This is a genomic window from Streptomyces sp. NPDC056987, assembly GCF_042673865.1.
Lineage (GTDB): Bacteria > Actinomycetota > Actinomycetes > Streptomycetales > Streptomycetaceae > Streptomyces.
Genome location: NZ_JBHURV010000027.1, coordinates 1 through 56,927 on the forward strand (window position 1 = coordinate 1; position 56,927 = coordinate 56,927).

Sequence of the window (56,927 nt, forward strand, 5' to 3'; positions counted from 1 at the left end):
ACATGTTCAGACGAAGGCCGCTTCCACGTACGGCAGTTACCGGACCGAGTGATCAAGTTCGACCTGCCATTCGACGCCGAACGTTAAAGATCAAGTTAGGGGAACCCTGGGGGGTTCTCCCCAGGGGGTGAGGCCGTCAGGGGCCGTCAGGGTAGGAAGATCGACGTGCTGAAGGTGAGCAGCGGGTGGGGGGCGAAGGCCGGTGCCTTCGCGTCGGGTCCGGAGGCGGGGGCGTAGACCGCCAAGAGGTCCGTTCGCTCGCCCCGGTGCGTTCTTGTGAGCAGGTAGCCGTCCGTGGCGCGCAGGATCTCCGTGGCCGCCTTTGCGGCCGGTACGCCGGGGAGCCGGGGCGCCGGGGGCTTCCGTACGGCCGGGAAGCTGTACGTGGTGCCCGGGCGCCCGGGGCCGTCCGGGCCGCCCAGCAGCAGTGTTCCGCGCGCGGCCGCCCCGGCCGCGTGGGCGCGGGGCGAGACGACGAGGTCGTCGTAGCCGTCGCCGTTCACATCGCCCTTCGGCTCCGGCGCCGCCAGGACCGTGCCCCCGCCCTGGACCGGCGCGGCGGCGGAGCGCGGGGCCCCGGTCCGGCTGAACGGGCCGCGCAGGAAGGTGACCTGGCCCGCGCTCGCGGTGACCGCGAGGTCGGTCCTGCCGTCCCCGTCGAAGTCGCCGCAGACCGGGTGGTCGGGCCACTCGTCGCCCGCGCGGGCCTTCGCCGGGATCTTGAGGACGACCGCGCGGCCGGTGAGCCCCTGCGGGCCGCCGAACAGGATCTGGAGCGGTACGGGCGGCATCCCGATGCCGTCGTACGGCGGGTCCGTGGCGATGATCAGGTCGCCGAAGCCGTCGCCGTCGAGGTCGCACGCGGCCTCCGCGTCGAACGCCGCGGGCAGCGCACCGCCCACCCGCGCGCCCGATTCGCGCGGGTCGAGCGTCTGGCGTACGGCCGGGTCGAAGCGGCGGGCCTTGGCGCCGTCCCCCGGTCTGGGGGCCGTGCCGTACACGATGCCGATGCCCGCGTCGTCCCCGTACGTGTCGCCCGCCGCCTTGACCAGGTCGTTCAGTACGAGGTCGGGGTGGCCGTCGCCGTTGAAGTCGTCCGGGAGGCGGCTGCCCCTGCCGCGCGGGACGGGGCGGCGCGGCACGGCCGAGGCGCCGGTGCCCGGGGCGGTGTCGCCGTTCTTCGCCGCCACCGAGGCGCCTGAGGAGGAGGAAGCGGACGAGGCGGAGGAGGCGTCGGTGCAGGCGGTCAGCGGCAGCAGCAGGGCGGTGCAGGCGGTGAGGCCGATGGCGGTCTTCGTCGTCTTCGTTGTCGTGGTCTTCGTTGTCGTTGTTGTCGTCGTCGTTGTTGTCTTCGTCGCCGTCGTACGTGCTTGCCGTATGCGCCGTCTCCGCATGATCCCACCCGTCCCATCCGTACTCACCGGCCCCCGCCGCACCGCCTTATTGTGCGCGTGGCGGCTTGCCGTGCCCAGGGCGGGCGGGGCTCAGTGACCGAAGTCCCAGCCGAATTTGTCGCCCGCCACCGGCTCCAGTCCCAGATCCGCGGGGCCGATCCTGCGCGGCCGGCCGTCGCCCGTCCCCGTCCCCGTGCCCGTCAGGCCGTCCGGGCCGCCGCGCAGGACGCGTACCTCAGGGTCCCCGGAGAAGTCCCCCCGCGCCGCGCCGATCGCCAGCTCCGCCGCCCCGTCCCCGTCGGTGTCCAGCAGCGCGAGCCGGGGCGTTCCGGGGAGGCCCGCGAGGTGCTGGGCGCCCGTGCCGGTCAGGCCCTTCTCGCCGCCGCGCAGGACGAGGATCATGGCCGAGCCGTCCTTCGCCGGGGCGGTGAAGGCCACGTCGGCGTACCCGTCGCCGTTGACGTCGCCCGCCGTGGCCGCCGCCCCGAAATAGCAGCCGCTGGAGACCGGCGCGCCCGGCAGTCCCGGCGTCCGGTCGTCGATCGTCGTCGGCTTCGGGGCGCGGCCGCGGCCCGCCCGGCCGCCGTACACGACCGTCAGCCGGCTGCCGCCGTCCGCGAGCTGCTCCTCGCCGATGACCTCGCAGGAACGGCCGACGATCACGTCCGCGGCGCCGTCCTTGTCGACATCGGCGGTGAGGGTGTCCGCTCCGTAGACGTTCCTGCCCTGGGCGTCCTTGAGGCGGGTGTACGTGGCGGAGACGCCCCCGGCGCCCCGGGCGGTCCCGCGGTGGACGGCGGTGGCGCGCGGGACGGGCATCCCGTCGACGAAGACATGGGTCCAGGTGACGACGAGGTCGTCCCGGCCGTCGCCGTTCACGTCCCCCGCGGCGGCGAGGCGGGCCGTGTAGTACCCCTCGGAGTCCGGACCGGAGCCGGGGGCGGCGTCGGGGCCGAGGCCGGAGCCGGGGTCGGGGCCGCGGTCCTTTGGCGTGAGGTCCAGCGGCACCGTGGCCGCGGGCACACCGGCCCGGCTGAACGGGCCGTACGACAGCGTCGCCGTCGACGGTGAGCGCCCCGCGGTGACCAGGTCGGCGTACCCGTCCCCGTCGAAGTCACCGGTCACCGGCGCGCTGCCGGTGAGCCGTGCCCCGCCCGCGAGGCCCTTCTCGCCGCCCCAGACGACGAAGACCGTGTCGGTGCCCGCCCCGGTGATCAGATCCGCCCTCCCGTCCCCGTCGAGGTCGGCCGAACGGACGGTGCCGCCGAAGGCCCCTCCCTGGCCGGCCTTCCCGAGGTTCAGGCTGTTCTGCGTGATCACCTGATGGCGGGCCGTGTCCAGGCCGTCCGGCGAGCCGGGCACCACGGCCGCGTACCCGGCGGAGTAGACGCCGTCGACCGTCGCGACGGGGTCGGTCAGGACGAGGTCGCTCACGCGGTCGCCGTCGAAGTCGGAGTACGTGGCGGGGACCGGCGGCGCGGTCGGCGACGGGGGCGGGGGCGGGGCCGGCGTACGGGACGGCGCGCCGGTCGTCGCGGTGGTCGCCGGGCCGGTCGTGGGGCCGGGTGACCCGCCGTCCGGTGGGGTGCCGGCGCTCCCGCACGCCGTCGCCAGTCCCATCAGACAGACGAGACCCATCAGAGGGACCACGGGGGCAAGGGCGCGCCTGCCGGACACCGGACGTTTCCGCATGGCCAGTTGGACCCGCCCCGCCCCCGGAAGGTTGTGCCGCCGGGGCAGGCGCCTGCCCCGGCTCCCGTACGGAACGAACGGCCCCCGCGCACGGGCTACTTCGCCGGTTCGGGCTCCGGGTCCGGTGCGCTCTCCCGCTCCTCCTCCGGCTCCGGGTCGGCCGGCGTCCGTACCGAGTCGAGCAGCAGCTGCGCCACGTCCACCACCTGGAGCGACTCCTTGGCCTGGCCGTCGCCCTTCTTGCCGTTGACCGAGTCCGTCAGCATCACCAGGCAGAACGGGCAGGCCGTCGAGACGATGTCCGGGTTGAGTGAAAGGGCCTCGTCCACCCGCTCGTTGTTGATCCGCTTGCCGATGCGCTCCTCCATCCACATCCGCGCGCCGCCCGCGCCGCAGCAGAAGCCGCGTTCCTTGTGGCGGTGCATCTCCTGCTGGCGCAGGCCCGGGACGGCGGACATGATCTCGCGCGGCGGTGTGTAGACCTTGTTGTGCCGGCCCAGGTAGCAGGGGTCGTGGTACGTGATCAGGCCCTCGACCGGTGTCACCGGCACGAGCCTGCCCTCGTCCACGAGGTGCTGGAGCAGCTGCGTGTGGTGGATGACCTCGTACTCGCCGCCGAGCTGCGGGTACTCGTTCGCGATGGTGTTGAAGCAGTGCGGGCAGGTCGCGACGATCTTCTTCGAGGACTTCGGCTTCTTCGTCGACGCGTCGTCGTCATCCTCGCCGTACGCCATGTTGAGCATCGCGACGTTCTCCTGGCCGAGCTGCTGGAACAGCGGCTCGTTGCCGAGGCGGCGGGCCGAGTCACCCGTGCACTTCTCGTCGCCGCCCATGATGGCGAACTTCACGCCGGCGATGTGGAGGAGTTCCGCGAACGCCTTCGTGGTCTTCTTCGCGCGGTCCTCCAAGGCGCCCGCGCAGCCGACCCAGTAGAGGTAGTCGACCTCCGTCAGGTCCTCGATGTCCCTGCCGACCACAGGCACCTCGAAGTCGACCTCCTTGGTCCACTCCAGGCGCTGCTTCTTGGCCAGCCCCCAGGGATTGCCCTTCTTCTCCAGGTTCTTGAGCATCGTCCCGGCCTCGGAGGGGAAGCTGGACTCGATCATCACCTGGTAGCGGCGCATGTCGACGATGTGGTCGATGTGCTCGATGTCGACCGGGCACTGCTCCACGCACGCGCCACAGGTCGTGCAGGACCACAGCACGTCCGGGTCGATGACGCCGTTCTCCTCCAGCGTCCCGATCAGCGGGCGCTCGGCCTCCGCGAGGGCCGCCGCGGGCACGTCCTTCAGGGCCTCGGCGGTGGCTTTCTCCTCGCCCTCCATCGTCTTGCCGCCGCCGGCCAGCAGATACGGCGCCTTGGCGTGCGCGTGGTCGCGCAGCGACATGATCAGCAGCTTCGGGGAGAGCGGCTTGCCCGTGTTCCAGGCGGGGCACTGCGACTGGCAGCGACCGCACTCCGTGCACGTGGAGAAGTCGAGGATGCCCTTCCAGGCGAAGTGCTCCACCTGGGAGACCCCGAAGATGTCGTCGTCGCCCGGGTCCTCGAAGTCGATCTCCTTGCCGCCGGAGGTCATGGGCCGGAGCGCGCCGAGGGCCGTGGAGCCGTCCGCCTCGCGCTTGAACCAGATGTTGGGGAAGGCGAGGAAACGGTGCCAGGCGACGCCCATGTCGGTCTTGAGGGCGACGGTGATCATCCACACCAGTGAGGTGGCGATCTTGATCATGGCGACCAGGTAGACCAGGTTCTGCAGGGTGGCGAGGCTCAGCCCCTTGAAGGCCAGGACCAGGGGGTACGAGACGACGTACGCCGCCTGGTACGAGTCCGCGTGGTGCAGCGCCCCCTCCAGCCCGCGCAGGACGAGGATGGCGATCCCGATGGTCAGGATGACGGCCTCGACGAAGTACGCCTGGCCCAGGTTGGAGCCCGCGAAGCGGGACTTGCGCCCGGCCCGGCCGGGCAGCGAGAGCTGGCGGATGACGATCAGCGTCAGGATGCCGAGCGTGGTCAGCAGGCCGATCAGCTCGACGAAGACCTCGTACGGGGTCCAGTCGCCGATCACCGGCAGCAGCCAGTCGGCCTTGAACAGCTGGCCGAAGGCGTTGACCAGGGTCAGGACGAGCGAGAAGAACCCGACCGCGACGAACCAGTGCGCGACGCCGACGACGCCCCAGGCGTTCATCCGGGTGTGGCCGAGGAACTCCTTGGCCACCGTCAGGGTGCGTTGCGCGGGTTCGTCGGTACGTGTCCCGGCGGGCACGGGCTGGCCGAGCCGTACGAAGCGGTAGATCTGCGCGATGGCTCGGGCGAACAGCGCGACACCTACGACGGCGAGTACCAGCGACACGATGATCGCGGCGAGTTGCATTTCGGGGGCTCCTCGGGCCTGCGACGGTGGGAGATCCGGAACCGCGCTCAGACTGATCGTACTAAGCGGTAACTTAATCGGCTCGTGCTGAGGGTACCCACTTATTCCGCCGCAATGTAGCCGTCGGGCCGGTGATCTGTGTCGCTGAGGCCACCCTGACCCGCCGCATGAGCGCGCCGGGCGTGCGGGCGAGGATCGAGAGGTCCAGGCCGATCCAGTACTGCTCCACGTAGTGCTGGTCCAGCAGGGGCGCCTCGTTCCACGGCAGGGCCGAGTGGCGCCGTACCTGCGCGAGCCCGGTCAGTCCGGGCCGTACGAGCTGCCGCCAGGGCGCCGCGGCCGCGGGGGAGCCGAACTTCAGGGGTGCCGGACCGACCAGGGAGAGGTGGCCGCGTACGACGTGGGGCAGCCGGGAGAGCAGGTCGAGCCGGAAGCGGCGGGTGCGCAGGGAACTCAGGAGGAAGGGGTGTCCGTTGAGCCCGGTGCGGTAGTCGCGTACGAGGACGCCACCGGCCGGGCGGGAGAGCGCGAGGGTGAGGGCGGCGGCCGCGAGGACAGGCGAGGCCAGGAGCAGCAGGGCCGAGCCGAGGGTCAGGTCGAGCAGGCGCTTGGGTTCGAGGTGCGGGCGGAGTCGGGCGAGCTGAGCGAGGTGCGGGCCGAGCTGGGCGAGTCGTGTGAGATGCGGGCCGAGCCGGCCGAGTCGTGCGAGGTGCGGGTCCGGTGGCGGGGATGTCCGGGGCGCCTGAGGTGTCCAGAGCGTCTGGGGTGTCCAGAGCTCCTGGGGTGTCCTGGGCGTCTGAGGTGTCCTGGGCGTCTGAGGTGTCTCGGGTGGAGGTCGCTTCATGGCCACATCTGACCGTTCTCTGAGCGATTTATGGCTTTTGGTACAGAACGATCGCATGCTGGACCGGTATGGATGGGGTAGGCGCCCCGGGCGGAGCCGCCCGCCGTGCCCGTTTCGCGCGTTTCGGCGCGGCCGGGATGCGGGCGCACAATAGTTGAGTCTTCTCGACTCAGGTCCTTTGACTCCGTGGGATCTGTGATGCATCCTTGAGCCTGTTCCACTCAAGTCACCTGGAGGAATCGAAATGGCACGTGCGGTCGGCATCGACCTGGGCACGACTAACTCCGTCGTCAGCGTTCTCGAAGGCGGCGAGCCCACCGTCATCACCAACGCAGAGGGCGCCAGGACCACGCCGTCCGTCGTCGCCTTCGCCAAGAACGGCGAGGTGCTCGTCGGCGAGGTCGCGAAGCGCCAGGCGGTCACGAACGTCGACAGGACCATCCGGTCGGTCAAGCGCCACATGGGCACCGACTGGAAGATCAACCTCGACGGCAAGGACTTCAACCCCCAGCAGATGTCGGCCTTCGTGCTGCAGAAGCTGAAGCGGGACGCCGAGGCGTACCTGGGCGAGAAGGTCACCGACGCGGTGATCACCGTCCCGGCGTACTTCAACGACTCGGAGCGCCAGGCCACCAAGGAGGCCGGCGAGATCGCGGGCCTGAACGTCCTGCGCATCGTCAACGAGCCGACGGCGGCCGCCCTGGCCTACGGGCTCGACAAGGACGACCAGACCATCCTCGTCTTCGACCTCGGTGGCGGTACGTTCGACGTCTCGCTGCTGGAGATCGGCGACGGCGTCGTCGAGGTGAAGGCCACCAACGGTGACAACCACCTCGGTGGTGACGACTGGGACCAGCGTCTCGTCGACTACCTGGTGAAGCAGTTCGCCAACGGCCACGGCGTGGACCTGTCCAAGGACAAGATGGCTCTCCAGCGTCTCCGCGAGGCCGCGGAGAAGGCGAAGATCGAGCTGTCGTCCTCCACGGAGACCACGATCAACCTGCCGTACATCACGGCGTCCGCCGAGGGCCCGCTGCACCTGGACGAGAAGGTCACCCGCTCCCAGTTCCAGCAGCTCACGGCCGACCTGCTGGACCGGTGCAAGACCCCGTTCCACAACGTCATCAAGGACGCGGGCATCCAGCTCTCCGAGATCGACCACGTGGTGCTCGTCGGTGGTTCGACGCGTATGCCCGCCGTCGCCGAGCTCGTCAAGGAGCTGACCGGTGGCCGCGAGGCCAACAAGGGCGTCAACCCGGACGAGGTCGTCGCCATCGGCGCCGTGCTCCAGGCCGGTGTCCTGAAGGGTGAGGTCAAGGACGTCCTGCTCCTCGACGTCACCCCGCTGTCCCTGGGTATCGAGACCAAGGGCGGCATCATGACCAAGCTGATCGAGCGGAACACCACGATTCCGACGAAGCGCTCGGAGATCTTCACGACGGCCGAGGACAACCAGCCGTCCGTGCAGATCCAGGTCTACCAGGGCGAGCGCGAGATCGCCGCGTACAACAAGAAGCTCGGTATGTTCGAGCTGACCGGTCTGCCGCCCGCGCCGCGCGGTGTGCCGCAGATCGAGGTCGCCTTCGACATCGACGCCAACGGCATCATGCACGTGGCCGCGAAGGACCTCGGCACCGGCAAGGAGCAGAAGATGACCGTCACCGGTGGCTCCTCGCTGCCGAAGGACGAGGTCAACCGGATGCGCGAAGAGGCCGAGAAGTACGCGGACGAGGACCACCGCCGCCGCGAGGCCGCGGAGACCCGCAACCAGGCCGAGCAGCTCGTCTACCAGACCGAGAAGTTCCTCAAGGACAACGAGGAGAAGGTCCCGGGCGAGATCAAGACCGAGGTCGAGACGGCGATCGCCGACCTCAAGGAGAAGCTGAAGGGCGAGGACACCGCCGAGATCCGTACCGCCACGGAGAAGGTCGCGGCCGTGTCCCAGAAGCTCGGACAGGCGATGTACGCGGACGCCCAGGCGTCCGGTGCCGCCGGCCCCGACGGTGCCGCGGGCGCCGGCCAGGCCAAGCCCGAGGACGACGTCGTGGACGCCGAGATCGTCGACGACGAGAAGCCCAGGAAGGACGGTGCGGCGTGACAGAGGAGACCCCGGGCTTCGAGGAGAAGCCCGATGTCCCCTCCGGCGCCGACGACGCCACGCCGAAGGCCGCCGAGCCGGACTCCGCGAAGGAGTCCGGGGCGGCGGCCCCCGCCGGGGACATCCAGGACGCGGGCCTGCTGGCCCAGCTCGACCAGGTCCGTACGGCGCTGGGTGAGCGCACGGCCGACCTCCAGCGGCTCCAGGCCGAGTACCAGAACTACCGCCGGCGTGTGGAGCGGGACCGGGTCTCCGTCAAGGAGATCGCGGTCGCGAACCTGCTCACCGAACTCCTGCCCGTGCTCGACGACATCGGGCGGGCGCGGGACCACGACGAGCTCGTCGGCGGCTTCAAGTCCGTCGCCGAGTCGCTGGAAGCGGTCACGGTCAAGCTGGGGCTCCAGCCGTTCGGTACGGAGGGCGAGCCCTTCGACCCGACGATCCACGAGGCCCTGATGCACTCGTACGCGCCGGACGTCACGGAGACGACGTGCGTCGCGATCCTCCAGCCCGGGTATCGGTTCGGCGAGCGCACGATCCGGCCCGCCCGGGTCGCGGTGGCCGAGCCGCAGCCGGGTGGCAAGACCAAGTCCGCCGAGGAGCAGGCGGAGTCGGCCGATGACAAGGAGAACGGTGGGCCCGAACAGGGCTGACGGAGACGGCACGGAGCACGCCGTCGATATCCGGGACGCGGCCGGCGCACGACGCGCCGGCGGCGTTCCGGACACAGGTGACGCGGTGACCGGCGGTGCCGGTGCGGGCGGAGAGGAGGGACGTCGAGGATGAGCACGAAGGACTTCGTGGAGAAGGACTACTACAAGGTTCTCGGCGTTCCGAAGGACGCCACCGAGGCCGAGATCAAGAAGGCGTACCGGAAGCTCGCCCGCGAGTACCACCCGGACGCCAACAAGGGCGACGCCAAGGCGGAGGAGCGCTTCAAGGAGATCTCCGAGGCGAACGACATCCTCGGCGACCCCAAGCGGCGCAAGGAGTACGACGAGGCGCGCTCGCTCTTCGGCAACGGCGGGTTCCGGCCGGGGCCCGGCGCGGGCGGCAACGGCTCGTTCAACTTCGACCTGGGCGACCTCTTCGGCGGCGGCCAGGGCGGCCCGCAGGGCGGCGGCCCGGCCGGTGCCGGCGGCTTCGGCGGCGGGCTCGGTGACGTCTTCGGCGGGCTGTTCAACCGCGGCGGCCCCGGCACCCGTACGCAGCCGCGCCGCGGCCAGGACATCGACACCGAGGTGACGCTCAGCTTCACCGAGGCCGTCGACGGGGCCACCGTCCCGCTGCGGATGTCCAGCCAGGCGCCCTGCAAGGCGTGTTCGGGCACCGGCGACAAGAACGGCTCCCCGCGGGTCTGCCCGACCTGTGTGGGCACCGGCCAGGTCTCGCGCGGCTCGGGCGGCGGCTTCTCGCTGACCGACCCGTGCGTGGACTGCAAGGGGCGCGGGCTGATCGCCCAGGACCCGTGCGAGGTCTGCAAGGGCAGCGGCCGGGCCAGGTCCTCGCGGACCATGCAGGTCCGTATCCCCGCGGGCGTCAGCGACGGCCAGCGGATCAGGCTCCGGGGCAAGGGCGCTCCCGGCGAGCGCGGCGGCCCGGGCGGCGACCTGTACGTCGTCGTCCATGTCGACGCGCACCCAGTCTTCGGCCGCAGGGACGACAACCTCACCATCACCGTGCCCGTCACCTTCGCGGAGGCGGCGCTCGGCGGCGAGGTGCGGGTTCCCACGCTGGGTGGCCCACCGGTCACGCTGAAGCTGCCCGCGGGCACCCCCAACGGCCGTACGATGCGGGCCCGTGGCAAGGGCGCCGTACGCAAGGACGGCAGCCGCGGCGACCTGCTGGTGACCGTCGAGGTGGTCGTGCCCAAGGACCTCGGCGGGCAGGCGCGCGACGCGCTGGAGGCATACCGGAAGGCGACCGCGGACGAGAACCCGCGGGCGGAGCTGTTCCAGGCGGCGAAGGGAGCATGACCCGATGGACAGGGACGGGCGGCGGCGGCCGTCCTCATCGTTCGGCAGGGCGTACGCGCTGACCGAGGAGACGCCGGTGTACGTCATCTCGGTGGCGGCCCAGCTCTCCGGGCTGCACCCGCAGACCCTGAGGCAGTACGACCGTCTCGGCCTGGTCTCCCCGGACCGTACGGCGGGCCGCGGGCGCCGCTACTCGGCGCGGGACATCGAACTGCTCCGGCAGGTGCAGCAGCTCTCGCAGGACGAGGGCATCAATCTGGCCGGAATCAAGCGCATCATCGAGCTGGAGAACCAGGTCGCCGCGCTCCAGGCCAGGGTCGCCGAGCTGGCCTCCGCGGTGGACGGCGCCGCGGCGGCGATGCAGCAGCGCGAGGCGCAGGTGCACGCCTCGTACCGCCGGGACCTGGTGCCGTACCAGGACGTACAGCAGACGAGCGCGCTGGTGGTGTGGCGCCCGAAGCCCAAGCGCCCGACGGACTGACCTCACGGACCGGCCTCGCGGGCCGACCTTACGGGGCCTTACGGACCGACCTCACGGACTGCCGACTGCCTCGGAACGCCCGGCCGGGATCTCCCCGGCCGGGCGTTCCGCTGCGCGCTCGCGCGGTCGTCCCGCTCGGGTACGGTCAGCCCCGTTTGCGCTCCTCGGCGGCGGCCTCGGACCCCCACCACACCCCGAGCGAGAAGAGCGTGTCCACGCCGACGACCTCGTACAGCTTGTTCAGGTCGGTGTTGACGGTGCGCAGGCTGACGTCCAGTTCGCTGGCGATCTGCTTGAGGGTGCGGCCCTCGCGGAGCTTGTTGAGGATGCGCCGGGAGCGGCCCGTCGTGACGATCCCCTCCCTCGGCCGGAACCGGCCGCCCATCCAGGGCTCGGCCCGCTCCCACTGCTGCTCGAAGAGGTGGTGGAGGAAAGCCACCATGCCGGGGTGCGTCACCTTGAACGCGGTCATTCTGTTCGGCTCGTCCCGGTGGTCGGAAATGATGGCGAATCTTCTGTCCACGAGGATCATTCGCTCGAAATCGGAGGCGAGCGTGCGAATCTCCGCGCCGTGCGCGCTCATGGTCGTCGCCCACTCCTGTTCCGCGGCGCGGGTACGGGCGGATTCGGAGTAAATGGTGCGGCGGGTGATGCCGCGTTCCAGGAGCTTGATCTCGCGGGGGATGACCGCGGTCAGCCCCGCGGCGGTCCGGTTTACCGGGTGCGCCGTGTACATGTGGGACCGCGCGTAATCCGCTGCCTGCATGATGGCGGCATTGACGTGTTCGAGCCGGTCGAGAAACTCGATTCCGTTTCCGGTGGGCGATTCGTACGTTCCCAGCTCGCGGTAGAGATCGGCGAGTTGCCGCATGCGCTGGAGGTGGCGGGCTATGCCGGCCCGCTCCTCGGCCATGGCGGTCTCCTCGGCATGGCGCAGGTCGGCCATGCCCCACCGGTCGTGGTGCGGGTCGTGGACCGCCAGGCCGAGGGCGATCAGTTCGGTGCAGCCGGGCTCGGCGCGCCCGACCTGCTCGCCCCGGACGAACCGGTCGAGCAGGGTGCGCGCCTCCGCCGACACAGCGGGCGACGGTCCTCTGTGGGTCACCGCGTCCGGTTGTGTCATATGTCCCTCCTGCGTGGTTCCGCAGTGCTGCACGGTTCCGCAGTGCGCATCAGTGCAGTCGCGTTTCGCTTGATCCGGACAGGCCGAAGCCGCACTCTACAGAGAGTGACTGCGGACGTCGCCGGATTCTCGCCGTGCAACGGCGGGTTTTAGGCGTCCGGTTCGGGGAACTCGCGCTGTTTCAGGTCGGTTCGGATTCAGATTGCGGGTTTCCTCTGTTTGTTCGGTGTGGGGTTCGTTGTGTGCGGTGTGGAGCGAGGTATGTCGGGGTGTGTCGAAATGCCGGGTCAGCGCTCCTGGTCCAGGATTCCCGAATGTGCGATGAGATAGCCGAGTTGTGCCCTGCTGCCGCTGCCGAGTGTGGTGGCGAGTTTGGCGATGTGGGCGCGGCAGGTCCGTACGTTCATCCCCAGCCGGCGGGCGATGGCCTCGTCCACGTATCCCTCGATGAGCAGCCTCGCGATGGAGCGCTGGACGCCGGAGATGCCGTCGGGGGTCGGCTCGTACGCGACCTGTTCGGTGAGGGGGGTGGCGCGTCGCCAGAGCTGCTCGAAGACCTGGGCCAGGTAGTCGACGAGCGCCGGGTGGCGCAGTTCCAGGGCGACCTCCCGGTCGGAGCGCGCCGGGATGTACGCGACGGTGCGGTCGAAGATGATCAGCCGTTCGACCAGCTCCTCCAGCGTCCGGATCTCGACCTTTCCCTCGGCGAGACGTTCGGCGTACGCGAGCGTGCCCTGGCCGTGCCGGACGGTGTGCTGGTAGAGCGTGCGGATGCTGACCCCGCGGTCCACCACGGTCCGGCCGCGCTCCAGCCCCTGTTCGAGCGCGTCCGCGCTGCGGACGCCGCCCGGCTGCACGGTGAGGACCTCGGTCCTGCACGCGGCCGTGGAGAGGTCGATCGCCGCGTTGATCCGGCCCTTGCCCTCCAGGACGGTGATCGCGTGGGTGCTCGGCGGCCCCTGCGAGGCGATCGCCATGAACGGCTCGAAAGCGTCGGTCAGCGCGACGGCGAAGTGCCTCCGCTCCTGGATCTCCCGCTCGATGGGGTTGAGCCGCTGGGAGAGCGCGGCCGACGGCGGAACCGGTCGCAGCCAGTCCGGATCGTCCGGGTCCGGATGCAGGAGCGGGAACTCCATCAGACAGGGGGCGGTCACGATCTCGCTCCTGGCTATGCGCCCGGAGCGCAGCGCACTGGCGTAAAGCCGCCTGCCGTCTTCACATAGATCAGTGACGGCATGGGGATGTGTCGGTTTTGTGATGCTTTCGGTCAAATCTCCACCCCTCAGGGTCCTGAACATGCAGGAACATGATGCCTCGTCCCGGTGGTGTTGACGTGTCCGAATGAGACATCGTCTAGATGGCGGGGGAGAGGAATCCATCAAGTGAGGACGAAGCCGACTATGTATCAGAGAATGCTTCGCGCGGTGGTGGCCACTGCTTTCTCTACGGCTCTGGCCTTCGGTGCGCTGGCTGCTGTCGGGGAGATCTCCTGGACCAGTGCGCCGACGGGTGCGGCCCACCAGGCCGCCGCGGTGGGGGAGATCTCCTGGACCAGCACGCCGGCCGGAACCGCCGTCCGGGCCGCGGGCACGGAGGAGATTTCGTGGACGGTGGCCCCCAAGGCCGCCTCCGGTGACGCCGGTGACTCTGGTGACATCGAATGGGGCAGCACCCCGGCCGGCACCGAGGCATGACCGTCCCGCCGGACGATCGGGTCTTCCGGCGTGAGATGGCCACGGCGTACCGATCGGGGTGGCACTTCATCGATCTGGTCACGGCCATTCCCCACCGAGGAGACTCGTTGATGGTCACTCTCTTCGGAGAGCCGATCGTCGTCGTGCGTGAGGAGGACGAGGACGTCCGCGCCTACCGCTGCCTCCGCAGGCCGCGCGGGGCCCCGCGCCCGGTCCGCTGTGCCATCCGCTACGACATGATCTTCGTCAACCTCGACCAGCGTGACCACCAGCTGGTCGGAGCACCACAGACCACCCTCGCCACCCCCCGCAGTGCCTGAGCGATTCCCCCGTCGTTCCAAATCGTTCAGGCGCTTCCCCCACACAACGGCGCCATCGTGGACCTGAAACACGATGGCGCCGTTGTGCTGCCCGGATTCTTCCGTGCGCTGCCCCGGACTCTCCCGGGCGCTGCCCCGGATGCTCCCGGCCCGGTGTCCTTCCGGCCCGGCACGCGTGACCCCGCGTGCCGGGCCTTTCGGTGTGTGCGGCCGGTGCCCGGGTGCGTACGGGTGGTGGGAGAACCGGAACCCGAGAAAAATCGGGCTCGGGGAGCGGGGTCCTGGGCACCATTCCAAGCTTGAGTGGAATAGACTCAACTTTGCGTAGGTTCTTGCTGTCAGGATGTGGCGGGGCGGATGAGACCGGAGCGACGTTTTTCCGTACCCGTAGGTGATCACGCAAAATCGCAGGATCGCGCAGGTCGCAGAGGATCACGCAAGACCGCGAGAGCAAGACCGCGAGAACGCGCGCAGAACTCGTGCAAGGAGGAGAGGGCCCACGTGGACGCCGAGCTGACCAACAAGAGCCGGGATGCGATCAACTCCGCCACCAGCAGGGCGGTGGCGGCGGGACATCCCGACCTGACCCCGGCCCATCTGCTGCTCGCGCTGCTGGAGGGCCAGGAGAACGAGAACGTCACCGATCTCCTGGCCGCCGTCGAGGCGGACCAGGCGGCCGTACGGTCGGCCACCGAGCGGCTGCTCGCCGCCCAGCCCAGCGTCACCGGATCGACCGTCGCGCCCCCGCAGCCCAACCGCGACCTGCTCGCCGTCATCGCGGACGCGGGCCGCCGGGCGAAGGAGCTGGGCGACGACTACCTCTCCACCGAGCACCTGCTCATCGGCATCGCCGCCAAGGGCGGCCAGACCGGGGAGATACTGGCCGGGCAGGGAGCCGCCGCGGACCGGCTCCTGGACGCGTTCGAGAAGTCAAGGGGAGGGCGCCGGGTGACCACACCCGACCCGGAGGGCCAGTACAAGGCCCTGGAGAAGTTCGGCACCGATTTCACCGCCGCCGCCCGGGACGGCAAGCTCGACCCCGTCATCGGCCGGGATCACGAGATCCGCCGCGTGGTGCAGGTGCTGTCGCGCCGTACGAAGAACAACCCGGTGCTGATCGGCGAGCCCGGCGTCGGCAAGACCGCCGTGGTCGAGGGGCTCGCGCAGCGCATCGTCAAGGGCGACGTGCCGGAGTCGCTCAAGAACAAGCGGCTGGTCTCGCTGGACCTCGGCGCGATGGTCGCCGGCGCCAAGTACCGCGGCGAGTTCGAGGAACGCCTCAAGACCGTCCTCTCCGAGATCAAGGAGAGCGACGGACAGATCATCACCTTCATCGACGAGCTGCACACCGTCGTCGGCGCGGGCGCCGGCGGCGACTCCTCGATGGACGCGGGCAACATGCTCAAGCCGATGCTGGCCCGCGGCGAGCTGCGCATGGTCGGCGCGACCACCCTCGACGAGTACCGCGAGCGGATCGAGAAGGACGCCGCCCTGGAACGCCGCTTCCAGCAGGTGCTGGTCGCCGAGCCGACCGTCGAGGACACCATCGCGATCCTGCGCGGGCTCAAGGGCCGCTACGAGGCCCACCACAAGGTGCAGATCGCGGACGCGGCCCTGGTGGCCGCCGCCGCCCTCTCCGACCGCTACATCACCTCGCGCTTCCTCCCCGACAAGGCCATCGACCTCGTCGACGAGGCCGCGTCCCGGCTCCGGATGGAGATCGACTCCTCGCCGCTGGAGATCGACGAGCTCCAGCGCTCCGTCGACCGCCTCCGCATGGAGGAGCTGGCCCTCAAGAACGAGTCCGACCCCGCCTCCAAGCAGCGCCTGGAGAAGCTGCGCCGCGACCTCGCCGACCGCGAGGAGGAACTGCGCGGCCTCACCGCCCGCTGGGAGAAGGAGAAGCAGGGCCTGAACCGGGTCGGTGAGCTGAAGGAACGCCTGGACGACCTGCGCGGACAGGCCGAGCGGGCGCAGCGCGACGGCGACTTCGACACCGCCTCCAAGCTGCTGTACGGCGAGATCCCCAACCTGGAGCGGGAGCTGGAGGCGGCCGCGGAGGCCGAGCAGGAGGCCGCCAAGGACACGATGGTCAAGGAGGAGGTCGGCCCGGACGACATCGCCGACGTCGTCGGCTCCTGGACCGGTATCCCCGCGGGCCGGCTGCTGGAGGGCGAGACGCAGAAGCTGCTGCGCATGGAGCAGGAGCTGGGCAGGCGGCTGATCGGCCAGAGCGAGGCGGTCGAGGCCGTCTCCGACGCGGTACGGCGCACCCGCGCCGGCATCGCGGACCCCGACCGGCCCACAGGATCGTTCCTCTTCCTCGGCCCGACGGGCGTGGGCAAGACGGAACTGGCCAAGGCGCTCGCGGACTTCCTCTTCGACGACGAGCGGGCCATGGTCCGCATCGACATGAGCGAGTACGGCGAGAAGCACTCCGTGGCCCGCCTGGTCGGCGCGCCCCCCGGCTACGTCGGCTACGAGGAGGGCGGCCAGCTCACCGAGGCGGTACGGCGGCGCCCGTACTCCGTGGTCCTCCTGGACGAGGTCGAGAAGGCCCACCCCGAGGTCTTCGACGTGCTGCTCCAAGTCCTGGACGACGGCCGCCTCACCGACGGCCAGGGCCGGACGGTCGACTTCCGGAACACCATCCTGATCCTGACGTCGAACCTGGGCAGCCAGTACCTGGTCGACCCGACGATCACCCCGGAACGCAAGAAGGAGCAGGTCCTCCAGACCGTACGGTCCTCCTTCAAGCCGGAGTTCCTCAACCGCCTGGACGACCTGGTGGTCTTCTCCGCGCTGTCCCGGGACGAGCTGGCCCACATCGCGGGCCTCCAGATCGACCGCCTCGCCCAGCGCCTCGCGGAACGCCGCCTCACCCTCCAGGTCACCCCGGAGGCCCTGGACTGGCTCGCGGAAGAGGGCAACGACCCGGCCTACGGCGCCCGCCCCCTGCGCCGCCTGGTCCAGACGGCGATCGGCGACCAGCTCGCGAAGGAGATCCTGGCGGGCGACATCACGGACGGCGACACGGTCCGGGTGGACCGGGTGGAGGACGGCCTGGTGGTGGAACGGGGGACGACGGAGCAGCCGCCGTCCTTGGCGAAGACGCTGTAGGGCCTGGGGATCAGGGGCTTGGCAGGTCCGTCACCCGCTCGGGTGGCGGGCCTGTCCACGTTCGTGGGCGCGCACCATGTTGCTGAGCTTCCGTGTGGCCCACCACGGCTCCCTGTGAGAGCCGCAGGAGCTGAACCTTGCCCCGGTGGACGCGGACGACCGGCCCGCGGTGCCGGTGGCGGCGATCTTCGGCGCTAACGCCTCGGGCAGGTCGACGGTGGTGAACGCATTCGACTTCTTCGGGAACGCGGTGCGCGAGTCGCGGGCCCGCCGGCTGCCGAACGCCCCCCGTGCCGCGCCGCAGGCGTAAGCGCATCCTCTTCGAACGTGCCCGTATGTCCATGACGTACGGAGCCTCGCTCACCGGCGAGCGGATGGCCGTCGAGCGGACGATGCGGCCGAACAGCCTCTTTCGAAGGTGTGCTCAAGAACGGAACGGGCGCGGAAGCTGGACCCCACCGGCGCCGAGCATGCCCGCAACCCCTCCACGGGGGTGTGGCAGCTCACGGACCGCATGACGAATCCATGACCCGTGCGGACGCGGATGGGCTTGCCAGGGACCGCCCGGGATGGGAGAGGATGGCAGGAACCGTACGAAGGGAAATACACGGTGAGCATCGACCCGTCCTCGATTCCGAATTTCGGGGGACAGCCCCAACCGCAGGGTGAAGGACCGGCGGGCCCCGTCGTCCCCGACCAGGACCTGGTCAAGCAGCTCCTGGAACAGATGGAGCTGAAGTACGTCGTCGACGACGAGGGTGACCTCGCGGCTCCGTGGGAGGAGTTCCGCACGTACTTCATGTTCCGTGGCGAGGAGGACCAGCAGGTCTTCTCGGTGCGGACGTTCTACGACCGGCCGCACCCCATCGCGGACAAGTCCAAGATCCTCGACGCGATCGACGACTGGAACCGCCGCACGCTGTGGCCCAAGGTCTACAGCCACGTCCACGAGGAGGGCGACGGCCCGCCCACCGTGCGGCTGATCGGCGAAGCCCAGATGCTGATCGGCATGGGGGTCAGCCTGGAGCACTTCGTGTCGTCGACGGTGAGCTGGGTGCGCGCCTCGATCGAGTTCGACAAGTGGCTCGTGGAGCAGTTCGGCCTGGAGCCCGGCGACGAGAAGCCCGAGGACGTCTGAGACCGCGTCCAGCCTGAGCGTGAGGAAGCCCGGCCCGGGTAGTGGGCCGGGCTTTTGCGTACCTGGGGTATTCGCCTGGTGCATAACGCGCAGACACCGAGCACCAGGCACGTGGCAAGGCCGAGCCACTCCAGCTGTGGAAATCAGAACGTGATCTGAGTGCAGTCTGAGTATGAGTGTCACGCATCTGGCAACGGAGCAGGAGTCCGTCTCCTTCACCGACCTGTCCCGGAATCCGAAGGGTGTCGCGGCCAGGGCTGCGGCCTTGGGGCAGCTCCGCGTCACGCATCGGGACGCCCCGGACATGGTGCTGACGACGGCCGTGCGGGCAGAGCATGCCGAGGAGAATCTGACCACCGCCTCGCGGCTTTTCCTCGCCCTGATGAAACAGGACGACGGAGCGAAGTCACTCCTCCTCGCGCTGCCCGAAGTGTTTCCCTGGGTGCGGCATCTCGACGCTGAAGAGGTGAGGGCTTTCACCGTCGAGCTTCTTGAAGCGCTGTCCGACGCCGCTGAACTGGGGGCCGGGGAGGCCGTGCACCGCGCGATCGTTTCCTGGCGTGCCACCGCCCGCATCAACGCCGACCCTGAGCAGCTCAGGGAGTCGCTGCGCCCTCTCGAAGGTCACAACCTCGGTCAGGTCGAGGTGCGCGGGTGAGCCCGAAGAAGGGGGATCGGGTCAGTGTCCCTCCGCTGAGCGGCTGGAACGTCGTTTTCGGGACGACGGAGGCGGTGACGGGGTGGGAACAACTCTGCCAAGCGGTGCTGTCGAACGCGCATCGCAGTCTGGACGCGCTGCGCACCGACCCCAGTCCCGATCCAACTGGAATCGCCGGCATCAGCTCCGAGGAAGGCACGCGACCAAGGAGTGGAAGGGATCCGAGCTGGAGCAGTGGGAGTACGAGATCACCAGCGGTGGCAGGGTGCGCTACCTGGTCAGCCCGGAAACATCGACGGTCATTCTTGTGTACGCCTCGCCACGGCATCCGAAGGACACGGAATGAGCGCCCGTTGACCAGGCCGGACGACTTGCTCTGAGCCGTACTCCGATGTGCCCCGCACACGGTTGTACCGATGCGGTGTGCGGGGTGCGTTGGTGTTGAGGCGTCAGCCTTCCACGGCGTATGTGATGAAGGCCGCCCAGGCGCCGGGCGCGAGCGCCAAGTGGGGGCCGCCTATGACTTTGGAGTCGCGGATGTGCACGGTGCCGGGGGTGGCGGCGATCTCGACGCAGGAGTTGCCGTCGTTGCCACCGCTGTAGCTGCTCTTGAACCACGCCAGCCCGGAGGCGTCCCCGGCAGTGGTCTTGCGGATCATGTTTCTCCCAGCAGTTGCACACGCCGCGCCTCCGGTGGCCGAGACGGATGCCGACGAGAGTCACACGACTCCCGGCATGCGCCCTGAGCCCACACAACCCAAGCCCAGCGAGAAGCGGCGGCCCCTGCCCGCCGTACCCCAGCCCGGCTACTCGTCCCCGGACCTGCTCCGAGCGGCCACAGCCATCCTCGCCGACCTGAGCGCCCTCGACCCCCGGCTGCACCTCTCCGCCTGCGCCACGGCCCATCTGGCCCCCGGCGTCGCCGCCTGGCTGGAGCGCGATGTGCCGCCGGCCGCTGTGCGCCACGCCCTGACCAGCGGCCTGCCGCCCGAAGGCCGGCACAGCCCGCACCACCCGGCCGCCGTGCTGGCCTACCGCCTGACCACCGAGTTGCCGCCCCCGCCTCCGTTCCGCGCACCGGAAGCCCCGGAACCCGTCCGGCACCCCCTCCAGAACTGCGACCACTGCGACCGCGCCTTCACGAGATCGCCCGCAGCCCCGATCTGTCCGCCCGGTATGCCTGGGCAAGCGGCAACCTTGAGCGCGAGGAGCCGGACGTTGCCGGGGAGGCGCTGCGGGAACTGACCGCGGTCCTGAACGAGGCGATGACGGCAGTACGCGGTTGAGCTGGGCCTGGGAACTCCTTCGGAGCGGAGGAAGCGGCCCGCACCGCACCGCGCTCCTTCCTGGCCACGCAGCGAACACGTCCACATCGTCCAGATCACGTACCTGGGCTTCTGACGTGCGGTTGCCACTGTCGCCACTGCGGTACCCGGTCGCTGTACCGGTGGCCTGGCGTGCTGCGCGGCTACTCGACGAGATGGGCACGGACGAACGCGACGACCACGAGGTCGAAGCCGAGCCCGAGCGCGAACCCCTCGTACTGGTCGGCCAGGCGTCGTACCGCGTCCAGCGGCGTGCGACGCGCGGTGCGGGAGTCGAGGTCGCCGAGCACGAGCTGCACGTCGCGAGTCGGCGCAGAACACAAAGCGCACGGCGCCGGGCGCGAGGTGTCCGTCCGGCCGAGCCGCGGCGGTCATGGTGAATTCCGCCGTCATCCGTACGGAATTCATTAGTCCGCCCATGACATCGGGAATGATCCTGGCCCTCTCTCAGGCAGGAGAAACCGGTGACCGCAGAAAGACCCGGTGCGGATGAGCCACGCTTGGACGTCCAACGCCCCTCGCGACGCCTCTTCGTGCGAAGCCGCTCAGTCCGTTCGTTCGTCGCCGCGCTCGCCTTTCCCGTGGCCGGACTGATCGCGCTCACCGCCGGAGGTCATCTTCTCTTCCCGTTCGAAAGGATCACCACCCTGGAGGGCAAGATCGCCTCCAAATCGGAGTTCTTCGAGGACGGCGAGGTCCAGAGAATTTTGATGCAGCGCGGGATCAGGGTGCACATCACGAAGATGGGGTCCCGGGAGATCGCGACCACGAGTTTCGACGGTTACGACTTCGCGTTTCCGTCCGGCCAGCCCGCCGCGGAGATCATCAAGACCGGCCGCAGGGACGCGTACGCGAAGGGGCACCGGCCCTTCGTCAGCCCGATCGTCCTCGCCACCTACCGCGAATACGCCGAAACCCTCCGGGAGTACGGCCTGGCCAGGCCACGGCAGATCAGCGGCTCCGACCGCGACAGTCCGCTCTACTACACCCTCGACATGAAGGGGTTCCTCGAACTGAGTGCGCGAGGAAAGACCTGGGACCAGATCGGCATCGGAAGGAACCGTCGGACGACGAACGGCAACAGGATTCTCGCCCAGACGTCGAACATCTGCGATGCGAATCACGCCGGTACGTATCTGGGGCTGGTCGCCTTCGTCCGTAACGGAAACACCGTCCCGACGAGCGATGCGGAAGCGGATCGTGTGGCCGGGATGATCAAACCGACCCTCGTCTCCCAGGGGCTTCCCTCGGAGCAGATGTTCAAGACGTACGAGGTGCCGGAGGGAAAGGGCGTCGCCCCGATCGTGGTGGTGTACGAGCACCAGTACTTCGCCTACCAGATACGGCATCGCCAGCAGGCCGGAAAGGCCGACCCCGAGCGGGTGCTGCTCTATCCGTCGACACAGGTCCTGACCGAGCCCGAATACATCGCGCTCACCCCGAAAGGCGACCGGCTCGGGGAATTGCTCGCCACCGATGAACAACTCCAGCGCCGGGCGATGGAACTCGGCTTCCGCGTCCTCGATTCCAGCGGCAGGGCGACCAGCACCGAGCTGTACCGGTTCCTGGCGGACCGCGGTGTTCCGGCACCCGCGCCGGTGGCCAACGACACCAAGGCGACCCTGCCGAGCCTGCCGCTGCTGGAACGGATGATCAGCCGCGTCGGCGAGTGCCCGCCGCCGACGCGGAGCCCGGGGGCGTCCTCATGAGGCGGCGCCCGCGTCCCGGAGTGGTTCTCGCGCTCTGCCTGGCTCTGCTCTGCACGGCCACCGCCTGCACATCCGGCGGCGAGGAGCCCACCACCCTGCGGGTACTGGCGAGTCCGGAACTGAAGGACATGGGTCCGCTCCTCGACGAGCTCCGCCGGGACACGGGGGTCGACCTGGAGATGGAGTACGAGTCCACCGCGGACGTCGGGAACGGACTGACACCCGGCGCGTACCACCACGATCTCGCGTGGCTCTCCTCCGACCGGTACTTCCAGCTCAGGCTCAAGGAGGCCGGGACCGGGGCCGCCAAGCCGCTCGGCACCCCGACCATGTTCTCCCCGGTGGTCGTCGGCGTGAAGCCGGCCACGGCGAGGGCGCTGCGCGCGAAGGCCAGGGCCGGGCAGGTGTCCTGGGCGGACATCGCCGACGCCGCCGCCGCGGGCACGGTGCGCTTCGGCATGGCCGACCCGAAGCGCACCAACAGCGGCCTCTCCGCGCTCGTCGGCGTCGCGACCGCCGCCGCCGGGACCGGCAGCGCGCTGCGCGCCGAGGACATCTCCTGCGACCGGCTGCGCGGATTCCGTACCGGCCAGCGGATCACCGCGGAGAGCGACGCGGAGCTGCGCGAGACGTACCTCGCCCACCAGGACCGGCTCGACGCCCTGATCACCTACGAATCGGAGCTGCTCGCACTCAACGCCGGCGACCGGCTCCGCGAGAAGCTGGAGATCATCTACCCGAAGGACGGCATGGTGCTGTCCGACCACCCGCTGCTCCTGCTCGACCCGGCCAAGCGCGACGCGTACGACAAGGTGGTGGGCTGGCTGAAGAGCGCGTCGACGCAGAAGAAAATCATGGAACGCACGCTGCGCCGGCCGCTCGGCGCGGAGGTGCGCAGGGATCCCCGGCTGCGGGCGGACGTCGGCAACGCGCTCTACTTCCCGGACCGGTTGGCGGTCGTGGACCAACTGGTCGAGCAGTACGGCGATCCCCGGCCGAGCGCCCCGAATCACGTGATCTTCCTCCTCGACTTCTCCACCTCGATGCGGGGCGCGCGGGCGGCCTCACTGCGCGCGGCGTTCGCCGGGCTCAGCGGCGCGGACACCTCCGCCGCAGGGAAGTTCGTGCGGTTCTACCGGGGGGAGGAGATCACCGTCATACGGTTCGGTGGCCGCGTACTCGCCGAACGCGATGTCACCGTCGGCGGGCCGCGCGACCTGGAGTCCGTGGGCTCCTTCGTCGCGGCCGACGACTTCGACGCCTCCACCGCCGTCTGGTCCGCGCTCGACCACGCCTACCGGAAGGCGTCCGGCATCGCGCGCGACCATCCCGGACAGCACGTGTCCGTCGTCCTCATGACGGACGGTGAGAGCAATTCGGGGATCGGCCTCGGGGAGTTCGAGCGCCGCCACTCGGCACGGGCGGATACCGTCCGCTCCATCCCCACCTTTCCGCTCCGCTTCGGCGAGGCGGACCCGGCGGAACTGACCCGGGTGGCGCGTATCACCGGCGGACGCGTGGTGGACGCGGGCACCCGTTCCCTTTCCGACGCCTTCAAGGAGATCCGTGGCTGTTGACAACGCAATGTGGTGGAGCGTCTGGTGGCCGTGGGCGCTCGTATGGACGGCGACCGCCGTGAGCCTGATCATCGTCGCGGTCCTGCTGGTGGTCGTGGTGCGTCGGTACCGCAGACGCCTCGGACAGAGCTCGGGGAAGCCGACGGAGGGGATCTGCTTCTACCTCCATGACAGCGCCATCATGGACCTGTACCAGATGGGCCGCTACGAGAAGGCGCTGGAGCGGGAGGTCGAGCACCGGATCAGCGGCAGTACGGACGGATCCCTGCGGGCGCGGATCTTCGGCGTCGGCGTGAGCGGCGGCAGGAACGTCAGCCGCGAGGAGATCAGCACCTACATCGAGAGCGCGAAGCCCATCGCGGTGATCGGCATCATCGTGGACACCCTCGAACGGGCAGACGCCATCGTCCACGGCGACCTCAGAACCCGCACCATCACCTGGAACCAGGCCCTCGCCAGGACCCTGGACACGATCGACCGCCCCGGCGCCGGGGCCGAGGAGCGGGTACGGCTGCGCGACATCGAGGACTTCGTCTCCATACGGGGCCGCTTCCGCAGGGCCGCACAGACCCCCTCACGCACCGTCTTCCTCGCCCCGTACGGCGACCCCGAGGACCCGTCCCAAGGCCCCCAGGTCCGCGTCACCTGTGCCACGGACGGGCTGCGCAACGACGACAGCAACGAGGGCACATTCCCCGCGCGCTGCCTCGGCAAGGTCCGGGACTGGAATCCGGGAACCGGGGAGCTGACCGTCGAGGCCATCGCGATCTTCAGCTAGTACGGACGGGCGCCGGCCGTCCCTCCCCCAAGCCCGGTCAGGCCCCGCAGCCGGTCGGTGGCCTCCTGGAGGACGTCGGTGCGTTTGCAGAACGCGAAGCGCACGAAGGGCGCGCCTTCCTTCTGGTGGTCGTAGAAGACCGCGTTCGGGACCGCGACCACTCCGCACCGTTCCGGCAGCGCGCGGCAGAAGGCGAAGCCGTCGGTTTCGCCGAGGGGGCGGATGTCGGTGGTGACGAAGTAGGTGCCCGCCGGGCGGTAGACCTGGAAGCCGGCCGCTGCCAGGCCCGTGCAGAGCAGGTCGCGCTTGGCGCGCAGGTCGGCGCGGAGGTCGTCGAAGTAGCTCTGGGGCAGGCGCAGCGCCTCCGCGATGGCGTACTGGAACGGTCCTGAGCTGACGTACGTCAGGAACTGTTTCGCCGAGCGCACCGCCGTGACCAGCGCGGGTGGGCCCGTCACCCAGCCCACCTTCCACCCCGTGAACGAGAAGGTCTTGCCGCCGCTGCTGATTGTCAGGGTGCGTTCCCGCATGCCGGGGAGGGTCGCGATCGGTACGTGCTCGCCGTCGAGGACCAGGTGTTCGTAGACCTCGTCGGTGACGACCAGCAGATCGCGCTCCACGGCGAGTTCGGCGATCGCGGCCAGTTCGGCGGGGCTGAGGACGGTGCCCGTGGGGTTGTGGGGTGTGTTGAGGAGGAGGAGGCGGGTGCGGTCGGTGACCGCGTCGCGCAGTTCGTCGAGGTCGAGGTGGTACGCGCCGTCGTGGGGGCGCAGGGTGACCGGGACGCGGGTGGCGCCCGCCATGCCGATGCAGGCGGCGTACGAGTCGTAGTACGGCTCCAGCGCGATCACCTCGTCGCCGGGGCCGGTCAGCGCGAGCAGGGTCGCGGCGATGGCCTCGGTGGCGCCCGCCGTGACCAGGACCTCGGTGTCGGGGTCGTACGTCAGGCCGTAGCGCAGCCGCTGGTGGTCGGCGACCGCGGTGCGCAGTTCGGGGACGCCGGGGCCGGGTGGGTACTGGTTGCCGCGGCCGTCGCGCAGCGCCCGTACCGCGGCTTCCCTGACGGACTCGGGTCCGTCCGTGTCGGGGAATCCCTGGCCGAGGTTGATCGCCCCGGTGCGGGCGGCCAGGGCCGACATCTCCGCGAAGATCGTTGTGCCGCCGAGCCATTCTTTGGTCATGGCGGCCATCCTGGGCCGAACCTCTGGACTTGCTCAAGTCGGCTTTGGGCGGCGGAGGTGGGGGGGACAACCTGAGTCACGCACGTCAGTGCGAGGCCCGCCGCCGGGGGGGCGGCAGGCCTCGCTTCGGGGGAACAGCCGGGAACGGTTGGGAAGAGTGAGGACGGTGGGGCCCATGCTCGGTATGAGTGTGGTGGTGATTCTGGTCGCGGTCGCGTTCGTCGGCGTCGTGTCGAGTGTGAGCGGGCGGGACAAGCGCCGGAAGGCGAAGGCGCGTGACGCGGCGAGGGCGCGGAGCGCGGCACAGGGCAGGCGCACGGCGCAGGCCAGGCCTACGGCGCAGGGCAGGCGTACGAGGGCTTCCTCGCGGTCCCGGAAGGGCGCGAGCGGTGCGAAGCGCCGTCGGTCCGACGGCAGTTGGTGGGCCGGTGGCAGCGGGGGCGGCAGTGGCGGTGCGGGCTGTGGCGGCTCGGGTGGCGGTTGGGACTCGGGTGGCGGCTCGGATTCGGGTGGTGGCTCGGGCGGCGGCGGTGGGCATTCGTCCTGCGGCGGTGGCGGGTCCTCCTCCTGCGGTGGTGGCGGGGGCGGGGGGTGTGGCGGAGGCAGCTGACACGGGGCAGCTGGTCCGTCGCTGAACAGTTCCGCCACTGATAGGGACAGGTCCCGCGGGGGTTCGCCTCCGCGGGACCTTTCTGTCGGCACCAAATGTCGTTGATCGGCACCGGATTTGGTTGAACAGTTGAACCCCTGGGCCCCCTAGGGGATGGAAACCCCGTCAAGTTGGGTAAAAACACTGTGAGCGTCGCGTACTTCGTGATTCCCTCCCTCTTGAGAGCTTCCAGCCCTCGGGCCTGATACGGCGCCGAGCCGGCGATCTCCCCCACAAGTTCCGGAGCTCTCCGTCCGGGACGTCCCCGGTCCACCCGTCAAGCGTGTTTGCGGAGCCGACCCATGCTCACCACCCTCAATACCGCCTACACCGATACCCGCGCGGCCGATCTGGCCTGGGAGTTGGGCCGGGAGCCGGTTCCCGCCCTGGCCGTCCTGGACCTCGACCTCGCCGGTGCCGGGCTCCAGTTGCGACTGCTCGGCGCTTCCCACCAGGTGATCCTTGAGGAGCGTGGGGGTACGTGCTCCGAGACCGTCGCCTGTATGCCGGGCAGCAGTACGCCGCTGCCGCTCGGTGTGTCCAAGCGCCTCGGCGAATGGGAGTACGAATTCGCCGCGCGCGTCGAGACGCTCTCGCGCAATTCTTTCGCCGGACGCGCGCAGGAGCTGCTGGCGCTGGTCGCCGATCACCCGAACGGCTTAGCGGGGACGTTCCCCGGGGCCCCGAACGCCTTCACCGCGATGCTCGCGCAGCGCGACGAGAGCCATGTCCGGTGGCGTACCTGGCACGCGTACCCCCAGGAGGGGCGCCTGGTGGTGACCCGGACGCGTATCAGGGTCCGTATGCCTGCTGTGCGGGAAATTCAACCGTGTGGGTGACAAACCGCAATGAATTCGTGACGTAGCGTTACGGGCGTGACGCAGCAGTCCGTGTCCTCGCCGCCCCAGGGTGAGACACGGCTGCCCGTGCGCGCGGGCGCGGGGCGGTTCCTGATCCTCGCCGTCGTCTTCGTCTGTGCCGCGTGCGGACTGGTGTACGAGCTGGAGCTGGTCGCGCTCGCCTCGTATCTGATCGGGGACTCCGTCACCCAGGCGTCCGTCGTGCTGTCCGTGATGGTCTTCGCGATGGGGGTCGGCTCGCTGCTCGCGAAGCGGCTGCGCTGCCGGGCGGCCTTCGGTTTCGGGCTGCTGGAGGCGGCGCTCGCGCTGCTCGGCGGCTGCTCGGCGCTCGTGCTGTACACGAGCTTCGTGTGGGTGGGTGAGTCGCGGTACGCGCTGGTGGGCTTCTCCCTGGCCATCGGTGTGCTCATCGGCGCCGAGATCCCGCTGCTGATGACACTCATCCAGCGGTTCTCCCGGCAGGACGCGGAGGGGACGGTCGCCGACCTGTTCGCCGCGGACTACGTGGGCGCGCTCGTCGGCGGGCTCGCCTTCCCGTTCCTGCTGCTGCCCTGGCTGGGACAGCTCATGGGGGCGCTGGTGACGGGCGCGGTCAACGCGGTGGCGGGCGCCGCGCTCGTCCTGTGCCTGTTCGGGCGCGATCTGACGCGGCGGTCGCGCCGGCTGCTGGTGGCGGTCAATGTGCTGGTGCTGGCGGTGCTGGCCGCGGCGGCGGTCGGGGTCGACGACTTCGAGCGCGCGGCGCGCCGCGCGCTCTACGGCGACGAGGTGCGGATCGCCCTGCACACCGAGGTCCAGGACGTGGTGCTCACGGGCGCGCGCGAGCGGGGCGAGCCGCTGGAGCTCTATCTGGACGGGCGGCTGCGGGTCAGCGGGCGCGACGAGTTCCGGTACCACGAGGCGCTGGTGCACCCCGCGATGCGCGGGCCCCACGGGCGGGTGCTGATCCTCGGCGGGGGCGACGGACTGGCGGCGCGCGAGGTGCTGCGCTACCGGGACGTCCGCTCGGTCACCCTGGTCGAGCTGGACCCGGGCGTCGTCCGGCTCGCCCGCACGGACCCCGCGCTGGCCGCGCTGAACGGGCACGCGTACGACGACCCGCGGCTGCGGCAGGTCTCGGCGGACGCGTTCAGCTGGCTGCGGGGGGCGGCGGGCGGTGGCGCGGGAGGCGGTGGTGCGGGCGCGTACGACGTGGTCGTCTCGGACCTCCCCAACCCCGGCATCACCGCGAGCATGAAGCTCTACTCCGAGGAGTTCTACGGGCTGGCCGCGCGCGTCCTCGCCCAGGGCGGGCGGCTGGCGGTGCACGCGGGGTCGCCCACGGCCGAGCCGCGTACGTACTGGACGGTGGACGCGACCCTGCGCGCCGCCGGGTTCGGTACGACGCCGTACCGCGTCACGGGCGGCCCCTCCGGCTTCGCGGCGGGGCCCGACCGGGTGAAGGACGGCAGACCGGCGGCGCGCGACTGGGGGTTCGAGCTGGCGGCCGTGGGCGCGCGCCCCGCGCTCACGCTCGCACCGGACGCGCCGAGGCTCCGGTCACCGGCACCGGCCCTGCTGGCGGCCGGGCGGCGGGGGGTGGAGCGGACGAGGGTGGCGGGGCTTCCGGCGTCGACGCTGGTGCACCCGCGGTACGGCGGATAGCGGCGGCGACAGTGGTGGACAGTGGCGCGACAGCGGTGGATATCGGCGGGCGGCAGGGGGGGCGTTGTGTGTCGTGTGGGGTGGTGTGGGGCGAAGGGGCTGCTTCTGCGGCGACCTCTGAGTAGGCTCGGCTTCCATGGAGCATGAGGTGTTCGTTCCGGTTTCGGCAGAGACCCTTCGGCAGACGCTGCGGGACCCCGCCCGGGTCGCCCGGTGCGTACCGGGACTCCAGCAGGACGCCGACGCTTCGGCCGGGCCGCTCTCCGGGCGGCTCAAGGTCCGTATCGGCGGCCATACGATCACCTACCGCGGCGCGCTGACGCTCGCCGAGCGGGACGGGCAGGACGGGCGGTTCGAGGCCGAGGGCGCGGGCGCCGAGGCCCGGGGCACGGGCACGGCCAAGCTCACCCTCACGATCCGGCTGAGGGACGCCCCCGGCGGCGCGATCGTCACGTTCACGGGCGGCGCACGCGCGGACGGCCGGCTGGCCGAGGTGGACGCCGGGACGGTGACGAGCGCGGGGCCCCGGCTGCTGGACCGGTTCGTGGCGCGGCTGGCCGAGGAGTCCGCCCCGGAGGAGCCCGGGAGCGGCGGTGCGGCCGGGCCGGAATCCGGGGCTTCTCGCGCCGCCGCACCCGGCGCGGGCTCCGGGACGGAAGGGGAGACGGACGCCGGGACGGAAGCGGACGGGGACTCGGGCGCCGATGCCGATGTGGACGGCGACGCGGACGGCGGTGCGGACGGCGGTGCGGACGGCGACGCGGACATCGACGGTGCCGCCTCCGTCTTCGATGTCGATGTGCCGCCGTCCTCGCTCGACGGTGAGACCACCTCCGGGGAGGGCGACTTCCGTATCCCCGACGTTCCCTTCGAGGAGCCGCCCGCCGAGGCCGCGCACGCCCGGCGGACCATGATCGGCCGCAGCGCCGAGGAGGTCGACCACGCGCCGCCGCGCGGCCGGTACGCGCCGGTGCCCGCGCCCGACGCGGCCGAGGGCGGCGGCGCACTCCGCTGGATCGCCCCCGCCGCCGCACTCGCCCTCGCCTCCGCCGTGGTGGTCGGCCGCGCGCTGCGGCGGCGCAAGTAGTGTCGGAGTGTGAGTAGCAGCGAAGAGAGCATCCGACTGGCGGCGGGCGACGCCGAGTTGACCATCACCCCGGCGAACGGCTGCCGGATCAGCAGTCTGCGCATCGGCGGGACCGAAGTGCTGCGCCAAGGGGAGCGGTACGGCTGCTTCCCGATGGTGCCGTGGTGCGGCCGGATCGAGCACGGGCAGTTCCGCACCGGCGGAGTGCTCCACCAGATGCCCCTGAACTCCCCGCCGCACGCCATCCACGGCACCGGCAGGGACACGGCCTGGCGCACCGCGCGCGTGGGCGACAGCGAGGCGGCGTTCACGTACGACCTGGTGGAGCCGTGGCCGTACAGCGGGCTCGTGACGCAGGTCGTCGAACTGACCGCGGACTCGCTGACCCTCCGGCTCGGGGTGGAGACGTACGACACGTCCTTCCCGGCGCAGGCGGGCTGGCACCCGTGGTTCCTCCGCACCCTCGAAGAGAGCGGGGCCGGAGCCTCGGCCGAGGGGAGCGGGGTGAAGCTCGACTTCGCCGCCGACTGGCAGGAGGAGCGCGGCCCCGACCACCTGCCCACCGGTCGCCGGATCCCGCCGCGCCCCGGCCCCTGGGACGACTGCTTCGGGATGCCGGACGGCGTGGCCGCCACGCTGACCTGGCCCGGCCGGCTCGAACTCAAGGTGACGAGCCCCGCCGAGTGGGCCGTGATCTACGACGAACAGGCCGAAGCGGTCTGCGTCGAGCCGCAGTCGGGGCCGCCGAACGGGCTGAACACCGCGCCCCGGCTGGTCACCCCCCTGGAGCCGCTGGAGATCGTCACCACGTGGCAGTGGCGACGGCTCTGAGCGCCGGGAAGGGCGGCAGGGAGGACGGCATGATCCAAACGGCAGGCCCTAAGCTCATGGGCATGAGTGACGTACGGGCTGAGCTGCTCCAGCTGATCAAGGACAAGGCCGTGGTGCACGGCAAGGTGACCCTCTCCTCGGGGCAGGAGGCCGACTGGTACATCGACCTGCGCCGGATCACCCTGGACGGTCATGCCGCACCGCTGGTCGGTCAGGTCATGCTGGACGCCACCGCCGAGCTGGACTTCGACTGCGTGGGCGGGCTGACGCTGGGCGCCGACCCGGTGGCGACGTCGATGCTGCACGCCTCCGCCGCGCGCGGGCAGCGGCTCGACGCGTTCGTCGTCCGCAAGGCGCAGAAGGCGCACGGCCTCCAGCGCCGGATCGAGGGCACGGACGTCAAGGGCCGGCGCTGCCTCGTGGTCGAGGACACCTCCACCACGGGCGGCTCGCCCCTGACGGCCGTCGAGGCGGTACGGGAGGCCGGCGGCGAGGTCGTCGCGGTCGCCGTCATCGTGGAGCGCGGCGCGGCCCCGGCCGTCGCGGCGGCCGGGCTGCCGTACGTCAACGTCTACGGACTCGCCGAGCTGGGGCTCTGACCCGCCTCTCCGACCCGCCGCTCCCGCCCGTCCCTCCGACCCGCCGCTCCCACCTGGGGATTTCCGCCGGTGACGGTGGCCGTCGGCCGTTTCACGTGAAACGGCCGACAGGGGTGCGCGCGGCACTCGCCGTGGACGTCGCGGGAGAGTCTGGAAAGATGGGGCCGACGACGATGTCGCCCCCAGGTCAGGGACAAGCACCTCACACCCGCACATCACAAGGAGCGGCCCGATGCCCATCGCAACCCCCGAGGTCTACGCCGAGATGCTGGACCGGGCGAAGGCAGGCAAGTTCGCCTACCCGGCCATCAATGTGACCTCGTCCCAGACCCTGCACGCCGCGCTGCGCGGCTTCGCCGAGGCCGAGAGCGACGGCATCATCCAGATGTCGACCGGTGGTGCCGAGTTCCTGGGCGGCCAGTACAACAAGGACATGGTGACCGGTGCGGTCGCCCTCGCCGAGTTCGCGCACATCGTCGCCGCCAAGTACGACATCACCGTCGCGCTCCACACCGACCACTGCCCCAAGGACAAGCTCGACGGCTATGTCCGTCCGCTGCTCGACATCTCCGCCGAGCGCGTGAAGGCCGGCCGTAACCCGCTCTTCCAGTCGCACATGTGGGACGGCTCCGCCGAGACCCTCGCGGACAACCTGGCCATCGGTGAGGAACTGCTCGCCAAGGCCGCCGCCGCCAAGATCATCCTTGAGGTCGAGATCACCCCGACCGGCGGCGAGGAGGACGGCGTCAGCCACGAGATCAACGACGAGCTGTACACGACCGTCGAGGACGCCCTGCGGACCGCCGAGGCACTGGGCCTGGGCGAGAAGGGCCGCTACCTGCTGGCCGCGTCCTTCGGCAATGTCCACGGCGTCTACAAGCCGGGCAATGTCGTGCTCCGTCCCGAGCTGCTCAAGGACCTCCAGGACGGCGTCGGCGCCAAGTACGGCAAGGCCGCCGGCAGCCAGCCGTTCGACTTCGTCTTCCACGGCGGCTCCGGCTCCACGGCCGAGGAGATCGCCACCGCGCTGGAGAACGGCGTGGTGAAGATGAACCTCGACACCGACACGCAGTACGCCTTCACCCGGCCCGTCGCGGACCACATGCTGCGCAACTACGACGGTGTGCTGAAGGTCGACGGCGAGGTCGGTTCCAAGAAGACGTACGACCCGCGCACCTGGGGCAAGCTGGCCGAGGCCGGCATGGCCAAGCGCGTCACCGAGGCGTGCGGGGCGCTGCGCTCCACGGGCACCAAGCTCAAGTAGTCCGTGCGTCGGGCCCGGCACCGTTTCCACGGTGCCGGGCCCGACGTGCGTGCGGCGTGCGGGACGCCGGACGCGGCGTGCGGCCTGTGGCGTACGGCGGGTGCCGGGTCGCCTTCCGCGAGTGGTGCGGGGATGATCCCCGTATGGACATCAGGCTGTCCTCGGCCCGGGGACGCTGGGTCATTCTGACGACGGTGCTCGGCTCGACCATGGCCCTGCTCGACTCCACCGTCGTCAATGTCGCGCTGCCGCACATCGGGGACTCCCTCAACGCGGATCTCGCGGCGCTCCAGTGGACCGTCAACGCGTACATGGTCACCCTGGCCGGGCTGATCCTGCTCGGCGGGTCGCTCGGGGACCGGTACGGGCGGCGCCGCGTCTTCGTCATCGGTGTGGTGTGGTTCGCGCTCGGGTCGCTGCTGTGCGGGATCGCGCCGAACGCGGGCATCCTGATCGCGGCACGCGCCCTCCAGGGCGTGGGCGGCGCGCTGCTCGTCCCGGGCTCGCTCGCGATCATCCAGGCGAGCTTCCACCCGGACGACCGGGCGCGGGCCGTCGGTGTGTGGTCGGGGCTCGGCGGCGTGGGGGCGGCGGTCGGGCCGTTCCTCGGCGGCTGGCTGGTGGACGGTCCCGGCTGGCGCTGGGTGTTCCTGATCAATGTGCCGCTGGCGGCCGTGTGCGTACCGGTGGCGCTGCGCCACGTACCGGAGACCCGGGACCCGGCGGCGCACGGGAAGTTCGATGTGCTGGGCGCGGTGCTCGGCGCGGCGGCGCTGGCGCTGGTCACATACGCGCTCATCGCGAGGACCGTCTGGCCGGGCGTGGCGGGGGTGCTGGTCGCGATCGCCTTCGTACGGACCGAACGGCGCCGGGCCGATCCGATGCTGCCGCTGTCGATCTTCAGGTCCCGGCTGTTCACCTCGGTGAACGTGGTGACGCTGTGCGTGTACGCGGCGTTCGGCGGCTTCTTCTTCCTCTCCGCGCTCCAGCTCCAGGTCGTCGCCGGGTATTCGGCGCTGCGCGCGGGTGCCGCCCTGCTGCCGACGACGGTGCTGATGCTGCTGCTCTCCGCGCGCTCCGGAGCGCTGGCCCAGCGGATCGGGCCCCGGCTGCCGCTCACGGTGGGGCCGCTGCTGTGTGCCGTGGGCATGCTGCTGATGCTCCGCGTGGGCCCGGGGGCCGGCTACCTGACGGATGTGCTGCCCGCAGTGGCGGTGCTGGGGATGGGCATGGTGACGCTGGTCGCGCCGCTGACGGCGACGGTCCTCGCCTCGGTCGATGTCGCGCGGGCCGGGCTGGCCAGTGGCATCAACAACGCGGCGGCCCGCGCGGCGGGGCTGATCGCGGTGGCCGCGCTGCCGCTGCTGGCGGGCATGGGGCCGGAGGCGTACCGGTCGGCGACGGAGTTCGACGCCACGTTCCGGCGGGCGATGCCGATGCTCGCGGGGGTGCTGGTGGCGGGCGCGCTGATCGCCTGGGCGACGGTACGGTCCCCGGCGCGGGAGGCGGCCGGGCGGCGCCCGGAGCCCGAGTGCCGGGTCAACTGCGGGCTGACGCCGCCGCTGGAGGCGCGCCGGTCGGGGGGCCTGCCGGAGGAGCGGGGCGGGGCGGGCTGAGGTGAGCTGTTCCGGTGGTCGCGGGGGGTGGGGAGCAAGGCAGACTGTAGGCATGGGTATCCACGAAAACCTTCTGGGGGGACCGCCCCCCACCGAACTGCCCGACGATCCCGAGCCGCGTGAGCTGCTCGCGAACGGTACGCCGCCCGCCGATGTCGCCGCGAAGTACCCGACCTCCTCGCTGGCCTGGGCGCAGCTCGCCGACAGCGCGTACGAGGGCGGGCGGGTCGTCGAGTCCTACGCGTACGCCAGGACCGGCTACCACCGCGGGCTCGACGCGCTGCGGCGCAGCGGCTGGAAGGGCCACGGCCCGGTGCCGTGGGAGCACGAGCCGAACCGCGGCTTCCTGCGCGCCCTGCACGCCCTCGCGCGCGCCGCGCAGGCGATCGGCGAGGAGGCGGAGTACGAGCGCTGCGCGACGTTCCTGCGGGACTCCTCGCCGCTCGCCGCGGACACCCTCGGCTGAGAGCGACCGCACACCGCGTGACGACGGCTGCCGGTACCGACGGTGCCGACCGTGCCGACGGTGCCGACCGTGCCGACCACGGATGACCTGCCCGAACATCTCCGGAAGAGGTTGCTGCGGATGAGGCCGGGTGAGCGCGGACTGAGTCGGAGCGGGCCGCGCCGCGTATCTCAGGGTGGCGGTATCACTGCCGAGGTGATCTTTTCGAGCCACGTCGTGTCCTGAAAGCCGCGATCAGTGTTTCGGGGAGGAACCCTTCGAAGGCCCCGCCCGTCTCTCAGGGCGTGGGCCTTCGTATAAGTGAGCGAATGCCGCCACCGGCATGCCTCAACCGGCATCGGCCGTGACCGGGTTCGATCAGGGAGACACACGTTTTGGGCAAGCGCGCCGCCACCCGTCCGGTACGCCGTAGAGCGTCCGCCCCTGGTGGCGGCGGTGGCCGAGGCCCCCGCGGCCGCAGGGGCGGGCGCCCCCGGTTCGGCCCCCTGGCGGTGGCCGGGCTCGGCCTCGCCGTCGTGATCATCGGTGGTGTCGTCGTCGCCTCCTGGCCCGGCCCTCCGGCGGAGGCGGACCCTCAGGGAGGGGGCGCCAAGGGCGCCGCCTCGCAGCCGGCCTCCTCCCCGGGCGGGGAGGCGGAGGCGGAGGCCGGACGGAAGCCGGCCCCTGACGACCCGGAGGCCTCGCCGTCCGACGCCCCGTCCAAGTCCTCCAAGTCCCCCGGGCCCTCCGAGTCCGCCAAGGAGCCGAAGACCCCGGAGGTCCCCGCCTCCGGTCCGGGTACGTTCACCACCGCCCAGTCGCAGGGCGAGCCGGTCGGCTCCGGGCCGCTGCGCCGCTACCGCGTGCAGGTGGAGGACGGGATAGACATCTCCGCCGCCGACGCGGCGACCGAGATCGAGGAGATCCTCGCCCACTCCCGCGGCTGGGCCGCGCACGGCCGGGGCACCTTCCAGCTCGTCTCGTCCAACGCCGACTTCGTCGTCCGCATAGCCACCCCGGCCACGGCGGACCGGCTCTGCCTCGCCCAGGGGCTGGACACCCACGGTGAGCTGAACTGCGAGACCACCGAGGGCGTCGTGGTCAATCTGCGCCGCTGGATGCTGGGCTCCCCGACGTTCGACGGACCGGCCTCCGAGTACCGGCACCTCATCATCAACCACGAGGTCGGCCATGAGATCGGCCTCCGCAACCATCTGGGGTGCGCCGGGCCCGGCGAGCTCGCGCCGGTGATGATGCAGCAGATCAAGGGGCTCGACGGCTGCCGGTCCAACCCCTGGCCGTACGACGAGGACGGCGCGTACGTCGACGGCCCGACCGTCTGAGTCCCGACGGCCCGACCCTCTGAGTCCCGACGGCCCGGCCTTCCGAGTCTCGACGGCCCGGCTCGCCGAATTCCGGGGGCCGCTTGCCCGGGCCGGGCTCCGATGACCCGGATTATGATGCCGGGAGGGGACCGGAGCTCCGTAGCCACCCACGGAAAGGGGCGGACCGCTACCCGGCACTTGTCGAGGAGACAGAGATGTCGTACACCCCTGACGCCCCTGGAGCCGGTTCGGACGCCCCGAATCTGGACTTCGCGGGGACGACCCCGTACGAGGACTACGTCCAGGCCGACGTTCTCACCCACTTGCAGCACCCCCGCTCCGACGACCCCGGCGAGATGGTCTTCCTCGTCACCACCCAGGTCATGGAGTTGTGGTTCACCGTCATCGTCCACGAGTGGGAGACCGCCTCCCGCGCGCTGCGCGAGGACCGTACGAAGGCCGCGATCGACGCGCTCGGGCGCTCGGCCCGCGAACTGGAGGCGCTCAACGCCTCCTGGCAGCCGCTCGCCCGGCTGACCCCCGCGCAGTTCAACGCGTACCGCGGCGCGCTCGGCGAGGGCTCCGGCTTCCAGTCCGCGATGTACCGGCGCATGGAGTTCCTGCTCGGTGAGAAGTCCGCGTCGATGCTCGTCCCGCACCGGGGCGCGCCGCGCGTCCACGCCGAGCTGGAGAAGGCGCTCCAGCAGCCGAGCCTGTACGACGAGGTGCTGCGGCTCCTCGCCCGGCGCGGGCTGCCGGTGCCGGACGCGGTGCTCGGCCGCGATCTCGCGCTGCGGTACGAACCGGTGCCCGAGGTCGAGGAGATCTGGACCGGGGTCTACGGCGACCCGGACGGGAACGCCGAACTCGTCCGGCTCGGCGAGGCGCTGACCGATGTGGCCGAGCTGGTGTGGCGCTGGCGCAACGACCACCTGGTGGCGACCCGGCGCGCGATGGGCTCCAAGACCGGCACGGGCGGCTCCGCGGGCGTCGCGTGGCTGGAGAAACGGGCCACCAAGAACGTGTTCCCCGAGCTGTGGACGGCGCGCAGCCATGTCTGAGCCGCTGAAGACGTCCGGGCCGGCATCGGGGGCGAGGTCGGGCGCCATGCCGGACCTGGTCGCCCGGGCCGCCGTGCTCGACGCCGCCGACGGACTCGCCCCGCTGCGCGGGCTGTTCGCCCTCAACGAGGGATCCGTCTATCTCGACGGGAACTCGCTGGGCGCGCTGCCCCGCCATGTCCCGGAGCGGATCCGCGATGTGATGACCCGCCAATGGGGTGAGCTGGGCATTCGCTCCTGGACCGAGGGCGGCTGGTGGACCGCGCCCGAGCGGATCGGCGACCGGATAGCCCCGCTCGTCGGCGCCGGTCCCGGGCAGATCGTGGTCGGGGACTCCACCAGCGTCAATGTCTTCAAGGCGGTGGTGGCCGCCGTACGCCTCGCCGACGGGGACGGGGGCCAGGAACGTACGGAGCGTACGGAGCTGCTGGTCGATGCCACGACCTTCCCCACGGACGGCTACATCGCGCGGTCCGCCGCCCGGATGACCGGCCGGCGGATCGTGCCGTTCGACCCGGCCGAGCCGCCCGGCGCGCTGGGGCCCCGTACCGCCGCCGTGCTCGTCAACCATGTCGACTTCCGTACGGGGCGCCTCCACGACCTGCCCGGGATCACCGCCGCCGCGCACGCGGCCGGGGCGCTCGCCGTCTGGGACCTGTGCCACAGCGCGGGCGCCCTGCCGGTCGGGCTGGACGAGCACGGCGTGGACCTCGCGGTGGGCTGCACGTACAAGTACCTGAACGGCGGGCCCGGTTCGCCGGCCTTCCTCTATGTCGCCGAGCGTCATCAGGCCCGCTTCGACTCCCCGCTGCCGGGGTGGAACGCGCACGCCGACCCGTTCGCCATGGCTCCCGGCTTCGTGGCGGCGGACGGCGCGGTACGGGGCCGGGTCGGCACCCCCGACATCCTCTCCATGCTGGCGCTGGACGCGGCGCTCGACGTCTGGGAGTCCGTACGGATGGCGGACATCCGGGCCAAGAGCCTGGCGCTGACCGACTTCTTCCTGGAGTGCGTCACGGCGTACGCCCCACCGGGCAGGGTGAGTTCACTGACCCCCGCCGCGCACGCGGAGCGCGGCAGCCAGGTCGCCCTGCGGTGCCCGGAGGCGCCCGCGGTGATGGAGGCGCTGATCGCCCGCGGGGTGGTCGGGGACCTGCGCAGGCCGGACCTGCTGCGTTTCGGCTTCACCCCGCTGTACGTGGGCTTCGCGGACGCGGAACGGGCGGCGCGGGTACTCGGTGAGGTGCTGGCCGGGGTACCGGCTGAGGCATCGGGTGAGGCATCGGGTGAGGAGCCGCCGGGTGATCGGTGACGGCCGGCGTCCCACGGGGCTGATAGCGTCCCGCTGATCAGGCCAATTCGGCCCCCGTACCGAAAGGTTGGCGCAAAATGCCGGACCCCGCCGCGCACGACGCTGTCGCTCGCGACGCCGCAGAGACCGAAGCGGTCCTCACCCGTCCGGTCGTCCGGCCCGATGCCACCGCCGCGTACGGTGAACACCCTGATCAGGTGATCGACTTCTACGCCCCCCGGGACGGTCAGGAGCGGGTGCCGCTCGTCGTCGTCCTGCACGGCGGCGCGTGGCGCGCGCCGTACGACCGGCAGCACCTCACCCCGTTCGCGGACTTCCTGGCACGGCGCGGGTACGCCGTCGCCAACGTCGAGTACCGGCGCGGGGACGCTCGTGAGGGGAACGCCGTCAAGAACGGGAGCGGTGGACCGGTGGCGGGGCGCTGGCCCGAGACGTTCGACGACGTGGCCGCCGCGCTCGACGCCCTCCCGGCGCTCGCCGAGGCCGCGCTGCCGCAGGCCGACGTGCGGCGCACGGTGGTGACGGGGCACTCCGCGGGCGGCCACCTCGCGCTCTGGGCGGCGTCCCGCCATGTGCTGCCGGAGGGCTCGCCCTGGCGGCTGGCGGAGCCGCCGCCGCTGCGCGGGGTTGTCGCGCTGGCGCCGATCGCGGACCTCGTACGCGCCGTCGAGCTGGCGGTGTGCGGCGGGGCGGTGCTTCAGCTCCTCGGCGGTGAAGCGGAGTTCAAGCTGCGCAGGGAGAGCGCGGATCCGGCCGCGCTGCTGCCGACGGGGATCGCGACGACGGTGGTGCAGGGCCGTACGGACCTCACCGTTCCGTACGAGGTCGCCGAGGCGTACGTGGAGGCGGCGGGCCGGGCCGGCGAGCTGGTCGGGCTGACGCTGCTGGAGGACGTCGGGCACTTCCCGCTGGTGGACCCGTCGGCGGACGCGTGCGCGGTGGTCGCGGAGGAGATCGCCCAGCTCGCGTGGTGAGCGGTCCCGGCCCGCCCTCCGTCACCTCGTAGTACCTGGGACGGACGGGGAAGGATCCGCTTCCGTGCTGACGACCCGGTTCTGTCCTCCCCCCTACCTTGGGGGAGTGACCGAAACCCCATCCGGGAAGCCCCGGGACAACGAGTTCCACCTGACCGTGGGCGCGCTCGGCGGCCTGCGTCAGGCGCTCATCCAGGACGCCTTCGTCTACCGCCCGATGCCGCCCATGCGTACGGACGGCCGGTTCACCCGGCGGCTGCCCGAGCGGATACGCCCGTACGCGAGCTGGACGCCGCACGCCCTGATCATCGGCGTGGCACTGGTGATGTTCGCCCGGGCCGTCGACGACCATGAACTGCGCACCCTCCTGCCGGTCTTCCCGATCCTGCTCACGCTGGTCAGGCCCGTCGCCGCCTGGTGGCTGCTGCTGGGGGGTAGTCTCTTCATCAGTGTCTTCAGCCAGGTCGAGTGGCCCTGGAGGCCCAGTGAGGTCGCCGGTTACCTCGTCGTGCTGACGGTGGTGGCCATCCGTACCGGCCCGCGCACCACCGCCTGGATGTGGGTGATGACCGCCGGGTTCGCGGTGTTCGTCTACGGCTACTCCGCCTCCCTCCCGATGCTCTTCGCCTCCGCGGTCATCCTGCTGGCCGTGAGCATGTGGCAGATCCGCCGCAGGGCGGATCAGGAGGTCGCCGAGCAGCTGAGCGTCACCGCCGTCGAGCGGGGCCGGCGCACCCTGCTGGAGGAGCGCACCACCATCGCCCGCGAGCTGCACGACGTGGTCGCCCACCACATGTCCGTGGTCGCCATCCAGGCCGAGGCCGCCCCGTACCGGGTGGAGAACCCGCCGCCCGAGCTGGAGCAGGCGTTCGTCACGATCCGGGAGAACGCCGTCGCCGCCCTGACCGAGCTGCGCCGCATCCTCGGTGTCGTACGGGCGGACGACTACGAGGCGCCGGACGCCCCGCAGCCCACGCTCGCCGAGCTCGACGGGCTGATCGACAACGTCCGCGAGGCCGGTCTCACCGCGGAGAAGACGATCACCGGGGCGGTGCGCGAGCTGCCGCAGGGCGTGGAGCTGTCGGCGTACCGGATCGTCCAGGAGGCCCTGAGCAACGTGCTGCGCCACGCCCCCGGGTCGACCGCGCGCGTCGAGATCGCGTATGTGCTCGGCGGCCTGGGCCTGCGGATCGTCAACACGCCGCCGCGGGGCCTGGTCAAGCCGTCGCCGGGGGCGGGGCACGGGGTCACGGGCATGCGGGAGCGTGTCACGATGCTGAACGGTGAGATGACCGCGGACCTCACGGAGGACGGCGGGTACGAGGTCGCGGCCTTCGTTCCGGTGGCCGCCGTGCGGGACGGGGACGCGTCATGACCAGCGGCGACACCATCAGGGTGCTGATCGTCGACGATCAGGTGATGGTCCGCGAGGGCTTCTCCGTGCTGCTGAACGCGATGCCGGACATCGAGGTGATCGGCGAGGCGGTCAACGGCCGCGAGGCGGTCCGGCAGGTCGCGGTGCTCCGCCCCGACGTCGTCCTGATGGACATCCGGATGCCCGAGCTGAACGGCATCGAGGCGACCCGCGAGATCGTCGCGGCCGACGCCGACGCGAAGGTGCTGGTCCTGACCACGTTCGACCTGGACGAGTACGTGTACCAGGCGCTGCGCGCCGGCGCCTCCGGCTTCCTCCTGAAGGACGCCTCGGCGCGGCAGCTCGCGGACGGCGTACGGGTGGTGGCCTCCGGCGAGGCACTGCTGGCGCCGACGGTCACCCGCCGCCTGATCACGGAGTTCTCCAAGCTCTCGGACACCCCGCGCGGCCCGGCGATGGCCCGGATCGGGGAGCTCACGGAGCGCGAGACGGAGGTCCTGGTGCTGATCGCGCAGGGCCTGTCGAACGCGGAGATCGCGGAGCACCTGGTGGTCGCGGAGTCCACGATCAAGACGCACGTGAGCCGGATCCTGGTGAAGCTGGGGCTGCGCGACCGGACGCAGGCGGCGGTGTTCGCGTACGAGGCGCGGCTGGTGACGCCGGGGTGAGGTGACCGGCGATCACCCGAACGGGTGGCCGACACGGTACGTCGCATCGCGAGGGGTTCGCGCCCAGCAGGCTGATGCCCATCCGGACCCGGACCCGAGAGGACGCCATGGTGGTACGTACACGCCCGTCGGATTTTCACGTGACGATCGAGGACTTCGAACGGATCGCCAAGTTCGCAGAGGTGGACTCCGAAGCGTTCACGCTGGAGTTCATCAACGGGCGGTTGAGGGACAAGGTCCTTCCGGACGGGGATCACGCCACGATCCAGGAGTGGCTCGCGAGGCGCTGCATGACGGAGAGGCCCGGGTGGGGACTGCATGGTCGCCTCCTGGGACTGAAGGTGGGCAAGAACCGAGAGGGGCGCGCCCGGCCGGACGGGACGCTCGCGCCCGCCGGGAACTTCGCGGGGCAGGGAGAATGGGCCGCTCCCGAAGGTGTGCTGATGACTGCCGAGATCACCGCGTACGACGTCGGCAGCAATCGGCGGGACCGCGAGGAGAGGCCCTCCGTCTACGCCTCCACGGGAATCCCGCTCCATCTCATCATTGACCGTGCGGCCCGTACGGTGACGGTGTTCAGCGAGCCGGACCTGAACCTCGGTGGCTACCGCGTGGAGTGCACCGTGAAGTTCGGCCGGAAGCTCGTGCTCCCCGCTCCTGTCGCAATCGAGCTCGACACCGAGGAACTGAAACAGTACGTCCGGTGACATGCGCGGGCCGGTTCCGTCCACAGGGTGTGGACGGAACCGGCCCGCCAGGCCACACGCGCCCGGCTCAGGTCAGCACATCCCGCCTCCGCAGCCCCACCAGTCCCGCCGCCACCAGCGCCACCGACAGCCCGGTCAGCACGAGCACCGGCGGCCATGCCATCTCCGCGCCCGGCAGCTTCGGGAGGTGGCCGAAGGGCGACAGATTCATCACCGCCTGCGAGAGGCCGAGCGCCGGGCCGAGCCAGCCGAGTGCCAGGGCCAGGCCGCTCGCCGCCCACGCGACCACCGCCGCCCTCGGGACGACCCCGTACAGCAGCGCCGCCACCGCGCCCAGCAGCCAGATCGCGGGCAGTTGGACGAGCGAGGCGCCGAGGATCCCGGGCAGGTCGTGGCCGTATCCGAGGAACAGGCCCACCCCGCCGAGCAGCATGATCAGTACGGCGCCGCCGAAGGCGATCAGCAGATGGCCCGCGGCCCAGCGGAGCCGGCCGACCGCGCCCGCGAGGACCGGTTCGGCCCGGCCGCCCGTCTCCTCGGCGCCCAGCCGGAGCACGGAGGAGACCGCGTACAGCGCGGCCACCATGCCGAGCAGGCCCACCATCGCGGCGAGGAACGCCTCCGTCAGCCCCTGCTCGCCGCCCATACGCTGGATGATCTCGCGGGTCCGCTCGTTGTCGCCGACCAGTTCGGCCGCGCCGTCCGTGATCCCGCCGAACATGATCCCGCTGACCAGGAACCCGGCGCCCCAGCCGGCCACGCTCCCGCGCTGGAGCCGCCACGCCAGTCCGCCCGCCGTGGCGAGCCGGCCCGCGGCCGGGCCCGGCCGCGCGGGCAGGAAGCTCATCCCGATGTCGCGCCGTCCGGCGAGGGTGTACGCGAGCACCGCCTGGACGGCGACGGCGGCGAGGAGCAGGAGCAGCACCCACCACCGCTCGTCCGCGTAGGCGCGTACGTGCTCGGCCCAGCCCAGCGGGGAGAGCCAGGTCAGTACGGAGGAGCCGTCGGCGGTCGCGGCGTCGCCCGCCGCCTTGAGGACGAACGCGGCGCCGATGACCGCGGCCGTGAGGCCCTTCGCGAGCCGCGCGTTCTCGGTGATCTGCGCGGCGATCGCGGCGGTGCACGCGAAGAGCATGCCGACCCCGGCGACCGCGAGGCCGAGCGCGAGTGAGCCGGTGGTGTCGCCGGTCGCCCCGGCCAGCCCCGCCGTGATCGCCAGCGCCAGCGCGGCATGGGCGATCAGCGCCGTGAGCAGTGCGGCGGTCAGCGGCGCCCGGCGTCCGACCATCGCGGCGGAGAGCATCTCCTGGCGGCCGGTCTCCTCTTCCTCCCGGGTGTGCCGCACGACGAGGGTCAGGCTCAGTACGGCGGCGAGCGCGGTGCCGAACGCCGTCATCCGCAGGGCGGTGAGCCCGCCGACCGATTCGCTGAAGACCGGCCCGTACAGGGCGCGCAGGGAGCCGTTGGCCCCCAGGGAGCGCGCGAGATCGGCGCGTTCGGCCGCCGTGCCGGCCACGGAGTCGAGGGAGCGGGCGACGGACATGAAGGAGCCGCCGAGGACGATCACCCAGACGGGAAGCATGATCCGGTCGCGGCGCAGGGCGAGCCGGAGCAGCGGTCCCGTACCGGCGAGCTGCCGGGAGCCGCCGGTACGGGCCACGGGCAGGGCACGCGGGGCGCCGGTGGCGAGCCCGGCGGTCATGACGCCACCCGCGTCTCGCCGGTGCCGGTGCCGGTGCTGGACCCGGTGCCGGACCCGCCGGACCCGTCCGCCGGGTCGGCGCCGTCCGCCGCGTAGTGGCGGAGGAACAGCTCCTCCAGCGTCGGCGGCGTACTGCTCAGGGAGCGGATCCCGGCGCCGGACAGGGACCGGAGCACGGCGTCGAGCTTGTCGGTCTCGACCTGGAGCCGTACCCGCGTCCCCCGGACGTCGAGATCGTGCACCCCGGGCAGCCGGTCGAGCCCGGCGGGCGGCCCCGCCAGCTCCGCGCTCACGCTCGTACGGGTCAGATGGCGCAGCTCCGCCAGCGAGCCCGTCTCGACGGTCACGCCCCTGCGGATGATGGACACCCGGTCGCACAGCGCCTCGACCTCGCTCAGCACATGGCTGGAGAGGAGGACGGTCCTGCCCCGGTCGCGCTCCTCGGCGACGCAGCTCTGGAAGACCTCCTCCATCAGCGGGTCGAGCCCCGAGGTCGGCTCGTCGAGGATCAGCAGCTCCACGTCCGAGGCGAACGCCGCGACCAGGGCGACCTTCTGGCGGTTGCCCTTGGAGTACGTACGCCCCTTCTTGGTCGGGTCGAGTTCGAACCGCTCGACGAGCGCGGCCCGCCGCCGCGCGTCCAGGTTCCCGCCGCGGAGCCGTCCGTACAGGTCGATGACCTCGCCGCCGGAGAGGTTGCGCCACAGGGTCACGTCACCGGGGACGTACGCCACGCGGCGGTGCAGTTCGACCGCGTCTCGCCACGGGTCCCGGCCGAGGAGCTGGGCCGCGCCCGAGTCGGCGCGCAGGAGTCCGAGGAGGACCCGGATGGTGGTGGACTTCCCGGCTCCGTTGGGGCCGAGGAAGCCGTGGACCTCGCCGGTCTCGACGGCGAGGTCGAGGCCGTCCAGCGCGTGCGTCCGGCCGAACGACTTGTGGAGTCCGGCGACGCTGATTGCCTTCGTCATGCTTCGGAACGTACGCTACTTTCACAAAATTGTGAAGTTAAGGAAGCGTAAAAAGGATCGGGTTAAGATCGGGACACGGGGCCGGACCCGCACGCAGAGGACAGCAGGGGAGACGAGCAGGCGATGAACGAGAACAGCCCGTCGCGGAGCCCGGAAGCGACGACCCGCTTCGTCGAGCGGTTCGCGGCCGTGATGACCGAGTCCGGGATGCAGCGGACGGCCTCGCGGGTCTTCGCCGCCATCGTCTCCTCGGACGACGCGTCGCTGACCTCCGCGGAGCTGAGCGAACGGCTCGGCATCAGCCCCGCGGCGGTGTCGGGCGCGATCCGCTACCTCGTCCAGGTCGGGCTGGTCGGCCGGGAGCGCGACCCGGGCACGCGGCGGGACCGCTACCGGGTGCACGACGACGTCTGGTACACGACGTTCGCGCAGCGCGACGCGACGCTCGTGCGCTGGGAGAACGCCCTGCGCGAGGGCGCGGATTCGCTGGGGCGCGACACCCCGGCGGGGGCGCGGCTGGCGGAGACGATCGAGTTCTTCGAGTTCGTACAGGCGGAGCTGGCGACGATGATGGACCGCTGGCGGACGCTCCAGGATCAGCGCAGGGCGGCGGGGGCGGGCGCGTCAGGGGTGGCTGCGGCCGGGGCGGGAGCGGCCGGGGCGGGCGAGAAGCCGGCGCGGGACGACTAGCCCGGCGGGTTGATCAAGACCTCCCGGTCGACAGCGTCCGTGATCGGTACAGCCGGTCGCACCACAGCACGTGCCCACACCACTTGTGGTGTGAATGGACGACACCGCGCTCGCTGCCCCCGCCCTCCGTGGCGCTGCCACGCTCGGGACCTCCGACGACGGACGATCACCAGGAGGTCCGATGGGTATCCCATGGCCCATGCCCAGGTCCATGCCGAGGTCCCGCTCGCACAGATTCGCCGCGGCCGTGGCGGCCGCGTTCGCCCTGCTCACCACGTTCGCCGCGCCGGGCGCGGTCGCGGCGGTGGCGGCGGGCTCGGCACCCGGCGCGCCTGCCAAGTCCGCCGCGTCCGCCGCACCGGCCGCGCCCGCGGCGGTCGCCGGCTGTGTCGACTGGCCGACGAGCAAGTTCCTGCAGACCCCGCTGACGTACAAGGCCAACGGCGGCGCCGGTTACGCCATGCAGAACGGCAGCCACTACGGCGAGGGTTACCACGTCAACTGCAACACCGCATCCAGCATGAACCAGTACTACGCACTGGACCTGGGCATGCGGGAGGGCGACGAGGTTCTCGCGCCCGGCGGCCCCGGCACCGTCCTGTACGCGGGCTGGGCACCTTCGGGCTGGGAGACCTGCGGCCAGTACGTCGTCGTCGACCACGGCGGCGGCTACTGGAGCGTGGTCTGCCACCTCAGCCGGATCCTGGTCGCCAAGGGCCAGAAGATCACCGACGCGACCGTCGTCGGACTGGTGGGCGGCACCGGCGGCTTCGCCCCGCACCTGCACTTCTCGCTCATGTACAACGCCAGGCTCACCGCGGCGGGCGGGGTGTACGGAGGCCAGAGTGCCCAGCCCCGGCGCCTGTTCCATCTCGGCTGCGGCGGCGGCTACTACGAGTACATCAACAAGGGCCAGCAGGTCTGTTACTGACCCGCCGCGCCCAGCGCGCCCGGACGCGTCGGCCGGATTCCGCCGCTCCCCTCGGGGCGGAGCCCGGCCGGCGTGTCTTCCGTACGCCGGAAAGACAGGACACAATGGCCGCCGAACGCGTCACCGGCAACGATGCCACCGACTTTTCGGCCGCCGAGGGGTCCCCCATGATCACCGTCGCGGTGGTGGACGACCATCCCATCGCCCGTCACGGCATCGCCCACATCCTCGGCGCCCTGCCCGATTCTCCCGTCACGACGACGGCGTCCGTCGGCTCGCTCCGCGAACTGGAGGAGGCGCTCGCGGCCGTCGGCGCACCGGATGTCATCGTCCTCGACCTCTATCTCGACGGTGGCACGCCCGCGTTGGACGCGGTCGCCGCCCTGTCCGCCGCCACCCGCGTCCTGGTGATGTCCGCCTCCGGACTGCCCACCGACGTACTCGGCGCCATACGGGCCGGGGCCTGCGGCTACGTCACCAAGCACTGCAGCGCGGAGCTCTTCGTCGCGGCGGTGGAGACCGTGGCCGCGGGCGGCTTCTCGATGTCGGCCGAACTCGCCGACATCCTCCAGGCCGAACTGACCCGCAGGGACCCGGGGCCCGGGGACGGCGCCGTCGGCCCACGGCTGTCCGCCAGGGAGGAGGAGACGCTGAGTTACGTGGCGCGCGGCTTCACCCACGCGCAGATCGCGACACGGCTCGGCGTACGCAAGACCACGGTCGACACGTACGTCGAGCGGATCCGGGCCAAGCTCCAGGTGGGCAACAAGGCCGAGTTGACCCGGGCGGCGATGGCGCGGCTGAGCGCGCGCGAGGACACGGCTCCGAAGTGACGTCGGGGACGACAGGGCCGTCGGGAACTACGGGGTCGACAGAGCCGTCGGGGTCGACAGGAACGGCGGGCGGAGTCGGCGGCCCCGCGGCGACCGCCGGAGCGCTGCGCGGCGAGCGGGTGGTGCTGCGGGCGTACGTGCTGTTCCGCCTGGGCGGGCTGTTACAGGTGGTGATCGGAGCCGTCGCCACCTTCCCCCACTACCAACCCCTCTGGGCGGGCGTGTCGTTGTGCGCGTTCGTGTTCGGCGAGAGTCTCGCTCTGATCGCGGTGGGCCTGCGGCTGCGCCGGGTCCCGCCACGGGTGCTGGTGGCCGCCGACGCGGCGGTCATGGCGGCGGTCCTGGTCGTGGGCGGCGGGCTCGCGGACCGTACGCACGGCCACACCTGGGCCTACTTCGTCTATCCGTTCAGCCTGCTGGCGAGCATCGGGTTCGGGCTCGTCCTCACCCGGGTGGCGTCCGTCCTCGCGCTGGCCGCGCTGCCGGCCGCCGCGTACGCCGTCACGGCGGTGACCCAGCTCGGCGAGCCGGCCTGGAACGCCGCCCCCAACAGCGTTCCCTACCTGGCCAACGCGGGGATCGCCTGGGCGGTGGCCAGGACGCTGCGCCGTACCGGCCGGGAACTCGACCGCGCGACGGACACCGCCATGGCGAAGGAGGCGGAACTCGCGGCCGAGCGTGAACGCGTACGGCACGCACGCCTGTTGCACGACCGGGTGCTCCAGACCCTGGAGACCCTCGCCCGCGAGCCATGGATCACCGATCCGGGACTGCACGCGCATGTCCGGGCCGAGGCCGTGTGGCTGCGGGGTTTCGTACGGGGGGAGCGCCCCGCCACCGGCAACGGCGACCTCGCGAGCGGCCTCGCCCGGCTCGCCGAGGACATGGCCAGGATCGGACTGACGGTGGAGGTGCACACGGCCCAGTTGCGCAGCGCGTCGGAGCGCGCCGCGTCGGCGGCCCTGCCCGAGGAGGTCGCCGAAGCACTGGTGGAGGCGGTGCGCGAGGCCCTGACGAACGTGGTCAAGCACGCCGGCACCGCGCGTGCGGTCGTCCGCGCGGAACGTGCCGGAGGCGCCGTCCTGGTCAGCGTCCTCGACAACGGCACGGGCTTCGACCCGGCGACGCTCACGCCCGGCTCCGGGCTCGACGGCTCCGTACGGGACCGGGTGGCGGGCGTCGGCGGCCGGGTGGTCATCGACTCGGCTCCCGGGGCGGGTACGTACGTGGAGATGCGCGTCCCCCTGGCGCTCTAGGGCCTGTCGTCCGCGACGGTGGCGGCGGTGACGTTGGGGGCCAGCAGTTCCAGGTAGGTACGGATCCCGGGGTCGTTCGGGTTGATCTCCTCGTACGGGTGGCGGGGCCACAGCGCGCGGCCCCCGATCCACGGCACGACCGCCGGGGACGGGTCCAGCCAGCCGCGCAGCTCCGCCTCCCCGGTGGGGGCGGGCAGCCCGAGCCACGGCCGGCGGGCGGTACCGGGCGGCAGTACGCCGAGCAGCGCCTCCGGCAGGTCGTCGTCCCCGCCGTGGGCCGGGAAGAACAGCAGCACGGGGCCCGCGCCGTACGGATCGTTCAGCAGGACGTACCGCTTGGGCACCGGCACCGGCGCGAGGGCCGCCCGGACGAGCGTGTGCACCGTGGGCACGCCCCGCCACACCAGCCGGCCCAGCGCGGTCACCCCCGCCGCCGCGCAGAAGCCGCCCACCAGCAGGGTCAGCCACGGCATCTCGTCGCCCGGGATCAGCCACAGCACGCCGACCCCCGCCGCCACGCCGAGGCTCTGGAGGACGGCGGTCAGCGAACTCAGCTCACGCAGCGTCCGCACCCGCCACCATCGCACCGCCCGGATGTCGAGGTCGGCGCGGTACCGGCCCCCGGGCGGGGGGACGGCCGCGCGGCGCGCCTCGGCGGCCAGGGCCGCGTACGTGAAGGCGACCGCCGCGCGGCGGTCCGCGCGGGCCAGGTGATCGGTGACCTTGGCGAGGCTGACGGGCGGGCGCGGCCGCAGGCCCGGCGCCGACGGCGAGGGCAGCGAGGACGGCAGGGGCGCCCGGCCGCCGCCCCCCATCCCGGACCCGGCCCCGGCCACGGTCCCGCCGCTCTCCTCCTGGCTCCGCCGCCACCGCCACAGCCGGAGGCCGCCGCCGGCCAGACCGATCAGGGTGAGCGCGGCCCCGGCCAGGAACACCGCGCCGTTCACGTCGTTGGCGATCGTGCCGCGCTCCTCGGCGTCGTACAGTTCGCCCTTCCACGGGCCGTACGAGACCAGCCACCCCCTCTCCCCGCCGTCGAGGAGCGGATCGCGGTCCGGGCCGCGGTCCGGATCGCAGTGGTACGTGCCCCGGCGTTCCGCGCCGCTCCATGGCTCGGTCCACCGCACGGTGCAGACACCGTCGGAGCGCTCGTCGATCACGGTGAGCTGGATCCGTGGGTCCTTCATCGAGGCTTCGAAGGAGGCGATGCCCACGCCGAGCGCGATCACACCGACGAGCAGCACCCAGCGGAAGACGCCCCGGTGGCGGACGGCGGCGGTGAGCGCGAGAAAGGCCGAATCCGCGGGGGACGATTCCGGCGGTACGGGTCGGGTGGGGGTCGCGGAAGGTGTGGTGGCGCCCGCCGCACCGGGTGGTGTGGGAGTGACGGACGGGGCGGTGGTGCCCGCCGTACCGGCCGGCGCGGCGGCGCCGGGCCCGCCGGACCCGTACCGCCCGGGGGCCGGCTGCGGCTGCCGTGGCACCGGCCGGTCCAGCAGACCGCGCTCCGCCGCCGCCCGTACGCTCCTGAGCCGCGCCCGTTCCCCCCGTACCGCCCGCGTCCAGACCAGCTCCGCGCCGCCCGGCGGCGCGATCACCCCGCCGGTCCGCGGATCGCCGCACCACCACAGGACCCCGCCGGGGCCCGGCTCGACGAGCTGATAACGCTGCTGCACGGCGACCACGGCCATCGGCCACAGATCACCCGTGACCGGGTCACGCAGCACCACCGTCCCCGCGTGCAGCCCGCGCGGTACGGAGACCGCGGCGCAGGCCGTCCACGGCGCCTCCGCCAGGCGGTGCCCCATCCGGCGGGCGAGCCGGCGGGCGCCCACGCCGAGCCCGGTCGCGAAGAGGGCGAGGCCGCACACGGACGGCAGCACCTCCTGCGGCCAGGTCATTCCGCGGCCTTGCGCGGCCAGCGCGATGACCACGACGCCGGCCAGCAGCGCGAGCCCGCCGCGCGTCCAGGTGCCGGAGCGGGCCCGGTAGCGGGTCAGGGCCTCCGCGGTGTCGGGAAGGCCGAGGGCGACGGCCGCCCTCGGCCCGCCACCCGCGTCCCTGCCCCCGTCTCCGTCCCCGTCCTCGCCTCCGCCGGGCCCGGGTCTCCGAGCCGCGGTGCCGTACGTGCCGTGCATGTGTTCCGTCCCCCCGGGCGTTGATCGGACGCTGAGGGTAACCGCCCCGCTGACCAGGGAGAAGCCGTGCCCCCCTGACGGAGAAAGGTGTCAGCCGCCGCCCGGGCCCGCGTACGCCCCCGCCACCGCGGGACCGCCGCCCGCCCCTGCGGGCAGGGTCAGCCCCCAGGCCCCCGGCCGGAGCGTCCAGGTCCGCGTACGGACCGGACCGGCGACGCGGGCGTCCGCGCGGTAGCGGAAGTCCGCGCCCGAGACGGTGACGGAGAGGGCGCTCGCCCTGACCGGTTCCGCCGCACCCTGTGTCCGGATCACCACCTCCGCCCGGCCGCCGCGCGACCGTACGGTCACCGCCTCGACCGGTTCGTCCAGATCGCTCAGCACGACGCCGTCCGCCTCCACCCGCAGCCGGTGCGTGTGCACCGCGAGGGCGTGCGGGACGGGGCGTACGAGCGTACGGACCAGGGAGCGGCAGGTGTGCCAGACCGAGGCGACGGCGGGCGGGACCCCCGTGCCACCATCCGGTTCCCGGTCCCCGCCCGCCCCCGCACGCCCGGGGAGGGCCGGGATACGGAGATCGCCCAGCACCACCCCGTCGCTGTCGTCGACCAGCAGGTCCAGCCTGCGCACCGCGCCGTCCAGCACCGCCCGCGCCGCCGCCACCGCGCCTATGGGCACGCCCAGTGAACGCGCCAGCTCCACGGAGGCGCCCACCGGCACCAGCGAGAGCGCGCCCGCGGTCAGCTCGCGCTCCCGGTGGAGCAGCGAGACCATCCGCAGCAGCGCCCGGTCGTCGCCCACCAGCACGGGGCGCCGGCTGCCGCGCCGGGCCAGCGCCCGCGCCAGCTCCTCGGGGCCTTCCGGGAAGCAGAGTTTGACCGCCGCACCCCCGCTGAGCACGTCTCTCGCGATCCGCACCGATTCGCCGTCGGTCCGGCCTGCCACCGGGTCGATGACCACCAGAAGCTGCTGCGCGCCGTTCTCGGCGGGCTCCGGAGCCGACACCTCGGTCCTTCCTCGGGTAGCATCTTTGTGCAAGAGCCCCTTGCGCTATTGCGCCAGGGGCTTCGTCTATTCCGGGGCATCCGGTTCGACGGTCAGGTCTGTGTCGTACAACGCTGTGCGATGTCGCAGGCACGGATCACGCGTGGTGACGGCGTACTCACGCCGCACGAACGGCGTTTGTGCGTCCCTGACCTTGGACATGCCCCGCCCGGAAGGGGTGTACGCCTGTGCCCGCACTTGTGCTGCTCGGTGCTCAGTGGGGTGACGAAGGCAAGGGAAAGGCCACCGACCTGCTCGGTGGTTCCGTGGACTATGTCGTGCGCTATCAGGGCGGCAACAACGCCGGCCACACGGTCGTCGTGGGCGACCAGAAGTACGCACTGCATCTCCTCCCTTCCGGAATCCTCTCCCCGGGGTGCACCCCGGTGATCGGTAACGGTGTGGTGGTCGACCCGGCTGTCCTGTTCTCCGAGCTGAACGGTCTTGGCGAGCGCGGTGTCGACACGTCGAAGCTGCTGATCAGCGGCAACGCACACCTGATCACGCCGTACAACGTCACGGTCGACAAGGTGACGGAACGGTTCCTCGGCAAGCGGAAGATCGGCACGACCGGGCGCGGCATCGGCCCGACGTACGCCGACAAGATCAACCGCACCGGAATCCGCGTCCAGGACCTCTACGACGAGTCGATCCTGGAGCAGAAGGTCGACGCGGCGCTGGAGTCCAAGAACCAACTCCTCGCCAAGGTCTTCAACCGGCGGGCCATAGAGTCCCGCAAGATCGTCGAGGAGCTGCTGACCTTCGCGGACCAGCTCAAGCCGTACGTGGCCGACACGACGCTGATCCTGAACAACGCGATCGACGAGGGCAAGGTCGTCCTCTTCGAGGGCGGCCAGGGCACCCTGCTCGACGTCGACCACGGCACGTATCCCTTCGTCACCTCGTCCAACCCGACGGCGGGCGGCGCCTGCACCGGCTCGGGTGTCGGGCCGACGAAGATCAACCGGGTCATCGGCATCCTCAAGGCCTATACGACGCGCGTCGGCGCCGGACCGTTCCCCACGGAACTCTTCGACGACGACGGCGAGGCCCTGCGCCGCATCGGCGGCGAGCGGGGCGTCACCACGGGCCGCGACCGCCGCTGCGGCTGGTTCGACGCGGTGATCGCGCGCTACGCGACGCGGGTCAACGGCCTGACGGACTTCTTCCTCACCAAGCTGGACGTGCTGACCGGCTGGGAGCGGATCCCGGTGTGCGTGGCGTACGAGATCGACGGCAAGCGCGTCGAGGAACTTCCGTACAGCCAGACGGACTTCCACCACGCGAAGCCGGTGTACGAGTACCTGCCCGGCTGGTCGGAGGACATCACGAAGGCGAAGACGTTCGCCGACCTGCCGAAGAACGCGCAGGCGTACGTGAAGGCGCTGGAGGAGATGTCGGGAGCGCCGATCTCGGCGATCGGCGTCGGCCCGGGCCGTACGGAGACGATCGAGATCAACTCGTTCCTGTAGGTTCCACCGGTTCTTGCGGGTCTTTTCGAGGTTCCACCACACCGCCCCGGAGCCGGTCACGGCGCCGGGGCGGTGTGGTCGGCTCAGGAGATGGTCACGTCACTGCACATGAAGAACGTCTGGTCCATGTGCGAGGCCTGCCAGATCGTGTAGACGACATGCCGTCCGGTGTATCCCGACGTGGTGACGTCGATGGGGTAGTACTCGGCCGGGGCGTACGCGGCGGTCCGTTTGACCAACTGCATGTCGCTCCAGTTCAGCGGCTGGGTCGTCGGGTCGAGACCCTGCCTGCTGACATAGACGAGGATGTAGTCGGCGCCGTGACGGGCCTGGTCGTACAGGTTGATCTTGAAGTTGCTCTTGATGCCGGTCGTCTTCCACGCGCCGGGGACGTCCATCGAGTTGTAGCGCCCGCCCTCGGTGTGGCCCGCGCTGCAGAGCTGCCCGTTCGGGATGACGGCCTGGAAGTTACCGGCGGCACCGTTGCGGTAGAGGCCGTTCCAGTTCCACATGGCGTTCGTGTTGTCCTGCCACGCCTGCCAGCACATGGGGTCCTGCGTGGCCATCGCCGGGTTCTGGAAGTCGCTGCCCCAGCGGAGCCAGCAGCCGTAGTTGCGGGAGGCGGGGTCGATGACCGATCCGTGGGCGGAGGCGGTACCGACCGTGCCGATCAGGCAGAGCATGACGGTGGAGAGCAGCCCCAGGACACGCAGGACCCAGCGCTTGGTGTGCCGGGGGCGGGTGGTACGCGGTTTCCTTAAGTGCTCATGACAATCCATGATGCGGTCTCCATCTTCCGGCTTGAGGGGTGTGGGGGATCCGGTTATGGGAGCGCTCCCAACGTACTGCGGCACGATGCGGCGGCATAGAGCTGAAACAAATGGAATTACGGGCACCCGTTCCAGGGGTTCGCCTTACGGGGCCGATGAACGGCCACAGCGGCGGTGGTGGCGGTGTCAGGGTGCGCCGAGGTACGTGGTGGCCTGGACGTCGTGGAGGTGTACGAGGATGTCGTGGGCCCTGCCGAGTGCGGCCGTGTACTCCACGGGGTCGGGCCATCCGGCGCCGATGTTCCAGGTGGCACGCTCCGTGTCCAGCCACGCGCGCACCTGCTCGGGGGCCTTGCGCAGGTCGAGGATGTAGTCGTCCCGGCGGGCCTTGTCCAGGGTCTGTTCGTTGGAGCCCGGCTTCGCGCCGTCCACCCGGTAGCTGCGCATCACGTTGTCGTCGGTGCCGAACGCGTTGAAGGAGCCCTTGTAGAACGAGAAGCCGATGCTGGCATAGCGGCTGCCCAGCGCGTCGCGGAGAAAGGAGCCCTGAGTCTTGGGGTACCGCGTGTCGAACGAGTCGTAGGACACGTGGGTGTTGTGGCCCGACACCAGAATCCTGTTCCCCGTGTTCTGGCGCCACCACTCCACGTTCTCGGCCATCACCTGGTCGCGGAGCTTCATCATCAGGGCGATCTGGTCCTCGTCGCCGATGTCGAAGGAGAAGCCCCCGGGCCATCTGGTGGATGGCCAGGGCATGCTGCGTCATCCACAGGTGGTTCCGCTTGTCACCGGGGCCGGGGCGCTGTGCGCGCACGAGGTCGTAGACCTTCCCGGTCCGCTCCGCCCGCTCCTGGCGCTCGGCGAGCGGCAGCTTGGCGTACTCCTCTGCGAAGGTGCCGGCGTCGGTCGTCGGGGCCAGGCCGCGGTACAACTCGGTCACCTGGTCCAGCAGTTGCGGGTACTCGTCGGACACGTAGTCGATGACCCGTGCGTACAGTTCCGGGCCGGCACAGCCCATGTCGTTGCCCATGAAACGGACCGGGTCGCCGGGGTGGCCGAGGTTGTACGCCCGCATCCACCTGATGAGGTCGATGTAGTCCTGGTTGTTCCAGATCCGGTAGGAACCCTGGAACTCCTCACGGGCGATGTCCTTGAGGTCGCCCTTGCCCCGCACCACGAACTCGTCGATCCGCACACCGCTGCTCCAGGGGAGTTCCAGGCTGAAGGTCCGGAAGCCCTTCTCCTCGACCAGATAGCGGAAGACCCGGTGCTTCATGCGGAAGAAGTCCCGCGAACCGTGGGTGGCCTCGCCCAGTCCCACCACCTCGGAGCCCTTGAGCATGCGGCCCAGCGCGTCGAGGTCCCGCAGACTGCCCGTGGGGTTCGTGGTCCGCAAGGGGTGGGAGCTGCGGTCGATGCCGGCCACCACACTCTCACCGCGCTGCCAGGAGGCAACTGCCTTCGAGGCCGGGGCCGGCGAACCGTGCGCCGTGGCGCCCAGGGCAGGTGTGGCGACCGTCAGCGCGCTGAGGGAGAGGAGGACCGAGGGGATGATTACTGCCTTGCGTCGCGTCATGCCTACAGATGTCCGTGCGCACAGGGTCTGTCACCAACCCCTGTGCTGCCCATCTCCACGTACCGCAGGCACTACCCCGGGACTCGGGCCACCCGATCTGTCCCCGACGGACCAGGTGGACCGCCGGGTCGCGGCCGTCCTGCGGTATCTGGAGGATCTGCGGCGGCCGGTTTGAGGCGGTGTCGGTACGGCCAGGAGCCGCCTCGTCAGGCGTCTTCGGGATCCAGCTCGAACGTGAAGTAGATGCTCAGCGTGTAGGGCTCGGCCTCGTCGTGCGTGAAATCCCAGGACACGTCCACCAGGAAGACCTTCTGCTCTCCCACCCACTCGTAGGCCTTCCTGAAGGCTTCCGCGGCGGTGGTGGCCGGGAACAGCTTCCTGGCCATGGGATGCACCCCGGTCTCGGCTTCCGAATCGTCGAAGCCCTCCGGAACGTTCAGACAGAGGTTGGGGTCGATCATGGACACGCCCTCTCATATCGGTTCTGCCGGTTCAGCCGGTTCTCGTGTACGTCAGGGACTCGCCGCTCGCCGTCACGCGGCTGAGCTTGCCGTCGGGGAGGACCGTCAGCTCGGTGGCGGACCCGGGGGTGCAGGCGGACATCGGTTCGCCGGTGGTCACCCGGGACGGGCCGATCCGCAGCGGGGAGGTGTCCTCCGGGGGCTCGGCGGCCAGGGGGGCTTCGAAGACGCAGTGGTACGTGCCGCCCCCGTTCGCCGGGCCGTTCGCCGTCAGGGTCAGGACGGTGTCGCCCTGGTCGCCCTGGCGGATGACCAGGGTGCGGGTGCTGTACCCCGAGCTGCCGCCCAGGCCGCCGATCCAGGTGCCGAGGTACTGCGCCGGGATCGCGCCCGGGGCCCCGGGGGCCTCCGACGGGGTGGGGGTTCCGGCGCCGGAACTCGCTTCGGGGGCCGGGGCGTCGGCGGACTCGGCGTCCGTCGCCCGGTTGTCCCCGTCGGCGGCGGCGTTCCTCGTGCCCTCGCCGCCCAGGACGGCGTACACCGAACCGCCCGCGCCGATCGCGACGACCACCGCGACGGCGATCAGGGCCACCGTGCCGCGGGTGCTGCGCCCGGCCGGCTGCGGCGCCGAGGCCGTCGCCGGCCCCGGATCGTACGGGGGAGTGGGGCCGAAGGGCGGGGGCGGGCCGCCGCGTCCGGTCGGCGGACCGCCGTAGCCGGCCGGTGGGCTCTGGGCCGGGTAACCGTACGGGGCGTACGGCTGAGGCGCGGGCAGGGGGGCCGCGCCGAACCCCTGCATCGGTGAGAGGGGCGGTGCGGGTGACGTCGGTGTCACGGGAGGCGTAGGGGTGGGTGAGGGCCCGGCGCCCGCCTTCGGCCCCGCGCCCGCCTCGGCGCCGGCTCGGGCCTTCACCCTGGTGTCCGCCTCGGCACCGGCTCCCGCCCCGGCGCTAGCCTGCGCACCGGCTCCCGGACCCGCGCCAGGGTCCGCGCCCGCGCCCGCACCGGCTTCCGCGCCCGCCCGCGCAGCGGCTCCCGCTCCCGCGCCCCAACCCGCGCCGTTCGCGGTCGGCGGGCGTACCGTTCCCGTCGGGTCCTCGTGGTCCAGCAGGCTCACCGCGTGCTGCCCCAGTTGCGCCAGCAGCCCGCCCGGCAGCCACGGTTCGCCGCCGGGGCCCGCCCCCGGGTCCGCCGT

Annotated in this window: 51 protein-coding genes and 2 pseudogenes (1 of these 53 running past the window's edge); 35 read left to right on the forward strand and 18 right to left on the reverse strand. The window is 71.3% G+C overall.

All coding sequences use genetic code 11. The annotated features are described in order from the left end of the window. Positions 1–146: 146 nt before the first annotated feature. From ACFTZC_RS27510 to ACFTZC_RS27525, 4 genes are all read right to left on the reverse strand, one after another. Complete coding sequence (locus ACFTZC_RS27510; protein ID WP_382894173.1) at positions 147–1,394, reverse strand: FG-GAP repeat domain-containing protein; 1,248 nt, start codon at positions 1,392–1,394, stop codon at positions 147–149. A 90-nt stretch (positions 1,395–1,484) separates the two neighbouring features. After that, on the reverse strand, positions 1,485–3,044 hold the full coding sequence (locus ACFTZC_RS27515) for an FG-GAP and VCBS repeat-containing protein (RefSeq protein WP_382894175.1): 1,560 nt from the start codon (positions 3,042–3,044) through the stop codon (positions 1,485–1,487). A 137-nt stretch (positions 3,045–3,181) separates the two neighbouring features. Beyond that, a complete protein-coding gene (locus ACFTZC_RS27520) occupies positions 3,182–5,455 on the reverse strand; it encodes a (Fe-S)-binding protein (RefSeq protein WP_382894177.1) in 2,274 nt (757 codons plus the stop codon). Positions 5,456–5,528: 73 nt separating this feature from the next. After that, positions 5,529–6,299: a sugar transferase gene (locus tag ACFTZC_RS27525; RefSeq protein WP_382894179.1), complete on the reverse strand. Its 771-nt coding sequence runs from the start codon at positions 6,297–6,299 to the stop codon at positions 5,529–5,531. Positions 6,300–6,543: 244 nt separating this feature from the next. On the opposite strand from ACFTZC_RS27525, the gene dnaK reads away from it, so the two are divergent. The 4 genes from dnaK (at position 6,544) to ACFTZC_RS27545 (ending at position 10,854) form a co-directional block, all read left to right on the forward strand. Beyond that, positions 6,544–8,397: a molecular chaperone DnaK gene (gene dnaK, locus ACFTZC_RS27530; protein WP_382894181.1), complete on the forward strand. Its 1,854-nt coding sequence runs from the start codon at positions 6,544–6,546 to the stop codon at positions 8,395–8,397. Further along, positions 8,394–9,050 (forward strand): nucleotide exchange factor GrpE, encoded by a 657-nt coding sequence (grpE, locus tag ACFTZC_RS27535; RefSeq protein ID WP_382894183.1) that lies wholly within the window; start codon positions 8,394–8,396, stop codon positions 9,048–9,050. The genes dnaK and grpE overlap by 4 nt, the downstream gene beginning before the upstream one ends. Before the next feature lie 129 nt (positions 9,051–9,179). Next, the gene (dnaJ, locus tag ACFTZC_RS27540) at positions 9,180–10,373 is read left to right on the forward strand and encodes a molecular chaperone DnaJ (RefSeq protein ID WP_382894185.1); all 1,194 of its coding nucleotides are present in this window, start codon (positions 9,180–9,182) and stop codon (positions 10,371–10,373) included. A gap of 4 nt (positions 10,374–10,377) precedes the next feature. Then, positions 10,378–10,854: a heat shock protein transcriptional repressor HspR gene (locus ACFTZC_RS27545; protein WP_365817241.1), complete on the forward strand. Its 477-nt coding sequence runs from the start codon at positions 10,378–10,380 to the stop codon at positions 10,852–10,854. Positions 10,855–10,999: 145 nt separating this feature from the next. Here the strand turns inward: ACFTZC_RS27545 and ACFTZC_RS27550 are convergent, their stop codons facing one another. Then, complete coding sequence (locus ACFTZC_RS27550) at positions 11,000–11,977, reverse strand: LuxR C-terminal-related transcriptional regulator (protein ID WP_382894188.1); 978 nt, start codon at positions 11,975–11,977, stop codon at positions 11,000–11,002. A 287-nt stretch (positions 11,978–12,264) separates the two neighbouring features. After that, complete coding sequence (locus ACFTZC_RS27555; RefSeq protein WP_382894190.1) at positions 12,265–13,275, reverse strand: helix-turn-helix transcriptional regulator; 1,011 nt, start codon at positions 13,273–13,275, stop codon at positions 12,265–12,267. A 126-nt stretch (positions 13,276–13,401) separates the two neighbouring features. On the opposite strand from ACFTZC_RS27555, the gene ACFTZC_RS27560 reads away from it, so the two are divergent. The 6 genes from ACFTZC_RS27560 (at position 13,402) to ACFTZC_RS27585 (ending at position 18,907) form a co-directional block, all read left to right on the forward strand. Further along, positions 13,402–13,671: a 5'-nucleotidase gene (locus ACFTZC_RS27560; protein WP_382894192.1), complete on the forward strand. Its 270-nt coding sequence runs from the start codon at positions 13,402–13,404 to the stop codon at positions 13,669–13,671. Then, positions 13,668–13,991, forward strand: a complete 324-nt coding sequence (locus ACFTZC_RS27565; protein WP_365817249.1) for a (2Fe-2S)-binding protein — start codon at positions 13,668–13,670, stop codon at positions 13,989–13,991. The genes ACFTZC_RS27560 and ACFTZC_RS27565 overlap by 4 nt, the downstream gene beginning before the upstream one ends. Positions 13,992–14,492: 501 nt before the next feature. After that, complete coding sequence (gene clpB / locus ACFTZC_RS27570; protein WP_382894194.1) at positions 14,493–17,111, forward strand: ATP-dependent chaperone ClpB; 2,619 nt, start codon at positions 14,493–14,495, stop codon at positions 17,109–17,111. A 145-nt stretch (positions 17,112–17,256) separates the two neighbouring features. Next, a complete protein-coding gene (locus ACFTZC_RS27575; protein WP_382894196.1) occupies positions 17,257–17,421 on the forward strand; it encodes a hypothetical protein in 165 nt (54 codons plus the stop codon). A 300-nt stretch (positions 17,422–17,721) separates the two neighbouring features. Then, positions 17,722–18,249 (forward strand): YbjN domain-containing protein, encoded by a 528-nt coding sequence (locus ACFTZC_RS27580; RefSeq protein WP_365817255.1) that lies wholly within the window; start codon positions 17,722–17,724, stop codon positions 18,247–18,249. A 172-nt stretch (positions 18,250–18,421) separates the two neighbouring features. Beyond that, complete coding sequence (locus tag ACFTZC_RS27585) at positions 18,422–18,907, forward strand: prevent-host-death family protein (RefSeq protein ID WP_382894198.1); 486 nt, start codon at positions 18,422–18,424, stop codon at positions 18,905–18,907. Between the two features lie 449 nt (positions 18,908–19,356). On the opposite strand, the gene ACFTZC_RS27590 is transcribed toward ACFTZC_RS27585, so the two are convergent. After that, entirely contained in the window at positions 19,357–19,566 is a 210-nt protein-coding gene (locus ACFTZC_RS27590; protein ID WP_382894200.1) for a DUF397 domain-containing protein, read from the reverse strand. A gap of 76 nt (positions 19,567–19,642) precedes the next feature. Here ACFTZC_RS27590 and ACFTZC_RS27595 point away from each other — a divergent pair, with 76 nt between their 5' ends. Beyond that, positions 19,643–20,152 carry a hypothetical protein gene (locus tag ACFTZC_RS27595; protein WP_382894202.1) on the forward strand — a complete coding sequence of 170 codons (510 nt, stop codon included), beginning with the start codon at positions 19,643–19,645 and terminating at the stop codon, positions 20,150–20,152. Between the two features lie 223 nt (positions 20,153–20,375). Here ACFTZC_RS27595 and ACFTZC_RS27600 read toward each other — a convergent pair whose 3' ends face one another. Further along, positions 20,376–20,531, reverse strand: coding sequence for a hypothetical protein (locus ACFTZC_RS27600; protein ID WP_382894203.1), 156 nt, complete (start codon positions 20,529–20,531; stop codon positions 20,376–20,378). Positions 20,532–20,765: 234 nt separating this feature from the next. On the opposite strand from ACFTZC_RS27600, the gene ACFTZC_RS27605 reads away from it, so the two are divergent. From ACFTZC_RS27605 to ACFTZC_RS27615, 3 genes are read left to right on the forward strand one after another with little or no spacing between them, the layout of a single operon-like run. Continuing rightward, a complete protein-coding gene (locus tag ACFTZC_RS27605; RefSeq protein WP_382894205.1) occupies positions 20,766–21,941 on the forward strand; it encodes a hypothetical protein in 1,176 nt (391 codons plus the stop codon). Continuing rightward, a complete protein-coding gene (locus tag ACFTZC_RS27610; protein WP_382894207.1) occupies positions 21,938–23,518 on the forward strand; it encodes a substrate-binding domain-containing protein in 1,581 nt (526 codons plus the stop codon). Before ACFTZC_RS27605 ends, ACFTZC_RS27610 begins: the two co-directional genes overlap by 4 nt. Continuing rightward, on the forward strand, positions 23,508–24,296 hold the full coding sequence (locus ACFTZC_RS27615) for a hypothetical protein (RefSeq protein WP_382894209.1): 789 nt from the start codon (positions 23,508–23,510) through the stop codon (positions 24,294–24,296). Before ACFTZC_RS27610 ends, ACFTZC_RS27615 begins: the two co-directional genes overlap by 11 nt. Here the strand turns inward: ACFTZC_RS27615 and ACFTZC_RS27620 are convergent. After that, on the reverse strand, positions 24,293–25,477 hold the full coding sequence (locus ACFTZC_RS27620) for a pyridoxal phosphate-dependent aminotransferase (RefSeq protein WP_382894211.1): 1,185 nt from the start codon (positions 25,475–25,477) through the stop codon (positions 24,293–24,295). The two genes, ACFTZC_RS27615 and ACFTZC_RS27620, sit on opposite strands and share 4 nt — an antisense overlap. A gap of 951 nt (positions 25,478–26,428) precedes the next feature. Between ACFTZC_RS27620 and ACFTZC_RS27625 the strand changes: the two genes are divergently transcribed. The 15 genes from ACFTZC_RS27625 (at position 26,429) to ACFTZC_RS27695 (ending at position 41,894) form a co-directional block, all read left to right on the forward strand. Next, positions 26,429–26,965: a DUF2617 family protein gene (locus tag ACFTZC_RS27625; protein WP_382894213.1), complete on the forward strand. Its 537-nt coding sequence runs from the start codon at positions 26,429–26,431 to the stop codon at positions 26,963–26,965. A gap of 36 nt (positions 26,966–27,001) precedes the next feature. Then, positions 27,002–28,630: a polyamine aminopropyltransferase gene (locus ACFTZC_RS27630; RefSeq protein WP_382894214.1), complete on the forward strand. Its 1,629-nt coding sequence runs from the start codon at positions 27,002–27,004 to the stop codon at positions 28,628–28,630. Positions 28,631–28,766: 136 nt separating this feature from the next. Further along, entirely contained in the window at positions 28,767–29,717 is a 951-nt protein-coding gene (locus ACFTZC_RS27635) for an SRPBCC domain-containing protein (RefSeq protein ID WP_382894216.1), read from the forward strand. Between the two features lie 9 nt (positions 29,718–29,726). Next, on the forward strand, positions 29,727–30,548 hold the full coding sequence (locus ACFTZC_RS27640; protein WP_382894218.1) for an aldose 1-epimerase: 822 nt from the start codon (positions 29,727–29,729) through the stop codon (positions 30,546–30,548). Positions 30,549–30,610: 62 nt separating this feature from the next. Continuing rightward, positions 30,611–31,147, forward strand: coding sequence for an orotate phosphoribosyltransferase (pyrE, locus tag ACFTZC_RS27645; RefSeq protein ID WP_382894220.1), 537 nt, complete (start codon positions 30,611–30,613; stop codon positions 31,145–31,147). A gap of 232 nt (positions 31,148–31,379) precedes the next feature. Further along, complete coding sequence (fbaA, locus tag ACFTZC_RS27650) at positions 31,380–32,411, forward strand: class II fructose-bisphosphate aldolase (protein WP_382894222.1); 1,032 nt, start codon at positions 31,380–31,382, stop codon at positions 32,409–32,411. 143 nt (positions 32,412–32,554) lie between these two features. Further along, complete coding sequence (locus tag ACFTZC_RS27655; protein WP_382894224.1) at positions 32,555–34,027, forward strand: MFS transporter; 1,473 nt, start codon at positions 32,555–32,557, stop codon at positions 34,025–34,027. A 52-nt stretch (positions 34,028–34,079) separates the two neighbouring features. Continuing rightward, positions 34,080–34,493 carry a DUF3151 domain-containing protein gene (locus ACFTZC_RS27660; protein WP_365817133.1) on the forward strand — a complete coding sequence of 138 codons (414 nt, stop codon included), beginning with the start codon at positions 34,080–34,082 and terminating at the stop codon, positions 34,491–34,493. 491 nt (positions 34,494–34,984) lie between these two features. Continuing rightward, entirely contained in the window at positions 34,985–35,815 is an 831-nt protein-coding gene (locus tag ACFTZC_RS27665) for a DUF3152 domain-containing protein (RefSeq protein WP_382894226.1), read from the forward strand. Positions 35,816–36,012: 197 nt separating this feature from the next. Then, on the forward strand, positions 36,013–36,858 hold the full coding sequence (locus ACFTZC_RS27670) for a tryptophan 2,3-dioxygenase family protein (RefSeq protein WP_382894228.1): 846 nt from the start codon (positions 36,013–36,015) through the stop codon (positions 36,856–36,858). Positions 36,859–36,904: 46 nt separating this feature from the next. Beyond that, positions 36,905–38,170, forward strand: coding sequence for a kynureninase (gene kynU, locus ACFTZC_RS27675; RefSeq protein WP_382894363.1), 1,266 nt, complete (start codon positions 36,905–36,907; stop codon positions 38,168–38,170). Positions 38,171–38,247: 77 nt separating this feature from the next. Further along, the gene (locus ACFTZC_RS27680) at positions 38,248–39,144 is read left to right on the forward strand and encodes an alpha/beta hydrolase family protein (RefSeq protein WP_382894230.1); all 897 of its coding nucleotides are present in this window, start codon (positions 38,248–38,250) and stop codon (positions 39,142–39,144) included. A 106-nt stretch (positions 39,145–39,250) separates the two neighbouring features. Further along, positions 39,251–40,519 carry a sensor histidine kinase gene (locus tag ACFTZC_RS27685; protein ID WP_382894232.1) on the forward strand — a complete coding sequence of 423 codons (1,269 nt, stop codon included), beginning with the start codon at positions 39,251–39,253 and terminating at the stop codon, positions 40,517–40,519. Then, a complete protein-coding gene (locus ACFTZC_RS27690) occupies positions 40,516–41,187 on the forward strand; it encodes a response regulator (protein WP_382894234.1) in 672 nt (223 codons plus the stop codon). The genes ACFTZC_RS27685 and ACFTZC_RS27690 overlap by 4 nt, the downstream gene beginning before the upstream one ends. Before the next feature lie 140 nt (positions 41,188–41,327). Then, positions 41,328–41,894: a Uma2 family endonuclease gene (locus ACFTZC_RS27695; protein ID WP_382894235.1), complete on the forward strand. Its 567-nt coding sequence runs from the start codon at positions 41,328–41,330 to the stop codon at positions 41,892–41,894. A 67-nt stretch (positions 41,895–41,961) separates the two neighbouring features. On the opposite strand, the gene ACFTZC_RS27700 is transcribed toward ACFTZC_RS27695, so the two are convergent. Together ACFTZC_RS27700 and ACFTZC_RS27705 are read right to left on the reverse strand one after the other, a co-directional pair. Continuing rightward, positions 41,962–43,596 carry an ABC transporter permease gene (locus tag ACFTZC_RS27700; RefSeq protein ID WP_382894237.1) on the reverse strand — a complete coding sequence of 545 codons (1,635 nt, stop codon included), beginning with the start codon at positions 43,594–43,596 and terminating at the stop codon, positions 41,962–41,964. Beyond that, a complete protein-coding gene (locus ACFTZC_RS27705; RefSeq protein ID WP_382894239.1) occupies positions 43,593–44,564 on the reverse strand; it encodes an ATP-binding cassette domain-containing protein in 972 nt (323 codons plus the stop codon). The genes ACFTZC_RS27700 and ACFTZC_RS27705 overlap by 4 nt, the downstream gene beginning before the upstream one ends. 123 nt (positions 44,565–44,687) lie before the next feature. On the opposite strand from ACFTZC_RS27705, the gene ACFTZC_RS27710 reads away from it, so the two are divergent. From ACFTZC_RS27710 to ACFTZC_RS27725, 4 genes are all read left to right on the forward strand, one after another. Then, on the forward strand, positions 44,688–45,254 hold the full coding sequence (locus ACFTZC_RS27710) for a GbsR/MarR family transcriptional regulator (RefSeq protein WP_382894241.1): 567 nt from the start codon (positions 44,688–44,690) through the stop codon (positions 45,252–45,254). 199 nt (positions 45,255–45,453) lie between these two features. Further along, positions 45,454–46,185, forward strand: coding sequence for a M23 family metallopeptidase (locus tag ACFTZC_RS27715; protein ID WP_382894243.1), 732 nt, complete (start codon positions 45,454–45,456; stop codon positions 46,183–46,185). Between the two features lie 104 nt (positions 46,186–46,289). Further along, a complete protein-coding gene (locus tag ACFTZC_RS27720) occupies positions 46,290–47,018 on the forward strand; it encodes a LuxR C-terminal-related transcriptional regulator (protein WP_382894245.1) in 729 nt (242 codons plus the stop codon). Continuing rightward, positions 47,015–48,274: a sensor histidine kinase gene (locus tag ACFTZC_RS27725; protein WP_382894247.1), complete on the forward strand. Its 1,260-nt coding sequence runs from the start codon at positions 47,015–47,017 to the stop codon at positions 48,272–48,274. The genes ACFTZC_RS27720 and ACFTZC_RS27725 overlap by 4 nt, the downstream gene beginning before the upstream one ends. On the opposite strand, the gene ACFTZC_RS27730 is transcribed toward ACFTZC_RS27725, so the two are convergent. After that, positions 48,271–50,412: a hypothetical protein gene (locus ACFTZC_RS27730; protein ID WP_382894249.1), complete on the reverse strand. Its 2,142-nt coding sequence runs from the start codon at positions 50,410–50,412 to the stop codon at positions 48,271–48,273. The genes ACFTZC_RS27725 and ACFTZC_RS27730 overlap by 4 nt on opposite strands. 90 nt (positions 50,413–50,502) lie before the next feature. Then, complete coding sequence (locus ACFTZC_RS27735) at positions 50,503–51,414, reverse strand: diacylglycerol kinase (protein WP_382894251.1); 912 nt, start codon at positions 51,412–51,414, stop codon at positions 50,503–50,505. A gap of 227 nt (positions 51,415–51,641) precedes the next feature. Here ACFTZC_RS27735 and ACFTZC_RS27740 point away from each other — a divergent pair, with 227 nt between their 5' ends. Beyond that, positions 51,642–52,925, forward strand: coding sequence for an adenylosuccinate synthase (locus ACFTZC_RS27740; protein WP_382894253.1), 1,284 nt, complete (start codon positions 51,642–51,644; stop codon positions 52,923–52,925). Between the two features lie 83 nt (positions 52,926–53,008). On the opposite strand, the gene ACFTZC_RS27745 is transcribed toward ACFTZC_RS27740, so the two are convergent. From ACFTZC_RS27745 to ACFTZC_RS27755, 3 genes and pseudogenes are all read right to left on the reverse strand, one after another. Beyond that, positions 53,009–53,704, reverse strand: a complete 696-nt coding sequence (locus ACFTZC_RS27745) for a lytic polysaccharide monooxygenase (protein ID WP_382894255.1) — start codon at positions 53,702–53,704, stop codon at positions 53,009–53,011. Between the two features lie 177 nt (positions 53,705–53,881). Continuing rightward, on the reverse strand, positions 53,882–54,451 hold the full coding sequence (locus ACFTZC_RS27750) for an erythromycin esterase family protein (RefSeq protein WP_382894257.1): 570 nt from the start codon (positions 54,449–54,451) through the stop codon (positions 53,882–53,884). A gap of 31 nt (positions 54,452–54,482) precedes the next feature. Then, positions 54,483–55,271, reverse strand: a pseudogene (locus ACFTZC_RS27755) (erythromycin esterase family protein); the annotation flags it as partial. 94 nt (positions 55,272–55,365) lie between these two features. Between ACFTZC_RS27755 and ACFTZC_RS27760 the strand changes: the two are divergent. Then, positions 55,366–55,446 (forward strand): annotated as a pseudogene (locus tag ACFTZC_RS27760) (DNA-binding response regulator); the annotation flags it as partial. A gap of 31 nt (positions 55,447–55,477) precedes the next feature. On the opposite strand, the gene ACFTZC_RS27765 reads toward ACFTZC_RS27760, so the two are convergent. Both ACFTZC_RS27765 and ACFTZC_RS27770 read right to left on the reverse strand, forming a co-directional pair. Then, positions 55,478–55,732, reverse strand: a complete 255-nt coding sequence (locus tag ACFTZC_RS27765) for a hypothetical protein (protein WP_382894259.1) — start codon at positions 55,730–55,732, stop codon at positions 55,478–55,480. Between the two features lie 31 nt (positions 55,733–55,763). Then, a protein-coding gene (locus ACFTZC_RS27770; RefSeq protein WP_382894261.1) for a serine/threonine-protein kinase crosses the window boundary here: on the reverse strand, positions 55,764–56,927 show its 3' portion. Its footprint extends 813 nt past the window's final position; 1,164 of the gene's 1,977 nt are visible here — the last part of the coding sequence; its start codon lies beyond the right edge, outside the window; the stop codon is at positions 55,764–55,766.

Coding starts and splice junctions, on each gene's coding strand:
- ACFTZC_RS27510 (WP_382894173.1), bottom strand. CDS start 1,394: ATGCGGAGACGGCGCATACGGCAAGCACGTACGACGGCGACGAAGACA.
- ACFTZC_RS27520 (WP_382894177.1), bottom strand. CDS start 5,455: ATGCAACTCGCCGCGATCATCGTGTCGCTGGTACTCGCCGTCGTAGGT.
- ACFTZC_RS27525 (WP_382894179.1), bottom strand. CDS start 6,299: ATGAAGCGACCTCCACCCGAGACACCTCAGACGCCCAGGACACCTCAG.
- dnaK (WP_382894181.1), top strand. CDS start 6,544: ATGGCACGTGCGGTCGGCATCGACCTGGGCACGACTAACTCCGTCGTC.
- dnaJ (WP_382894185.1), top strand. CDS start 9,180: ATGAGCACGAAGGACTTCGTGGAGAAGGACTACTACAAGGTTCTCGGC.
- ACFTZC_RS27545 (WP_365817241.1), top strand. CDS start 10,378: ATGGACAGGGACGGGCGGCGGCGGCCGTCCTCATCGTTCGGCAGGGCG.
- ACFTZC_RS27550 (WP_382894188.1), bottom strand. CDS start 11,977: ATGACACAACCGGACGCGGTGACCCACAGAGGACCGTCGCCCGCTGTG.
- ACFTZC_RS27555 (WP_382894190.1), bottom strand. CDS start 13,275: ATGTTCAGGACCCTGAGGGGTGGAGATTTGACCGAAAGCATCACAAAA.
- ACFTZC_RS27565 (WP_365817249.1), top strand. CDS start 13,668: ATGACCGTCCCGCCGGACGATCGGGTCTTCCGGCGTGAGATGGCCACG.
- ACFTZC_RS27585 (WP_382894198.1), top strand. CDS start 18,422: ATGAGTGTCACGCATCTGGCAACGGAGCAGGAGTCCGTCTCCTTCACC.
- ACFTZC_RS27590 (WP_382894200.1), bottom strand. CDS start 19,566: ATGATCCGCAAGACCACTGCCGGGGACGCCTCCGGGCTGGCGTGGTTC.
- ACFTZC_RS27595 (WP_382894202.1), top strand. CDS start 19,643: ATGCGCCCTGAGCCCACACAACCCAAGCCCAGCGAGAAGCGGCGGCCC.
- ACFTZC_RS27610 (WP_382894207.1), top strand. CDS start 21,938: ATGAGGCGGCGCCCGCGTCCCGGAGTGGTTCTCGCGCTCTGCCTGGCT.
- ACFTZC_RS27620 (WP_382894211.1), bottom strand. CDS start 25,477: ATGACCAAAGAATGGCTCGGCGGCACAACGATCTTCGCGGAGATGTCG.
- ACFTZC_RS27625 (WP_382894213.1), top strand. CDS start 26,429: ATGCTCACCACCCTCAATACCGCCTACACCGATACCCGCGCGGCCGAT.
- ACFTZC_RS27635 (WP_382894216.1), top strand. CDS start 28,767: ATGGAGCATGAGGTGTTCGTTCCGGTTTCGGCAGAGACCCTTCGGCAG.
- pyrE (WP_382894220.1), top strand. CDS start 30,611: ATGAGTGACGTACGGGCTGAGCTGCTCCAGCTGATCAAGGACAAGGCC.
- fbaA (WP_382894222.1), top strand. CDS start 31,380: ATGCCCATCGCAACCCCCGAGGTCTACGCCGAGATGCTGGACCGGGCG.
- ACFTZC_RS27655 (WP_382894224.1), top strand. CDS start 32,555: ATGGACATCAGGCTGTCCTCGGCCCGGGGACGCTGGGTCATTCTGACG.
- ACFTZC_RS27660 (WP_365817133.1), top strand. CDS start 34,080: ATGGGTATCCACGAAAACCTTCTGGGGGGACCGCCCCCCACCGAACTG.
- ACFTZC_RS27670 (WP_382894228.1), top strand. CDS start 36,013: ATGTCGTACACCCCTGACGCCCCTGGAGCCGGTTCGGACGCCCCGAAT.
- kynU (WP_382894363.1), top strand. CDS start 36,905: ATGCCGGACCTGGTCGCCCGGGCCGCCGTGCTCGACGCCGCCGACGGA.
- ACFTZC_RS27680 (WP_382894230.1), top strand. CDS start 38,248: ATGCCGGACCCCGCCGCGCACGACGCTGTCGCTCGCGACGCCGCAGAG.
- ACFTZC_RS27690 (WP_382894234.1), top strand. CDS start 40,516: ATGACCAGCGGCGACACCATCAGGGTGCTGATCGTCGACGATCAGGTG.
- ACFTZC_RS27700 (WP_382894237.1), bottom strand. CDS start 43,596: ATGACCGCCGGGCTCGCCACCGGCGCCCCGCGTGCCCTGCCCGTGGCC.
- ACFTZC_RS27705 (WP_382894239.1), bottom strand. CDS start 44,564: ATGACGAAGGCAATCAGCGTCGCCGGACTCCACAAGTCGTTCGGCCGG.
- ACFTZC_RS27710 (WP_382894241.1), top strand. CDS start 44,688: ATGAACGAGAACAGCCCGTCGCGGAGCCCGGAAGCGACGACCCGCTTC.
- ACFTZC_RS27715 (WP_382894243.1), top strand. CDS start 45,454: ATGCCCAGGTCCATGCCGAGGTCCCGCTCGCACAGATTCGCCGCGGCC.
- ACFTZC_RS27720 (WP_382894245.1), top strand. CDS start 46,290: ATGGCCGCCGAACGCGTCACCGGCAACGATGCCACCGACTTTTCGGCC.
- ACFTZC_RS27730 (WP_382894249.1), bottom strand. CDS start 50,412: ATGCACGGCACGTACGGCACCGCGGCTCGGAGACCCGGGCCCGGCGGA.
- ACFTZC_RS27745 (WP_382894255.1), bottom strand. CDS start 53,704: ATGGATTGTCATGAGCACTTAAGGAAACCGCGTACCACCCGCCCCCGG.
- ACFTZC_RS27750 (WP_382894257.1), bottom strand. CDS start 54,451: ATGCCCTGGCCATCCACCAGATGGCCCGGGGGCTTCTCCTTCGACATC.
- ACFTZC_RS27765 (WP_382894259.1), bottom strand. CDS start 55,732: ATGATCGACCCCAACCTCTGTCTGAACGTTCCGGAGGGCTTCGACGAT.